The sequence below is a fragment of the Dermacoccus sp. SAI-028 genome, assembly GCF_004346775.1.
In the GTDB taxonomy this organism is placed as follows: Bacteria; Actinomycetota; Actinomycetes; order Actinomycetales; family Dermatophilaceae; genus Dermacoccus; species Dermacoccus nishinomiyaensis.
This window is the reverse complement of sequence record NZ_SMFS01000001.1, coordinates 2,410,868-2,468,538: the sequence shown is the minus strand read 5'-3', so window position 1 is coordinate 2,468,538 and position 57,671 is coordinate 2,410,868. Positions and strand designations below refer to the sequence as shown.

The following is a 57,671-nucleotide window of genomic DNA, read 5'->3' as shown; positions in this document are numbered from 1 at the left end:
GGCGCTGAAGCAGGTGTCGCGCTCGCAGGCCCGCAGTGCGCTGACGTCGGCCTCCGTGAAGCCCGTCAGGGCCGAGCGCAAGGCGAAGATCGCCGAGCCGGCGCAGCGTCGCTCGATCGTCGTCAAGAAGCGCACCGCGCCCGCCGCGTCGCAGTCGACGAACACCCACCGCGCCGCGTCGCAGTCGACGAACACCCACCGCGCCGCGTCGCAGTCGACGAACACCCACCGCGCCGCGTCGCAGTCGACGAACACCCACCGCGCCGCGTCGCAGTCGACGAACACCCACCGCGCCGCGTCGCAGTCGACGAACACCCACCGCGCCGCGTCGCAGTCGACGAACACCCACCGCGCCGCGTCGCAGTCGACGAACACCCACCGCGCCGCGTCGCAGTCGACGAACACCCACCGCGCCGCGTCGCAGTCGACGAACACCCACCGCGCCGCGTCGCAGTCGACGAACACCCACCGCGCCGCGTCGCAGTCGACGAACACCCAGCGCGCCACCGCGACGCACCAGCGCGTGCATCGCACGCACGCTCGCCAGGCGGTTTCGCAGCACACCCAGGCTCGCCCGGTCGCCCAGACGCCGCGTCACCAGCAGGCACCCGTGCACCGCGCGACGGTGCGTCACGCCACCACGACGCACTCGGCCACGCCGACCTACGCCTCGAGCGCGCAGAAGGCCACGAACACGGCTTCCGCCTCGCGTTCGAACTCCGGAGTCGTCTCCATCGCCGCGGGCCTGACGGGTATCCCCTACGTCTACGGCGGATCGTCGACCTCCGGTGCCGACTGCTCCGGTTACGTCGCGATGGTCTTCGCGAAGGCCGGCATCCAGCTGCCGCACCAGTCGGGCGCCATCAAGGCGATGACGACGCCCGTCAGCGACCCGCGCCCCGGCGACCTCGTCTTCCTGCCGGGCCACGTCGCGATCTACGCCGGCAACGGCATGGTCTACGAGGCGCGCCACCCGGGCACCGTCACCGGCCTGTACCCGGTGCTGTCGGGTTCGACCTACGGTCGCCTCTGATCGATGTGATCGGTCGGCCCGCGCGGCCACCTGAGAAGCGCCCTCCCCGTCATCGTGACGGGGAGGGCGCTTCTTCGTGTGGCGCGTGCTTCGAGCGGGGTCGTGGTGGTCTGCCGTGACGATCCTGCGTCAGTGGTAGTCGCGGCGAATGACGGTGACGGCGAGCGCCAGGCCGAGCAGTGCGAGGCCGACACCGCCGGCGACGAGCAGGGGGCTCGTCGAACTCGAGTCGGATTCGTCGGCTGATGCCGCGTCCGAGGGGGCGAGCGACGGGCTGGAGGTGCTGGTCGACGACGCCGAACTGGAACGACTCGACGACGAAGACGAAGACGACCCGGACGAAGACGAAGACGATTCGGGCGACGAGGTGGCGCTCGTCGAACTGCTGCGCGGTGTCGTCGGTGCCATCGGCGTCGTGGGGGCCAGGGGGGATGCGGGGCTCGATGCGCCCGTAGATGCGATCGTGGGCGCGAGCGTCGGCTCGTCGCTCGTCGGGGCGGGCGAGGTGCTCTGGCGCGGTGTCCGTGTCGGCTCAGCGGTCGCGAGCGACGTCGAAGATGTGGACGGTGCGTCACCGCAGCCGCTGAGGGGCAGCGAGCCAGCGGAGCCGCCGGAGGCCGTCGTCACGAAGATGGCACGGGCCTGCGAGGGTGTGCTGACGCGCACGGTGAGGCTCTGACCGGCGCCGACACTCGTCGCTGCCGGTGTCGCGCCGCCTCCGGCGCCGGTCGTGAATGAGAACGTCTGGGTTTCGGGGGCGGCGTTCGTCAGGGTGACGAGGGCCGAGTATCCGCCGGATGCGCTGCACGTGGCGCTCTGGAACACGGCGCTGCTCACGCCCGCGCCGGTGCTCGGCGAGCTCAACGGTGCGGTGGGGTCGGCGGTTGCCGCTGGCGCGCCGAGCACGATGGCTCCCGCGGCGAGCAGGGCGGCTGCGCCGGCACGAGAGCCGGCACGAAGGCCGGCGTGGGTGCTGGGGGTGAGGCGGTGCATCGTCGGGTGGCTCCCTGGTTCGCTCGTCGCAGGGTGCCTCCCCGCGTCATGTGGATTGTCTCCCATGGCGGGCGCTCGCGCGAGCGCCCTGGGCCCGAGCAGGAGTTCCCGGTCGAAAAAAAGTCTGCGGTGGGGTGCAACCGGCTCAGGATGTCGGGCGTCTGTATGAATGAACGGCGGTCAGCCGTGCGTCGCGCTCGATGCTCAGGGGTGTGCATGCTGGGCGATGCGCGGGCGGGGTCGGTGGAGTCTTGGGGGCTCGATCGGCCCCCGCGCCCGCTTCGTCGCCGCGGGCGCGGTCTGGTTGACTAGGCCCCGTGGTCATCGAGGCGAGCCCGTGGGCGTTCTGGCGCCGTCACGCCTGTGAGGTCGTGCTGTTCGCCGTCCTGGCGGCGCCCGTGCTCGCCATTCGCCCGTCGGTCGGCAACATCGTCGCGGTCGTCGTCTTCTTCGTCGCCTATTTCGGTTTCTCGTTCCTCAGTGACATGCGCACGCGCCTGCGCGTCGACGAGGACGGCGTCGAGTATCTCGCCGGTGGGCGTGATCAGGTCTTCATCGCGTGGAACGAGACCGCGCGCATCGTGCCGCGCCGCTTCCGGTGGTGGACGGCCGAGGACGCCATCGTCTTCCTCGACGGGGGCGATCGTCCGTTGCTCGTCGCGGGCATCTCGATGTTCGCGCCCGCCGACCTCGACGCGTTGGAGGGCGCCGCGCGGGCCTATGTTCCGGTCGATTCGCCCGTCATCCTGTCGCCGTTCACGGGCCGGGCCGACGGCGAGCGTCACCCCGAACTCGTGCCGCAGCGCACGTCGGAGCGGTTGCTCGCCTCGTCGATCAGCAGCTTCCTCATCGCCGCCGTCGTCGCGATCGTGCTCCTCACGGTCTTCGAGTGAATCGTCGTGTGAGCTGCGCCCGCAAGCCGTTCAGCCGTTCGCAAGCATCCGACGGTCGGCGATGACGACGATGGCGAGGCACAGCGCGGCCATGATCGCGCCGAACTCGAACATCGCGGGGTAGCTGAACCCGGCGTCCTGCGCGAGCGTCGCCATGATCGCGGGGACGGCGAAGCCGAGATAGGTGACGCCGTAGAACACGGCCGTCAGCCCGGCGAGGTCGCGGGGCCCGGCGATACGTTGGATCTCGAGCAGGCCGCTCACCATCGCGAGGCCGTAGCCGGCGCCCAGGCAGAAGCTGCCGAGGATCGCGGTGGCGATGTTGAGCTCGCGGCTCGCGAGCGCGCCGGCGAGCATGCCGACGACGAGGACGACGAGCCCCACGCGCACCGCTCGGGTGGTGCCGGGGGAGTCGATGCGGCGCCCGACAGACTGGACGAGGAAGCCGCACGTCAGGCCGACGACGCACAGCAGCGCCGAGAACGCGATCGGCGCCGACGAGACGTGCGACGACATGAGCGCGGGCAGGACGGCGTACGCACACGCGGCGGCGCCGAAGACCCACGGGGCGATCGGCAGCACGACGAACAGGAACCGACGGTGGCCGATGGCGGGGATGCGCAGATCGTCACGCAACGACGACGTCGAGCGCGACGCCGCGTCGACCGTCTCCGGCGTGCGCAGGACGAGCACGGCCGCGATCGCCGTCACGACGATGTTGACGAGGTACGACAGCTCGTCGGGGTAGGGCGCCCACTGCGCGAGGGGGCCGGCGAACGCGGCGCCGAGGCCGAAGCCGGCCGTCAGCGACATCGACGCACGCTTGGCGCCGGTGCCGTCGGGCGCGTCGTCGTGCGGCGGGCTCGACAGCTCCTTGATCCACGATGAGCCGACGGCCATGACGAGACCCAGCGCGATGCCCGACAGCACGCGCCCGAGGAACAGCACGGTGACGTTGGCGTGGGCGAACGCGAGGACGGCGCTCGCGAGCATCGCGATGTACGGCGCGGGGACGAGCAGGCGCCGCCGGCCGTAGCGGTCGGAGAGCGGCCCACCGATGAGCAGCGCGGGGATGATGCCGAGGACGTACGCGAAGAGCAGCACGTTGACCGTCACCTGCGCCAGGTGATGCTGCGTGCGGTACATGACGAGCAGGGGCGTGAACTCGTTGCCGCCCCAGGCGACGGCGAGCATCGCGAGGGCGGGGCGCATCCAGTGCTTCATGCGGTCCTCTTCGTTGTTACCGGTGAGTACCCATGCAATCACGAGCATGCCTGGACGCGCCCGTCAGGGCGTCGCACGGCTCAGGTGTTGATCTTCGCGAGCAGTTCGGGCAGCGTCCGCTCGAGCTGCCGCGCGCCCAGACGCGCGGGGCGTGGATGAGCGCGCAGGCGAGGCCGATCTTCTTCGTCATGTTTGCGGAATAGTCGGCGACGATCTTGTCGGCGGCCTCGTCGAGGCCGAGCGCGTCCGCGGCACGGTGAGCATCAGGTCGTCGACGGCGCGGTGGCTGCCGAAGTTCTTCGTCAGCTCGCTCAGCTGAATGGCCGGTGCCTGCATGGCGGGCGCGCTCGCCGGGCCGGATGGGGGCGTGGGTGGCTGCTCGAACGGGGGGACGGGCGGCTGCCGATCCATGCCCTCGATGCTTTCATTGCAGCCCCTGCCCGCGTGGGATCGCGGGCGGATGTGACGGCTCTGACGGCGCCCGGCCCGTCCCTACTCGCTCGTAGCGCGGTGAACTCCTAGCGTGGCAAGTGATCACGGTCACGTCGAAGGAGTCGGAGGAGAAGATCATGCGGGTCGGTGTTCCGAGCGAGGTCAAGAACAACGAGTTCCGGGTGGCGTGCACGCCGGCGGGCGTCAACGAGTTCGTGCTGCACGGGCACGAGGTGCGGGTGCAGCGCGGCGCCGGGGACGGTTCGAGCCTCACCGACGACGACTACCGCGCGGCGGGCGCCGTCATCGTCGACGACGCGGACGAGGTGTGGGCCGACAGTGATCTCATCCTCAAGGTGAAGGAGCCGGTCGCCGAGGAATATCACCGCATGCGCGAGGGCCAGGTGCTGTTCACCTACCTGCACCTCGCGGCCGACCCGACGCTGACGGGGGAGCTTCTCGAGCGCGGTGTCACCTCGATCGCCTACGAGACGGTGCGCCTCGACGACGGGTCGCTGCCGCTGCTCGCACCGATGTCGGAAGTCGCCGGGCGCCTCGCCCCGCAGGTCGGCGCGCAGGCGCTCATGAAGCCGTACGGCGGGCGCGGCGTGCTCATGGGCGGCGTGCCGGGGGTGCGCCCCGCGGATGTCGTCGTGCTCGGCGGCGGCGTGTCGGGGTTCAACGCGGCTCGTGTGGCGCTCGGAATGGGCGCCGACGTCACCGTCCTCGATCTCGATGCCGCACGGCTGCGGGCGATCGACACGGCAACCGGTGGGCGGATGCGGACGGTGATGAGCAACGCGCACGAGGTCGAGCACGCCTGTCTGCGAGCGGATCTCGTCATCGGCGCGGTGCTCGTGCCCGGTGCGAAAGCGCCGACGCTCGTGAGCAACGAGCTCGTCTCGCGGATGCGGCCGGGCTCGGTGCTCGTCGACATCGCCATCGACCAGGGAGGGTGCTTCGAGGATTCGCACCCGACGACGCATGCCGACCCCACGTTCCGGGTGCACGACAGCATCTTCTACTGCGTCGCGAACATGCCGGGCGCCGTCGCGCACACGTCGACCCATGCGCTTGCGGGCGTCACGCTGCGCCACGCGCTGCAGATCGCTGACGACGGATGGCGCGCCGCGTGCCAGGGCGACGCTGCTCTCGGGCGCGGGCTGACGACGCACGCCGGGCAGCTGACGAACGCCGCCGTCGCCGAGGCGACCGACCGGCCGGTCGTCAGTGTCGAGGAGGCGCTCGCGGGGTGAGGCTGCTCGGGCGTGGGCGTGAGCGTGGACGTGGGCGGGGTCACCGCGTCGCGGGCGAGTGACGTCCGAGGGGGCCATGCCGCGTCGCCGTCAGAGCCAGTTCTTGCGTTTGAACACGAGCCACATGCAGAACGACACGGCGACCATGAGAAACAGCGCGAACGGGTAGCCGTACGCCCAGTGCAGTTCGGGCATGCGGTCGAAGTTCATGCCGTAGGCGCCGGCGACGACGGTCGGGGCGAAGAGGATGGCGGCCCATGAGGACGCGCGCTTGACCTCGTCGGCTTGGTTGTTGGCGACCTCGGCGAGGCGCTTCATCTCCTCGTTCTGCGTCTGTGCGACGAGGATGGCGTTGAGCTGCAGGATCTCCGACAGTGACTGACGAAAGTTGTCGTTTCGTTCGACGATCGAGGTGACGTGGTCGCGCACGTCGCGCAGGGCGGTGATGATCTCGTCGTCGGTTCCATACTTGGGAGCGCCGGCTTCGAGGCCACGCAGCATCGTCTGCAGCGGCTTGACGGCGCGCTGGAGTTCCATGACCTCCTGGGAGAGTTCGTAGATCCGGCGCGACACGGTCGGGTCGGATTCGAAGACCTGCGTCTCGATCTCGTCGATGTCGTTCTCGAGGCCGGCGGCGACGGGCGCGTACCCGTCGACGATGAAGTCGAGCAGGCCGTAGAGGACGGCCTGCGGCCCGCGCGCGAGCAGGTCGGGGTCGTTCTCGAAGCGGCTCCGCACGGGCGTGAGGGCCGGCTGCGCCGTGTGGCGCACCGTGATGACGAAGTCGGGGCCGATGAAGGCGTGGATCTCACCGAACTTCACCGTCTCCGTCGCGTCGTCGTACGTCGCGGGGCGCAGCACGACGAAGAGGGTCTCGTTGTAACGTTCGAGCTTGGGGCGCTGGTGCGCGACGATCGCGTCCTCGACGGCGAGGGGGTGCAGGTCGAAGATGCGCGCGACCTGCTGGAGTTGACGCGGCGTCGGTTGCGTCATGCCGATCCACGCCATGCGCGGGCCGTGGTCGTGGTGTGACGGGTGGTGCAGTTCGCGCCACGCCTCGGCGATCGACCCGGCGTCGCTGACCTTCTGCTCGCCCGCGTAGATCGCCGAGTTGACGATCGTCGCCTCGGGTGGCGGCTGGTCGTCCTCGTCGCGAAGTGGCTCGAACGACGTCTCCTCGGGCGGCGTCGACGCGGGAGGCGGGGTCGCGCGGATGACCCCGAGCGGGGTGGGCACGTAACGGCTTCGCCAGGTGGGCATGGGGTGATCTTAGGACGGGCGCCAGGGAGAGGCCTGCCAGCGCGCCCGGATGATCGGCTAGGCTGACGGGCGCGCTTCGGCGCACGCTCTCGTAGCTCAGGGGATAGAGCACCGCTCTCCTAAAGCGGGTGTCGGCAGTTCGAATCTGCCCGGGAGCACCAGGCCCCACCTCGACGGTGAATACGGGAAAATGGCTGGATGTGAGCGGCAGGTCGCTCGCATCCAGCCATTTTCCCGTATTCGGTCGAGAAACAGCGCCCGCGCCCACCGCGTCCCCTGAGACACTGTCCCCCATGAGCGTGACGGTGCATGAGGTTCTGGACGATCTGCGGGCGAAGGCAACGTCGGAGCGGGACAAGGGTTCGCGGTTCGAGCAGCTCATGGCCGCCTACCTGCAGACCGATCCGCTGTTCGCCGATCAGTTCTCCGACGTGTGGTCGTGGCAGGACTGGCCGGGGCGCGACGGCAAGAGCGATACGGGCATCGACCTCGTCGCGGTCGACCGGGTGACGGGTGAGAACGTCGCGATCCAGTGCAAGTTCTACGCCGAGGGCCACACGGTGTCGAAGGGGGACATCGACTCGTTCCTGTCAGCGTCGGGCACCTCGAAGTTCGGTCAGCGCATCGTCGTCGACACGGGCGCGCCGTGGGGCAAGAACGCTGAGGACACGATCCGTGATCAAACGGTGAAGGTGCGGCGTATCAGCCTCGCCGACCTGCAGAATTCGAACGTTGATTGGGGCAAGTTCACCTGGTCAGCGCCTGACACGTTGCCGACGGTCGGAAAGAAGACCCCGCGCCCGTATCAGCGCACCGCGATCGACAAGGTCATCGAGGGCCTGACGACGCATGATCGCGGCAAACTCATCATGGCGTGCGGCACGGGCAAGACGTTCACCTCGCTGCGTCTCGCGGATCAGCAGGTCGGCGCGGGCGGCAGCGTGCTGTTCCTCGTGCCGTCGATCTCGCTGCTGAGTCAAACGGTGCGCGAGTGGGCGGCGAACGCTGAGGTGCCGCTCGACATGATCGCGATCTGCTCGGACCCGAAGTCGACGAGCCGCTCCAACGCCGTCGAGGACATCTCCGCCGTCGATGTCGCGCTGCCCGCTTCGACGAACAACGCGGTCGTGCAGGAACGCTGGTCGAAGGCCGCTCAGCGCAGCGACTCGATGACGGTGATCTTCTCGACCTATCAGTCGATCGACGTGGTCGCGGCCGCACAAGCCCAGGGCGGGTTCGGCCCGTTCGACCTCATCATCTGCGACGAAGCCCACCGCACCACGGGTGTGAGCGTCGCGGGGCAGGACGAGTCGGCGTTCGTGCGCGTGCACAACAACGGCGTCATCGCTGGCACCAAGCGGCTGTACATGACGGCCACGCCGCGCATCTTCGGTGAGGACTCGAAGAAGAAGGCTCTCGACGGCGCCGCAGAGCTCGCGTCGATGGACGACGAGACGAAGTTTGGGCCAGATCTGCACCGCCTCGGGTTCGGTGAGGCCGTCGAAAAGAACCTGCTCACCGACTACCGCGTCCTCATCCTCGCCGTCGATGAGGAGTACGTGACGAAGAATTTCCAGGCCGAGCTTGCCCAAGACGGCGAGATTCAGCTCGGGGACGCCGCGCGGATGGTCGGGTGCTGGCAAGGCCTGGCCAAGCACTTCGACACGGTCGAGGGCGAAAGCCTCGCCCCGATGAAGCGCGCGGTCGCGTTCGCGAAGGACATCAAGACCTCCAAAGCCATCGCCCAGGCCTTCCCCGACGTCGTCAACAAGCACGTCGCCGCCGTCGATCTACCCGACGACGCGGCTGAGGAGCAGTCCACCGATCTGAAGATCGAGATCCAACACGTCGACGGCTCGTTCAACGCCCTCGCACGCAATGAGCGTCTCGACTGGCTGAAGGCCGAGCCTGCCGACAACACCTGCCGCATCCTGACCAACGCCCGCTGCCTGAGCGAGGGCGTCGACGTACCAAACCTCGACGCGGTGCTGTTCCTCACGCCCCGCTCGTCCGAGGTGGATGTCGTGCAGTCCGTCGGACGCGTCATGCGCAAGGCACCCGGCAAGGAGTACGGATACATCATCCTGCCCGTCGCCGTTCCCGCAGGCACACCCCCTGAGCAGGCGCTGAACGACAACAAGAAGTACGCGACCGTCTGGCAGGTCCTACGCGCGCTGCGCGCCCACGACGACCGCTTCACCTCGACGGTCAACCAGATCGAGCTGAACAAGAAGAAGCCGACGAAGAAGATCGGCATCGCGGGCATCGACGCTGACGGCACCGTCCACATGCCCGATGAGGAAACCACCCAGGGCGAACTCGACCTCATCTGGGGTGAGTGGTCGGACGCGATCTACGCGAAGATCGTGCAGAAGGTCGGTGAACGTCGCTACTGGGAATCGTGGGCGGCCGATGTTGCGAAGATCGCTGAGCAGCACATCGCCCGCATCAACGGCATCCTCACTGGCCCCGACACCGCGGTCACGGAAGAGTTCGAGCGGTTCCTCGACGGGTTGCGCGGCAACCTCAACGAAGGCATCAGCCGTGAGGACGCTGTCGAGATGCTCGCCCAGCACCTCATCACCCGCCCCGTGTTCGAGGCCCTGTTCGGTGGGTATGACTTCGCCGAGCACAACCCCGTCGCCCAAGCGATGGAGCGGATGCTCGCCTTGCTCGACGAGCACTCCCTCGACACGGAGAACTCCAGCCTCGAGGGGTTCTATCAGTCCGTGCGCTCTCGGGTGGAGGGCATCGACAACGCCGAGGGGCGCCAGCGGATCATCGTCGAGCTGTACGACAAGTTCTTCGCCACCGCGTTCAAGCGCACCGTCGACAAGCTCGGTATCGTCTACACCCCCGTCGAGATCGTCGACTTCATCCTGCGCTCGGCCGACGTCGTGCTGCGCGAACACTTCGGACAGACGCTGAGTGATGAGGGCGTACACATCCTCGACGGGTTCGTCGGCACGGGCACGTTCATCGTGCGCCTGCTGCAGCTCGGGCTCATCGAACCGCACGACCTGGCGCGCAAGTACGCCAGCGAGTTGCACGCCAACGAGATCCTGCTGCTCGCGTACTACATCGCCGCCGTCAACATCGAGACGACGTATCAGGACTTGCGCGGGTCGCTGGAGCAGCCGACGGACTACGAGCCGTTCGAGGGGCTGATCCTTACCGACACGTTCCAGTCGTGGGAGAACGACGACCGTCTCGACACCGAAGTGTTCGTGCAGAACAACGAGCGCCTGGAGAAGCTCAAGAAGCTCGATATCCAGGTGATTGTGGGCAACCCGCCGTACTCGTCGGGGCAGGACTCGGCGAACGACAACAACGCGAACGAGAAGTACCCCGACCTCGACGCCGCGATCCGTGATACCTACGCCGCAAAGTCGAGTGCGACGAACAAGAACTCGCTGTACGACTCCTACATCCGCGCCATCAAGTGGGCGAGCCTGCGGATCAAGGACCGCGGCGTCATCGCGTACGTGACGAATGGTGGCTGGCTGGATTCGAACACCGCCGACGGGATGCGCAAGAGCCTCGCCGAGGAGTTCAGCGACATCTACGTCTACAACCTGCGCGGCAACGCACGCACTGCAGGCGAACAGCGCAAGAAGGAGGCAGGCAACGTATTTGCCGCCGGTGGTAGAACGACTGCGGCCGTACTGGTGGTGGTAAAGGACCCTGCCAAGTCGGGCTCCGCGACGATCCACTACACCGACATCGGCGACTACCTCACCCGCGAGCAGAAGCTTGCCAGAGTCGCCAAAGCAGTCGATGTCAAGGGACTCGGAGCCGTGACCATCGCCCCGAACGCGCATGGCGACTGGCTCAACCAGCGCCGCGACGACTTTGAGGCGTTCCTGCCCCTTGCGGCGGACCAGGGTCCGCGAGGAATCTTTCAGGTCGGAAGGCCAGGTGTTCAGAGCAACCGGGACGCTTGGGTCTATAACGCGGGCAGAAAGCGCATTGCGCTTGCCATGCGCCGTGCCGTCCAGACGTATGAAGAAGCCCTCGCTGGCGAGCGGTCCTACGACCCGGCCAGAATCAAGTGGTCCTCTTCTCTTGAATCGCGTTTGGCCCGCGGACAACGCATCGGATTCGACCCCGGCCGCCTAGGGCACGCGATGTACCGCCCCTTCGAAAAGGCCAATCTGGTGATCGACCCCGACTGGTTACACCGTCCAGGAATCCTCCCAGTTTCCTTCCCAGTTCCCAATGTTGACAATTTGGGAATCGTGACGATGGGCCCGCGGGACGTTGCTCTTCCCGCAGTCCAGATGCTCGATTGCGTCCCCGACACAGCGTTGTTCGGTTATGCGACCCAGTTCGTGCCCCGGTACCGCTACGAGAAGGTCGATGCTGACGAAGGCATGCTGTCGCTCGGCACCTCAGCCGCACACGACGTCGTCGACGGATACCGCCGCATCGACAACATCACCGATGAGGCGCTGACGAGGTTCCAGGCGGCGTACGGAACCTCGATCACGAAGGACGACATCTTCTTCTACGTCTACGGGCTGCTGCACTCGCCCGACTACCGCGAGACGTACGCGGCGGACTTGAAGAAGGTGCTGCCGCGTATCCCGCTCGTCGAAGAAGCGCAGCCGTTCATCGACGCAGGGCGCAAGCTCTCGGAGCTGCACCTCGGATACGAGACCGTGGAGCCGTATCCACTCCCGGGCCTCGGCGCGCAGCCTGCCGGCGGTCAGGACCCGTACGCGTTCTACGCCGTCGGCGACAAGAAGATGCGCTTCGGGAAGCCGTCGCCCGAACAGAAGGCCGCGGGTGAGCGCCACGACCGCGCGACGATCCACTACAACTCGCGTATCACCCTCGCGGGCATCCCGCAGGAGGCGTACCGCTACATGCTGGGCTCACGTTCGGCGATCGAGTGGATCATTGATCGCTACTACATCAAGACGGACAAGGCCTCGGGCATCGTCAACGACCCGAACGACTGGTCGAAGGAAGTCGGCGACCCGCGGTACATCATCGACCTACTCGCCCGCATCGTCACCGTCAGCCTGGAGACGATGAAGATCGTCGACGCCCTCCCGCCCCTGGCGATCCGGGAGGTGCAGTGAGATGGCACTGTTCCGCATCGAACAAGAGGGCCAGGGCTTGGTGCCGTTCGCGCAGTACGCGGCGGCGACGGGTTGTACGAGCGCGAGGTTGAAGACCTGTTGTGGGACAACCTCGAGGAGGTGCTCGGCCGGACGCTGTTTCGCGTGGCGCGTCAAGCGCACCTTCCGCACGGGGGCATCCCCGACATCCTCGCTCTCGACGAGACGGGCCGGATCGTCGTCATCGAGGTCAAGCGTGACGTCGATCGGCAGCTGTTGTCCCAGGCGTTGGAGTACGCGGGGTGGGCGCGTGAGAGCAACCTGCAGGAGATTGCGACGCTGTACACGAACGGTGCCCAGCAGTTCTGGGCGGACTGGCAGGAGTTCACCGGCACCGAACAGCCCGTGCCGATCTCACCTAATCCGCATATCGTCCTGGCGGCGGCGTCCTTCCACCGCCGCACCGAGGCCGCGATCGGGTTCCTGCGCGGCGCCGGGGTGCCCTTGGTCGTATTGAGCGTCGGTATGTATCAGGACGCCGACGGGCAGAAGTTCCTCGACGTCGATCGTCGCGGGGAGCTTGGTCCACCCACCGCTACATCGGTCGGGACCACCGAGACCGGAAACGACGGTGGCTCGGCAAAGCGTTCCTTCCCCGCGACGCTTGCTGATCTGCTCAACGCCGGGTTGCTGCGTGAGGGTGAAACACTCACCTGGCGACGGCCCCAGAGCGGGCAGACGTTCACGGTGACGGTCGAACGCGATGGGCGCCTCCGCTTGCCGGACGGGCGGTACGCGTCGTCGCTGTCGGCTGCGGCCACGTTGTGTGTCGGGCACGGTAGCTACCCCGGGTGGGAGTGCTGGCGCACCCAAGACGGCGAGTTGCTGTACACGTTGAGAGACCAGTTCCTGTCGCCCGATGTCGATCCAAGTGCGACCCTCGACGAGTAGCTGCTTCGGGGCGCATGCCGCGGCACTGCGGCCTTCCAGCCCGAGCTTGTCGCGCTCCACTACTGGGCGGTGGCCCGGCTGACCGTGCGGGCGGAGACGCCGAATGCGGCCGCGCACTCCTCGAGAGACGCTCCATCGTCTCGCATGGCACGCACCGCTCGTACCTGCGCTTGCGTCAACGCTCGCGGGCGTCCCCCAACTCGTCCGCGCCGTCGTGCGGCGGCGAGCCCGTCGCGCGTGCGCTCGGCCAGATGGTCGCGCTCGAGCTGCGCCACAGCCAGCAGCACGGTCAACACCAGCCTCCCACTCGGCGTGGATGTGTCGAGGCCAAGCTGCAAGACGCGAAGGCCCATCCCGCGCCGCTCGAGGTCGTCGACGAGTTCGAGGACGCCTCGGACGTTGCGGCCAAGCCGATCGAGGCTCACGATCGTGAGGACATCACCCGGACGCATCCACGCGAGAGCGGCTTGCAGCTCGGGGCGGTCCATCCGCACACCGGTGACCCCATGATCGATGAAGATGCGCTGGCACCCTGCGTCGCGGAGAGCATCGATCTGGCGATCGACGAGCTGCTCAGCGGTGGACACCCGTGAGTACCCGACAAAAACGGGGGTTCCGGCACTGTCAGTTTTGCGGGGGTTTCCGCCCATCTCAGCGCCGCCGGAACTCGCAGTCATCGCGCTGTGGGGTTCTGTCGCGCCAGAATGGAACGTTAATGTCATGCGACACGAGTGCGACGTCCGCTCGGTTATGAAGGCGCGGTTTTGCTCCCGCCGACATTAACGGGCCTAGTCTCACCTGCGCTCTGGGGAGCGCACCGCGCGAGTAACGCAACGAGTGCGAAGTGCGCGCAGGTCGCGACATGGTGGAGATCCATGGCGAAGTCCCCGGGTATCCGGCGATCACCGCTCAGGGTCCACATAAAGCGGGGCCAGGCATGCCCGTGGGCGAGCCCGCTGTAGGTGTTCCATAGCCATGCTGCTTCGTCTTGCAGGATCGCTACGTTCTCATCGGTGTGCTCGTCCGGTGCGGCGCTGATCAACGCTTCAGCGATAGCTGCGGTCATGTCGTCAACCGTCGCGCCATCCTTCGTCTCTATCTTCGAAGACCCCAGTGCCTGATGTTGTGCGCGGAAGCTATCCAGAAGTTCCTCAGGGGCCCGCACCCCGGCAAGGCCTTCGAACTGGACGTACCGTTTGAGTCCGCGGATTCCGCTGCCGAGATCTTGGGCGACAACTGCAGCGGCTCGCTCGCTTCGAAGCTCTGGGTCTGATGGCAGCAGGACGTAGACAACCCTCGCAGCTCCGACCAGAGCAGTACGCATGAGGGTCTGAAAGACGATCGGTGAGGTGGGCAGCTCATCAGTCACCAGTCTGGCGATCTGCTGCAGCGATCCGACTGATGCTTCGGCCGCAGAGAACAGCACCTGGTCGAGGCGAAGGGGCCCGTCTGCGAGTCCCTCGTGTAGTCGGTAGAGCTCGGTGGAGGCCGGGACTCGTTCAATGGCATTGAGACGCTCGGCCAGCTCCGTGATGGGATCCTGGATGACAAGGAGAGCCCGGTCGAAGTGGGCGGCTACGGCGGGGTCATCCAGGCCGAAGTCGATCATGTGTTCTCCTGAAGTCGAGCCGTCGAATATCTGAAGCCTAGTCAGCCTGGCGATTACGTGCAGGAGTGAGGACATCCGGATGGACGCGAACGAGACCGTGAGGCACCTGCGGTACTGGATGCAGGATCAAGCGACGTCTGAGCGGCTGGCCGCGCAGTTACTCGCTCAGGCAGGATACGTGGACCTTGATCCCTCGCATCCTATGGGCGGTCCCGATGGCGGCTTCGACGCCGTGGGCAGCAGAGAGGGACAGCGCTGGGGGATGGCTGTCTACTTCCCCCGGGATACTCAATCCTTCAACACCATCAAGGCGAAGTTCACGGACGATGCGGCGAAGATGGCGGCAGCTGACGCGCACGGGATCGCGTTCGTCACGAACCAGCCCATCAAGCTCAAGGAGCGACACAAGCTCACGAAGATCGCCGACGACTTGAGCCTGGATGTCGAGATCTTCCACCTCGACCGAGTCGCGCACATCCTCGACACCCCGGCGATGCAGTCTGTTCGTCGCCAGTTCCTTCCCGTTCAAGACGAGATGTGGCTCGATGATGCTCGCCGGGCGGTGCGTGATGAAGCCTTGCGGGCGGGCGAGCAATGTGAGTTCGACGCCCGTATTCAGATGTTCGTGTGGCCAGTGGCAATAGGGGCGGACGATCCCGTCGGGGTGACGCTCCTTCGAGCTGGGGAGCGGGTGGAAGAGGTTCTCCCGTTCGAGGTTCTTGATCCGTCGCGCCTCGAGAAGGCCGTGCTGATCATCTGCGGACCGGGCGCAGACCCGCAGGAGGCTCTATCAGCCGTACTGGCCATGGGGGAGGGGGCCGGGTGGAAGGCCCAGTGCCAAGGGCCGCTAGAGCGCCCCGTCACGATTGTCGCAGCGTGCACCTACGGAGTTGCGGACGTGACGTCGCATCTTCGCGCTCTGCTTGATTCCGGTTTGGGTGGGACGGGCCGCCCCACGGTGGCGTGGGGAACGATCACGCCGTCGGGCACGTGAGCGAGCGAGTGATCATGTCAGGGTCGATCACGCAGCGTCAGCGAGAAATCCTGGAATCGATCCGCGACGGGTCTGTGCCTGAGGACCCGCCCACCGGATACAGGATCTCAGCACGGGCGTTAGCCAACCGGCGGCTAGTCGCCATCTACGGACACGGCGACGAGTGGTACGTGGAACTGACCGACGCAGGGAGGCACTATCTCGAGACGGGCGACTACCCGGGGGGGTGTCCCTATGGTCTTCGTCAAGCGGCGATCGGTGTGACGGGGCGGCCTGGTTGGTAGGTCGTGCCGTCGCGCAGCATGGCGTACAAGACGTCGCAGCGGCGGCGCGCGAGGCAGATCAGGGCGGCGTTGTGGCGTTTACCTTCAGCTCGTTTGCGGTCGTAGTACGCGCGTGAGGCGGGGTCTTTGAGCGCTGCGAACGCGGCGAGGAAGAACGCTCGTTTGAGGTTCTTGTTGCCCGACCTACTGGGATGCTCACCGCGGATCGAGGTGCCCGAGCGGCGCGTGACGGGCGCAAGCCCGGCGTAGGCCGCCAAGTGCCCTGGTGTGGCGAAAGAGGAGGCGTCGCCGACTTCGAGCAGGATGCGCGCACCGGTCCTGACACCCACGCCGGGCATGGACGTCAGGACCTGGGCAAGAGGGTGCGCATCGAGCATTTCCTCCACCTGCGTCGCTGCCTCCGCGCGCGGCGCGAGCAGGCCGGCGAGTTGATCGGCGAGTTTCGGTAGGACGAGGTCAGCAGCCCGCGTGCCCGGCACCGTGACTGTTTGCTCGTCCAAGGCAGTCATGATCGCGTCGACGAACGCTTGGTACTTGCGGGGCGCGCGGGGCTTCGCGACCGCGAGCAGGCGTCGGCGTCCGGCGGTGCGCAAGCCACTGGGCCCACCGAAGCGGGACAGCAACTCAAGGACCGCCGGGTGGTGCAGGCTCCCGCCGATCGCGCGTTCCAGGGCGGGGTGGATCTGGGTCAGCAGGCCGTGGACGCGGTTGGTGACGCGAGTGGTTTCGGCAGCGAGGTCGTCGTCGAACCCGACGATCACTTCGAGGTCGGCCAGCGCGTCGTCACCGACGTCGACACGGCGTAGCGCGTGGGGCAGGGTGCGTGCGGCATCAGCGATGACGTACGCGTCGCGGGCGTCAGTTTTCGCGTTGCCGGGGTGTAGGTCGGCGATTCGGCGCATCGCAAGGCCGGGCAGGTAGGCGACCTGAATATTCATCGAACGGGCGACGGCCACGGGGAGCGCACCGATCGAGGCGGGCTGGTCGACGACGACGAGGACGTCACCGTGCACACTGAGGTCAGTGAGTAGGTCACGGATGCGTTGCTCGTCTTGCGGCAGCGTCTTGTCGTGCAGTCGTTTTCCTGCTGGATCGAGGGCGCAGGCGTGGTGGTGTTCTTTGCCGACGTCGAGGCCGAGGTAGACCGCGTAGGTGCGGTCGGGTAGTCCGTTCATCAGGGCCCTCCTTCGAGGCGGTGCACGGTGTTCAACCCGTGCTGGCCGCGTGGCGGGCGAGGGGTGCCGGCAGCCACGTTACGAAGAGACCTTCATGCTTGAGGCCGTGTCCCTATGAGCGGTCATCCGACGCCACTAGCGCCCTGCCGGCTTCACCCCCCGGATCATGCGTGCGACAGGGGCAGTCAGTCATACCGGGCCTAGCGGCCAGCATCCCCATCATCGGGGACACGAAGAAGGTAACGGGGCACTTCGGCCCAGCGCAGCATCATGATGCTCGCCGGGTTGCAGCAGCTGCTACGAAGACGAGAAAGCCGCGCGGACGTAGCCAACAGCTGGCGCGCGAGGAGCTGCCCATCGACTCGCCAAGTGGAGCGCGCCGCCGAGGTGGTCGTCCGCGCGGCGACGAACTCTTTCGCGATGGCGACCCTGACCCTCACGACGAGCGGATCCTGATCACGGTGAAGGAAGCAGCCTGGCGATTGAGCCTCACGAAGAACGCCATTCGTGAAGCCGTGCGTTCTGGGGACCTCCAGCGAGTCTTCATCGGGCAGGGCAATACGAACTACCGAATCGTCTATGGCTCCCTGCTGGCCTGGGTCAACGACATGCCGCAGGAACCTGCGCGCAGTTGGTGGTTCTGATGGCGTGGGAAGCCCCCGATGCTCCGCGGCTGCTTATCTCGGCCTCGCGGGTAGCCGCGGAGCTCGACATTCCCGCGTGGAAGGCCTGGGAAGTTTGTTGGTGCTTGGAGAAGCGCTATTACTCAGAAGGCCAAAGCCACTACCGGGTGACCGTTCGGTCCTTAGATTCTCTGCGGGCGTTGTTGGCGCTCGGGCTGACGCTTAGTGACGCACGGACCGTCATGTGGCACTTGAAGCAGGAGGGCCAGTTGCCACCGCCCGAGCTGACGGAACATCAGATTCAGAGCATCATCTGGCTACGGGGACGTCGGCGACGGGACCATGCCATCGGGGGCTAAAGGCAGCATGATTTGGGAGCGACGGGACCTGATTAGTTCGCCTAGGCCTGATGCCGCTTGCCTGGGCGATCCCTTCCCGATGTTGGCGCAACTTGCGAAGACGAAACCGGCGTTTCAGCCCGTTTCAATCGTCTGCGTTGTAGGCGAGCAGATTTCCCCACTCTTCCTCGTACATTTCAAGATCGCCAACTTCGAGGAGGAAAAATTCAGCGAAGTCCTGTGGGCTGTGATGAAAGGAGGGTGCGAGGATCTCCCTAAGATACGGAAACTGAAGTGACGCTTGTGACTGCCAGATCTCGTCAGCAACATGGCAGAGTCGTACGCACACGAGTCGCACAAGTCGATAACAGAAGAGGGAAAAGTTGACTCCTTCATTTGTGTAAGCCGGGAAATGAATGCTTGAATTTGCGAGAAGATTCTCTACCGACAAGCCTTGGTTTCCAAGGGCGGCAGACAAGGCAAACGCGATGTCTTCTTTGGCGTTTGCTGTGGCAACAATTTCATCGGTGAACTCTAGGCTGGGTAAAACTCCAACAATGCCCCTCCATTCTTCATATAATGACTTAGGAGGGGTGGGCGTGCCGAGGTGATCCATGAATTCATATCGGCGCCCACCCATGGCAAATCCTGTGAGAAGGTCTAAAACGAGGGGGTAGGCAGGTTCGTGGAGGATGCTGTCAACTACCTCGCCGTTGTAGTCTTTGCAAGGTTCTGCTCCGCAGTCGATGGTAGATACTTTTTGGAGAAGATCTCCGAGGCTGTGCCCTTGATTGCGTGGCTTAAAAGGCTGGTTTGTTGAGATCGCATTGCAGGCAAGAGTTAACTTTGCCAGACGCTCCAATCCTGTGGTGAAGCGTAATAGAGCCGAATGGAGTGCGTGGCGTCCAGAGTTTCCAGTTTTATCCCACAGGCCGTCCGGCTGACGAACTTCGCACAGCTCCCGCATGCCTGCAATGGCTTCGTTACGCGCGAATTGACTCTCGGATACCCAGTTTTCCCAGTTGTGTGACATCGCCATGCCTTCAGAAGAGGTGCGGACGTGAAGAAGCTAGTTACCCTAGCGTAGCGAATGCCTCCCCCGCCGTGGCGCGCAACCGGGTTTGGTCGCGCCATTTGCTGCCAGGCGCATTGACGCGGGGCCCGCTGCGCTCCGGCAGGCACGAGATGCTCCGCGCGTGTCGAAGTGGGGGGCGGGCGAGCGCGTCGTCGAACGTGGTCCCTTCGAAGAGGTGCGTGGTCCCTTCGAAGAGGTGATCGAGGCGTTCGCCGTCGGGGGAGAGGACTCGGAACGGGTACCAGTAGCTACTGAGGCGGTGTTTCCGAAGTGGGCGAGATCGTCGACGTGGGCTCGTGCGCCGTTCAGGTCGCGAGACTCGAGAAGTCAGCCTGGTCGTGCATCGACAACCAGGGCTTCTCGTATTGCGTCGGCACCGGAGGACCCCTCCATGTGAGGACCGGCCCGGACCTGCAAAGCAGGCGGGCCGGTCATGGTGATCCCAGCCTATAGGACTGGTGTGGTCCGCAGGGCCAGGACTCGGGCTCCGAAGGGTGCGCCACAAGGTGGCTGAAGTGCACAGAAAGTGCACATCAGATGCCGCGGAGCGTCGCTGACAGGTGATCCATCACTTGGAGCGATTTTGGATCAAGCCGCCCGTAATAGGTTGTAGCGCAATGCAATTGGATCGCAGGCTCGAAGGGGCTCGTTTGTGGCAAAATCGGCGACCAAGTTCTCCTGAAGCGGGTGTCGCAGGTTCGAATCCTGCCGGGAGCACCACGGCAGCGGCGCCCCGAGCGAAGTGAGCGGGGTCTCGCTGCGGCTTTACTGGCTCGTCAGATTCGGGAGGCGCGGCGAGCTTGCGAGCTACTACGGCGTCTGCCCTCGAGCACCGGTGGGAACCGTTGTGGCGCAACGGTTCCCACCATGTGTGTTACAAGTTGGGCGTATTGTCGGGCGTCTCGGAGGCGCTGAAGTGAACAAGAATTGTACGCCAGTCAGAAGGCTTGGCCCCCTAGGCCGCCTGAACTGGCCATAAAGACAGTCGCAGCTTCTGCCGTAGTGCGCTTTTCCTCCCGACGAGTCTTTTGCAAGGCACGCGAGTACACGTACTCCGAATGTGCCCGGTCAATGGTGTCAGCGGCCTTGCCTACATCCGTATCGAAGAGATCGCTGCAGGTGTCGAGCGCGACGCTCGGCTCGCATAGCCGAGCATGTTGCACACTTGAAGAGCACTGGCGCCGCTACTGATAGTGATGCTGGCAGCCGTGTGACGCAGCGAATGCGGCGGGAGGTCGGGCAGACTGATCTTGGCTGCGGCGGCATCGAACCATTCACGGCGGACGTTACGGTGCCGCACGATCTATCAGTGGGGGAACGAAAGATGTGGGCCTGGTCAGCGAGGTAGTCGCAGAGGGGCTCCAACAGGTCCACGATGTGGCGAGGAACCCTGATTTTTCGCGGATTCCCGTTCTTGGGTGGCGTCTCGACAAACGTGCCGTTCACCTCGGTGACTGATTATTCTATTTGAAAATCGCGGGTGTGAAAGTGGAGGTCGTGACGCTGGAGACCAGCTAGTTCACCAAAGAAGGCGCCCGTAGCGGCGAGGGTGTGAATCACGGAAGCATCCTAGGGCCACGTTGATCCGCCGAGCGCGACGGCTGGCTTCTCCAGTGCCTGCGCCTGGCCCCATTGCAGGTAACGGCGACGGGTAGGAACTCCGCACCTCCGGACGCGATATCCGCGACGGGGGGATTGGGCGATCCATCTGTCGCGGACGGCAAGTTTAAATGGTCTGAAGCGCCCTGGCGTGACCCACCTTCTGCCCCGTAATGAATGTATCTATGTCTAGACCTCCGCGCAGTTCTGTGTATCGAGGCATAACCCGCCCAAGATGCGCGCGACATCGGTCATACATGAGTGATCATCTGAGGTGGCCCCAGATAACCAGTGCGACGTCACGCTCTTAATTGCGGCGGGGGGCCTAGCCTCTCCGAACTGTAGAGTAGGGGACATCTGAGCCAGACTGGCGCGCCATCATCTCAAGCCAACTGCGGGATGGGGGTGCACCCCAAAGGCGCGCGATATCGGCACTGTTATCACGGAGGCTCGAGACCTCGCTGATCAGTGTCTTGGTTATCCTGAGCTCAGGCCGTCGAAGCCAATCAATCTCTTTCCGGGTCCGGGAAATCGGGTTTAGTTTTCCGATTAGGGGGGACGCGATGCTTGCTGCCTGTGGGTTGCCGGATACGGTTCCAGCTCCCTTAGCCGCAGCCGCGATGACACTATTGGACAAATTGCTAGGTCCGTACGATTTAAGCACATCTTCCAACAAGGCCGCAGCTTCACGCAAAGACCCGTGTGCGCTATCCAGTGAGCGCAAGTAGTCTCGGAAGGGCGTCATTTTAATTCGAAGCTTGACTACCTCATTCCAGACTTCGTCGCGAGAGGAAGCCCTTTTCAATACAAGGCCTAATGCGTTAGGCAATGCGATCGAGGGAAGGTAGTAACTGTCGATGCAGTCCTCTGCCTTAAGGATATCGCCTAAACCAATCTCCTTGAGAAGCGCTTCGGCAACCGGAGCGTAGCGATCTTGTCTTGTGGAGATAAAGTTGGCAACCGGCCGACTGATACTAGAGAAAGGTAGTCGACTCCTAAGATTTCCGCCAAGCTGTCGTTTATTAGATATCGATAGGTTTGCACACTGCAATCGCGTGATATGACTTCAATGTCTCGCTTGACATCCGGGGTGTCATGATCGAATGGGTCAAAGGCGGGTGTCCACCAGTTCGCCGGAAAATAGGGAGTTCGACTAGGGCTGTCGGTTATAGAGTCGAAAGATTTGAAGTCTATGGCGACGTCGGCGTTTACATACTTGAACCACATGGCCTCAAGGATGGAAAGTTCTTCAGGGTTCTGCCTGAAGTGCCGATCCCAGCGCACGGCTATCTCCCACCGAAGATCGCCTCTGAAGAGATCGGGAGTGTGCCCCTGAAAAACAAAATTATTTAACTGTTCGGGTATTTCAAATGATCGAGCATCCAGAATTACTGCGTCATAGAAGACGCATGCATGAACTATAGTGGACAGGTCGAGTAGGCATGTCGGCCATGGAATAGTGGGGCTTGAAATAGCAAATATCGAGCTTGCCAGGCTAGTGCTGTCGGTAAGACATGCAAGATCCTGGTCTGCGACGCCTGCATTGGCTAGTTGTGGTGTTAACGCTGTCAGCCTGGTGAGTTGGCCCCCTTCGGTCGGGGCAGAAATAGTGTTCAAGTCTCCATGAGTTAATCTCTGGAAAATTGAAGCTTCATATTCGCTGGCTTCGGCAGTCTTATGCGTCTCAGAGTTTCTAAAAAAATGGCGACCATTTAATGCGCGCCAAAGTTGATTTGCTCAGATCCAAGATCCCTGCTGATAAGGAATTTATCGCCAATTCCATCGAGTCCCCGCTGACCCTCTTCCTGGTTGATCGAATCGATTGCCCACCTCGCTTGAGAAGAGAGGCCCTTCCATCTTTCATGGCCCTGGCGGAGCGAGGCGAATCGCTCCAGGGGCTCCGTGGATCCGGGGTCGCGTACTAGTGCGAGGATATTTATTACCGATTCGGCGACTGCCGCCGACTCGTCGAAGAGCGCCTTTTCTACTTGCCTCATTTGGTAGGGTAAAAAATTTTCTGGTTGTACCGCCGCTTGTCGCAGTATCTCGTCAGCCGCGTATATTCTAAACCTATAGTCTTTGACTAGCGCAGCGCCTGTGTGGTCCAGTTCGAGCGAATTTTCTAAAGCCGCTGGAGCGTCAACTGTTTTGCAGTACACTGCTCCTCGACTAAGGGCTATCAACAATTCATCTAGATCCCTTTGTGCGGGTGATCGAGAATATTCCTCGCGCATGGATGAGAGTTGTCTATCCCAAAAATCCCACAAATCATTATCAATGCGCACGTCGACTCCTTCGGTCCATGGCCTTATTTGACCTTACGGGGCACGACGGAGTTCTGGAAGGCGGAGCGCCCCTAGAACTACCCGGCCAGGACGTTGGTAACAGCCCGGCGGGGTTGAACAAAAGAGAACCCTTGAGTGGGATGTGGCTTGTCTAAGGCCCACGACCCGCACGGAGGTTTTCGTGTCCCACCGTAACGTGCGATGTGACGCGCAAGTGGGGGGGCGCGGGGCTCAGGCCGTCACAAACCCTTCGTACTCGCGGTGTCGGGCATGCCCTGCGGGCGGGTGCGCTTGAGTTCGTAGAACGATGAGACGCTGACGAGGCCGACGAGTGAATCCCACAGGCGCAGGGCGTCGTCCTTGCTCGGCAGCTCCTGCAGCACCGGGCCGTAGAAGCCGCGGCGCTCACCGTCGTCGGAGACGAAGACGATCGTCGGCACGCCCGTGTCGTCACCGACGGCCTCGAGAGCCGAGTCGATCGACGCCTGCAGCCCCGCATCGAGCGACGTGTCGTCAGCCGCCTTCGCCAACTCTGCCGGCAGCCCGGCGGCGGCGAGAACGTCGGCGATCATCGCGTCGTCGTACTCCTCGTGATCGAGGTGGAAACGTCGCCCGAACGCCGAGTACAGGTCGATGACGCTCGCGCCGTGCTGCTCCGCGGCCGCCGTGATGACGCGCAGCACGCGGTGCGACGAGTGGTGCATCGCACCGTGCTCAGTCACGGCGTCATCGGCGCCGCCCAGCTCGTCGTTCTTCATCGCCAGGCTGAACGGACGCCATGTGACGTCGATGTCCCGCTCCGCGCTCACCTCGAGAAGGAACCGGCTCGTGATCCAGCAGAACGGGCAACTCGGGTCGTAGAAGAATTCGATGCGCTCCATGACACGACGGTAGCAAGGCACACCGTCGCGCGATCGTCAGTGCGAGACCCACGCCCCGATCGTCGGGTGCCACTGCGCGATGCGCCGCTGGGTGACGAGACCCGCCGTGACGAGCGGGTCACCGTCGAGCAGCGCCTCCGCGTCGGCGACGCTGCTCGCACGAAGGACGAGAATGCCGTCACCGAGATCACCGTCGAGCACCTGGCCCGACGCGAGCAGTACGCCGTCGGCGTCGAGCCGCTGGAAGAACGCATAGCGCTCCGGACGCAGACGCGCCAACGCGGCGGCGTCGGGGCGGTAGGTGTACGTCACGACGTACTCGTCGTTCCTGCGGCACGCGGAGGACGCCGCATCACGCCACGGTGTGCCTGCAGCGGCGATCCTGCTCGAGTGCGGGCGGGCCGGTCTCGTCGGCGGGCAGGAGGATCGGATCGCCTCCATCGCCGCGCGTCTGGCGGTCTGAGCGGCGCGCGCCGCGGCGGGCGCTCAGACCGCCAGGAAGTCGAGCAGGATGCGGTTGAACTCCTCGGCGTGGCTGACGGCGAGGCCGTGCGGGGTGCCTTCGATGATCTGGACGCGGCTGCCCTCGATGGCCTCGTGCGTGCGCTTGCCGGAGCCTTCGAACGGCACGATCGTGTCGCTGTCGCCGTGCACGACGAGCACCGGGACGATGACGGCGCCAAGGTCGCCACGGAAGTCCGTGGTCCCGAACGCGTCCATGCAGGTCAGTGCCGCGTTCTGGTCCGACTGCAACACCATCGCGATCGCATCCTGACGCTGTTCCTCGCTCACCTTCAACGTGCTCGTCAGACCGCCGAGTTTCGGCGTCGAGAAGAACGTCGTCGCGAAGTCGTCGAAGAACGCCTCGCGATCCGCCTCCAGCCCCTCGCGCATCTGCGTCGCCGTCTTCTCGTCGAGCGGGCCGTCGGGGTTGTCGTCGGTCTTCGCCATGTACGGCGGCACGGCGCCGGCGAAGACGACGGAGTGGATGCGGTCGGCGCCGAAGCGCGACATGTACCGTGCTACCTCGCCGCCACCCATCGAGAAACCGACAAGGGTGACGTCGCGCAGGTCGAGCGCCTCGAGCAGGCCGTGCAGGTCGCCGGCCAGGGTGTCGTAGTCGTAGCCGCCGGCGGGCTTCGCGGACTCCCCGAACCCGCGGCGGTCGTACGTCACGACGCGGTAGTGCGGCGCGAGTGCCTCGACCTGCGCCGACCACGACTGCCCGCTGAGCGGCCATCCGTGGATGAGAACGACGGGGCGGCCCTGGCCGCTCTCCTCGACATTGAGTTCGATCGGGCCGGTGTCGCTCGTGATCGTCGTGAGTGCCATGAGGTGTTCCTCTCGTGATCCGGCTGCGGCAGCGAAACTGCCTTTGCCCCAACGTATCCAGCATGCGTCCGTCCTGTCAGGCCCCCGTGGGCGTCCTCGCCCACTCGGCTGGCCTGAGGTCCAGTGCCAGGCCGCAGTCGTGGCGGGGCGGCATACTCAACAGGGTGATGGCGCGTCCGCGGCTGCGACCCGTGCCGAAGACAGCCGACGACCCGAGAAGCCAGGAGGCGCTCATGCCCGACGACGGCAAGGCGTACACCCGCGACACGCAGTACATCGAAGACCGCATTCTCGACGACCCCGACGCGCGGTGGCCCGTGGAGCCGGGGCGGTACCGTCTCGTCGCCGCCCGCGCGTGCCCGTGGGCGAACCGCGCCATCATCGTCCGGCGCCTGCTCGGGCTCGAGGACGTCATCTCGATGGGGTTGTGCGGCCCGACGCACGACGAGAACTCGTGGACGTTCGACCTCGACCCCGGCGGGCTCGACCCCGTCCTGCGCATCCCGCGCCTCAAGGACGCCTATGAGGCGCGCTTACCCGGCTATCCGAGGGGCATCACGGTGCCGGCGATCGTCGACGAGCGCAGCGGCGAGGTCGTGACCAACGACTTCGCACAGATCACCGAGGACTTCGCGACGCAGTGGACGCGCCACCACCGCGCCGGCGCCCCCGACCTGTGGCCGCAGGAACTGCGCGAGGAGATGGACGCCGTCAACAAGCGCGTCTACACCGAGGTGAACAACGGCGTCTATCGTTGCGGCTTCGCGGGGGATCAGCAGGCCTACGACGCCGCCTACGAGCGGCTGTTCACCGCCCTCGACTGGCTCGAGGAGCGTCTCGCCACGCGCCGCTACCTCGTCGGCGACGCGATCACCGAATCCGACGTGCGCCTGTTCACGACGCTCGCGCGATTCGACGCTGTCTACCACGGTCACTTCAAGTGCAATCGCCGCAAGCTCACCGAGATGCCGAACCTCTGGGGTTACGCGCGCGACCTGTTCACGACGCCCGGATTCGGCGACACGATCGACTTCACCCAGATCAAGCAGCACTACTACCTCGTGCACCGCGACCTCAACCCCAAGGGCATCATCCCCGACGGTCCCGACCTGAGCGTCTGGGCCGAACCGCACGATCGAGCGCGTCTCGGCGGCACCCCGTTCGGTGACGGCACCGCGCCCGGCGCGATCCCCGAGGCCGAACGCGTGCCGACGAGCGCCAACCCCCTCGTCGGGACCGACGGTCTCGTCCACTGACGCGCGTGCCGACGGGTGGCGCGGGGGAGTGGCGCGTTGTCGGTGGCAGGGCATAGCGTCAACGGTGTGGATCAGGTAACTCTCGTTCTCGTGCGTCATGGCCAGTCGGAGGGCAACGTCGCAGCGGAGGCGGCGCTGCGCGATGACCTCGAGCGCATCGACGTGCCCGCGCGCGACCCCGACATCGAACTGAGCGAACTCGGCCGCCGACAAGCCGCCGCCGTCGGCACGTGGCTCGCGAAACAGCCCGCCGACGATCAGCCGGACGTCACGTGGACGAGCCCGTATCGACGCGCGCGTCAGACGGGCCAGATCGCGCTCGACGAGGCGTCGCTCGAACTGCCCGTCCTCGTCGACGAGCGTTTGCGCGACCGCGACATGGGTGTCACCGACATGCTCACCGGGCGCGGCATCCGCGACGCCTACCCCGAGGAGGCGAAGCGCCGCGAATGGATCGGCAAGTTCTACTACCGCCCCTCCGGCGGCGAATCCTGGGCCGACGTCGCCGCCCGCGTCCGCGCCGTCATGGCCGATCTGCGCCTGCGCGCCGCGGGCAAGACGGTGCTCGTCACGGCGCACGACGTCGTCAACCTCATGTTCTGCTACGTCGCCGAGGGCATGGACGAGGACGCCGTCATGGAGCGCGCCCGCACGAACGGACTGCGCAACGCCGCGATCTGCCGCCTCGTCAGCGACGACGAATCGCCGACCGGCTGGCGCCTGCTCGACTACAACCTCGACGAACACCTGCGCGACTCGGGCATCGCCGTCACCGATCAACCGGGCGCGGCCGGCGACATCGACGCACATGGTTCGGCGCAGCGCGACGAGAAGCGCGAGTCCGACGACAACGCGTCGAACGCCGGCGAGAATGAGACGTCCGCATGAGCGTCGAGCGCCCCGAGATCCCCGACGTCGCACGCGGCGGTGACGCCACGTCGCCGACGACGGTGACGCCCAACCTGCTGCGCAGCTGGCCGCTGCCCGAGCCGACCGGCACGAAGTACAGCCGCGGCCAGTGCCTCGTCATCGGCGGCGATCGCTCGACGCCTGGCGCGGCGATGCTGGCCGGGCAGGCGGCACTGCGCGTCGGGCTCGCGCAGGCCCTCGTGTGGGGCAAGCACGTCCATGCTGCGGCTGGTGATGTGCTCGCGGCCGAACACGGGCGCGTCGGCTTCCTCGCCGGTGAGATCCCGCCCCGCCTGCCCATGGCACTCGCCACCCTGCGCGGTGACTGACGCCCGGGCCCTGGCCGCGAAACTCGTTGCCGCGCACGGTGAGACGTTCGCCGAACGCGCCGGTGTGAGACTCGTCGACGAACCCGCGACGCTGTGGCAGCTGCTCGTCGTCGCACAGTTGCTGTCGGCTCGCATCCGCGCCGAGGCGGCCCTCGCGAGCGCGCGCGAGCTGTTCGCGATCGGCTGCACGACACCGTCGGGCACCCGTGCGACGTCGTGGCAGCAACGCGTCGACGCCCTCGGCCGCGGCGGCTACCGGCGCTACGACTTCTCGACGTCGACGCGTCTCGGCAAGAACGCCGAGACGATCCGCGAGCGATGGGACGACGACCTGCGGCGTCTGCGCGACGAAGCGGGCGCTGACCCGAAACGGATCGTGAAGCTGCTGCAGGAGTTCGACGGCATCGGCCCGACGGGCGCGGGCATCGTCGTGCGCGAGGTGCAGTCGACGTGGCACCTGAGAGAACCCTTCGCCGACACGCTGACGGTCAAGGGCGCCCGGCTGGCGGGGTTACCCACCGACGCCGCAGCCCTGGCCGACCTCGTCGCCCCTGACGAGCGCGCCGCCCTCGCCGCGGCACTCGTCGTCGTCGCTCGACAGCCGGGTGTGCTCGACGAGCTCGGCTGAGGGCGCGGGCTCGGCCGACGCGTCGTTTTCGATCGCCTCAGCGAGGTCGGCGCAAGCGCCCGCCACAACCACGATCGTCCTCGCCCGTCAGCAGTCGCAGCGGCGGCGGCCTTGCGTGCCAGACCGTCCCGTCGACCCGCCGCGTGAGCGACAGGTCGAGCACCCGTCATGTCATGGTGACCAAAAGGGCTGGTCGAAACGCCCCACGCGCGTCCTCCGCCTGCCACGATGAGCGCATGAGCACACCAGCTGACGCCGCAGCGTCGCGGCAGGCCGCCACTGCGGCCGCATCCCGTCGCCTCTCCGTCGAGACCGCGGGCATCGAGATCATCGACGAATCGGAGCGTACGGCGCGCCCGCGCGACCTGTTCTGGCCATGGTTCGCGGCCAACGTCAGCGTCTTCGGCATGGCGACCGCCTCGTTCGTCCTCGGCTTCGGCATCTCTTTCGCGCAGGCGCTCGCGGTGTGCGTCGTCGGCGTCGTCCTGTCGTTCCTGCTGTGCGGACTCATCGCCGTCGCCGGCAAGCGGGGCAGCGCGCCGACGATGGTGCTGTCGCGCGCCGCGTTCGGTGTCCGCGGCCAGAAGGTGCCGGGCGTCATCTCGTGGCTGACGTCGATCGGGTGGGAGACGTTCCTGTCGATCATGGCGGTGCTCGCGACGTCCACGATCTTCGACCGGCTCGGCTGGGGCGGTGGCACGGCCACGAAGATCATCGCCGCCGTCGTCGTCGCCGCGATGATCGTGCTCGCCTCCGTCGCCGGCTACCACATCATCATGAAGCTGCAGTCCGTCCTCACCTGGCTGACGGGGCTCGCCACCCTCGCCTACGTCGCCCTCACCCTCGACGAGGTGCACTGGAGCGCGGTGACGGCCGTCCCCGCCGGTTCATGGCAGGCGGTGACGGGCGCGCTCGTCATGGTGATGACGGGGTTCGGGCTCGGCTGGATCAACATCGCCGCCGACTGGTCGCGCTACCAGCGCCGTGACGCCTCGGGCGGCGCGATCGTCTTCTGGAACACGTTCGGCGGCGCCGTCGCGCCCGCTCTGCTGCTGACGTACGGTCTGCTGCTCGCCGCATCGAATCCGAAGCTCGAGGAAGGCATCGCCGCCGACCCCGTCGGCACGCTCGCGACGATCCTGCCGACGTGGTTCCTCGTCCCGTTCCTCGTCGCGGCCGTACTCGCGCTCGTGTCCGGCGCGGTGCTCGGCATCTACTCCTCGGGCCTGACGCTGCTCAGCCTCGGCGTGCGCATCCCACGGCCGGCGGCGGCGCTCGTCGACGGTGCGATCCTGACGCTCGGCACGATCTGGGTCGTGTTCTTCGCGCAGGACTTCCTCGGCCCGTTCCAGTCGTTCCTCATCACCCTCGGCGTGCCGCTCGCGTCGTGGGCGGGCATCATGATCGCCGACATCGCGCTGCGGCGCCGCGACTACGACGAGGCTGCGCTGTTCGACGCCCGCGGACGCTACGACGCGTTCGACTGGACGTCACTGGCCGTCCTCGCGGTCGCCTCCGTCATCGGGTGGGGGCTCGTCGTCAACAGCTTCGCCGCGGACGCGTCGTGGAACAACTGGCAGGGCTACCTGCTCGACCCGCTCGGCCTCGGCCACGAGACGACGGACGGCTGGAGCGGCGACTGGGCCTACTCCAACATCGGCGTGCTCCTCGCGCTCGTGCTGTCGTTCGTCGCGACGCTGCTGCTGCGACGTGGGCGGGTGCGTCGTCAGGAACTCGACGATGACGCCGAACGCGGCGTTGTGGGCTCGGACGACCGGCGCGGGAAGGTGACGTCATGATCGCCGACGGGCTTCCCGACGACGCGTGGCTCGTCATCATCGACCCGCAGGTGGTGTTCGCCTCGTCCTCGAGCGAGTGGGGTTCGCCGATGTTCTCCGCCGCGCTCACGCCGATGCATGCATCGGCTGAGCGGTACACCGGCCGCACGATCGTCACGCGCTTCGTGCCGCAGCTGCCGCCGCAAGGATCGTGGGCGGATTACTACGCCGCGTGGCCGTTCGCGGCCCGCCCGGGCGACGACGAGATGTACGCCCTCGTGCCCGAGGTCGCCGACATCGCGGCGGGCGCCCACCATGTCGACGAACCGACGTTCGGCAAGTGGGGCGAGCAGGTGCGCGTACTCACAGGCGACACCCCGACGCTCGTGCTCGCGGGTGTCTCCACCGACTGCTGCGTCGTCGCGACAGCACTCGCTGCCGCTGACGCCGGGGCGCGCGTCCACGTCGTCGCCTCGGCCTGCGCCGGCTCGGACGTCACGAACCACGAGCGCGCCCTCGACGTCATGCGACTGTTCGCGCCGCAGATCACGGTGCACTGAAGCGTGTGCTGACGACGCGTCTCGACCTGACGTCGTGTCGTCAACAGGGTGCGTACTGCTCGACGGATGGGAGCAGCAACCCCGCGCGGCGGGATTCGAACTCGCAGGCAACGACGCGCGCCCAGCAGGCGTCGAACTGCAGATCGCAGCCTCGGCCACCACCTCCCCGGTACATTGGGGCGTCATGGCCGAACATCACACGCCCACGCCCAGCGTCCCCACCCGTCGTCGGGTGATGGCGCTCGCCGGGCTGGCCGGCGTCGTCGCCGTCACGGGGGCGGGGGCGACGAAGGTGGTCGCCGCGCACGGCGAGGGGCGTACGAACTGCTCGGCGCAGTCGGTCGTGCAGGTGGCGGCTCCCGCGGCGATCGCCGACGCCGTCCGTCACGCGGCGGATCAGGTCGAGGCACGCGGTGACGTATGCGCGTCGTACAGCGTCAGCTCGCAGAACCCGGGCGACACGTACCAGTCGATCATCACGAGTTCGCCGAGCGAACCGCAGGTGTGGATCAGCGACTCGCCCGCGTGGACGCAGCTCATCGAGAAGAAGCTCGGCAGCGGCTGGGTGACGACGGGCGACACGATCGCGACGAGCCCCGTCGTCATGGGCGTGCCCGCGAGCCTGCGCAGCGCGGCGAAGAAGCCGAACAGCTGGTTGAGCGTGCTCGACAACAAGCTGCCCGTTAGTTTCATCGACACCGATGTCGCGACGGAGAGCCTGCTCGCCGTCATCGCCGCAGATCAGCAGGCCAACACCAACGACGCGCGCTCCGACCTCATGCGCGCGGTGCTGCGCCTGTCGCGGTCGCTGACGACGGCCGCGACGATGGACGGCAACGCGCTGCAGGGCGCCGACCGCGCGCGCATCTACCCGGTGAGCGAGCAGCAGATGCTCGCGTTCAACAAGGCCCACCCCGACAAGCCGCTGACGCCGATGGTGCCGACGGGCGGCGCGAAACAACTCGAGTATCAGTGGGTGACGCCGGTGCGCGGCACCCAGGCCGACAGCGCTGCCCTCGATGCGCTGAAGCAGCAGTTGCTCAGCCCCGCGGAGAAGACCTACCGCAGCGAGCAGGGCTTCCGCGACGGCGGCAGTGACGCTCCGGCGGGCGGCAGCGTCCTACCGGCATCGCTGCCGATGATGGCGCCTGCGTTGCAAGCGACGACCGTCAGCGCCGACACGGCCTGGACGAACCTCAAGAAGGACGCGCGGATGCTCGTCCTCATCGACGTCTCCGGGTCGATGCAGACGAAGATCGACGGCGGCCAGAGCCGCATCGAGCTGATGGAGAGCACCGCCATCGCGGCGCTCGACGTGCTGCCGAAGACCACGCGCCTCGGGGCCTGGGCGTTCAGCTCCAACCTGCAGAAGAACCACGTCGACTACCTGCCGCTGACGAACGGTGAGCAGCCGATCCTCGACGACACCTACCGAAACGGCCTCATCGCGAAGGCGCACACGCTGCCGGGCCTCGCAGCGAAGAACGGCGACACGGCGCTGTACGACACGATCGCGGCGGCGTACAAGAGCGTCACCGACACCTACGACCCGAACTACGTCAACTCCGTCGTCGTCCTCACCGACGGCACGAACGACGACCCAAACGGCGGCCTTTCGCTCGATCAGCTCCTCGCGCGCCTCAAGTCGCAGTACTCGGCCGACAAGCCCGTCAAGATCGTCACGATCTCGCTCGGCACGGGTACCGACCCCGACGCGCTCAAGCGCATCGCCAAGGCCACCGACGGCCTCAGCTACCAGACGAAGACACCCGAGCAGATCTCCGGCGTGTTCGTCGACGCGTTCCTGCGCCGCTCCGACTACTGAGCGCCGGGGAGCCTGACGACGAACGCCAGGTTTCACCGATAACCTGCCGTGGTGACGAACGAACACGTGAACGCTGCGCACGAGACGATGAACGCGGCGGACGAAGACCGTCGTCAGGCCGTGCGTGATGCCGCCGCGGTGTGGCAGCGTCACCTCGTCGACCTCGGCGGGCGCAACTCGCTGCTGTGGCAGCGCACCGACGACTCCGTCGAGCTCGACCTCACGACGGCGCACCCGGCGGGCGTCGCGAAGCTGCTGTCGGGACGTAGCGTGCTGCTGTCGCAGATCGTGCGCTCGGAGCACGCGTACGCCGAGGCGTACGAGAAGGCGCTCGCGATCCGTGACCTGTCACGCGAACTGCTCGAGGAGCGCGGCATCCTCAGCTGTTTCCTCGCCCTCGGCCGCGCGACGTGGCAGATGAGCGGTGACGCGGTGCCGGCCGCGCCGATCCTGTTGCGCCAGTGCGACATCCACTTCGGTGGCCGCGGCGGTGACGATCTCGTCCTCGAGGTCTCGCGCACCGTCGAACTCAACTCGGCGCTGTCCACCTACTTCGCCTCACGCGGCATCAACATCGACCACGAGTACGTGACGGCGTCGTCGGCCGGCCCGCACGGGTTCGACCCGGCCCCGACGTACGCGATGATGCGCCGCGCGGGCGCGTCGATCCCGGGGTTCCGCATCGACGAGCGCCTCGTCGTCTCGACGTTCAGCTACGCGAAGCTGTCGATGGTGCGCGACGTCGCAGAGCAGGCGCCGCGCCTGCACACGCATCCCGTCGTCGCCGCGATGGCCGGTGACGAGGCGTCGATCTTCGACGTCGGCGCCGAGGCGCCCGCCGCTGGGCTCGACGCCGACCCGCGCGAGGAGTTCCTCGTCCTCGACGCCGACTCGGCGCAGCAGGCGGCGATCGACGCCGTCATGGGTGGCCAGCACCTCGTCCTCATGGGCCCACCCGGCACCGGCAAGAGCCAGACGATCGCAAATCTCGTCGCCACGCTGACCGCGCACGGCAAGAGCGCGCTGTTCGTCGCGGAGAAGCGCGCCGCGATCGACGCCGTCATCGGACGGTTGTCGGCGCTTGGCCTCGGCGACCTCATGCTCGACGCGCACGCCGGTTCCGGCACGCCCGCCGACCTCGTCGACACCCTCGCGCGACGCCTCGTCACCGCGCCCGCAGCGGGTGCCCCGCACGTCGGTGACGCCCTGCGCTCACCGCACGGCGACGGTCCGAGCGCGGACGGGCCGGACCCGCGCGTCATCGACGAACTCGAATCCGAGCGCGTCACCCTGATCGAGCACGTGCGCGCCCTGCACCGCGTGCGCGACCCGTTCGGCGTCAGCGCGCACGACGCGCAGAGCCGCATCGCCGAACTCAACGCCCTGCCGCACCCGCCGCGCTCACGCGTGCGTCTCGAGGGCGAGCCGCTCAACCGTCTCGACACCGAGGCGCGCGACGAGACCGGACGCACGCTGCTCGGACTCGCGCAGGATCGCGCGTGGAAGGGCGAGGGCGAACCCGACGCCTGGTTCGGCGCGCGCGTGCGCGGTAGCGAGCACAGCGAACGCGCTCGAGACCTCGTGCTGCGACTGGCCGGCGATGACGGCTCGGTTGGCGGAGGCTCGGGCGACGACGGCTCGGCCGATGAGGCCGGCGGCGAACTGGCCCGCCACCGTGCGTCGCTCGCGGCCCTCGCGGACGCGGCAGGGTTGCCCGTGCCGACGACGATGACGCAGGCCTCGGACGTGCTCGACCTCATGAGCCACGTGACGAAGACCCTCGACGTGTTCACCTCCGACGTGTTCGCGCTCGACCTCGACGCGGGCGTCGTCGCGAGCGCGCCGCGTACCGAGCGCAAGGGCGCCGAGCACCAGGTGGGCGCGATGGAGCGTCGCCGGCTGCTCAAGGAGGCCCGCGCGACGCTGCGTCCCGGGCGTCCGCCCGAGGATCTGCACGCCATGCTGCAGCGCGCCGCCGACGAGCAGGCGCGCTGGCGTGAGTTCGGCGGGCAGGGGCGCCCCTGCGTGCCGCCGATGACGGAGCAGGTGCGCGCCGCGCACACGCGCCTGACCGACGAACTCGACTGGCTCGGGCAGCGTCTCGAGGGCACGCGCGGTGCGACGAACCTCGTGACGCTCGACCTCGACGAGCTCGCCGCACGCCTCCAGACCCTCGCCGCCGACGCCGACCGTATCGAGGTCGCGGCGCGCTCCGGCTCGCAGATCGACCGCCTGCGCGCTCTCGGCCTCGGACCGGTCGTCGACGACTTCGCGGCGCGGGGCGTGAACGAGGACGCCGTGCCCGCCGAGTGGGAGTTCATCTGGTGGACGAGCGTGCTCGAGCGCGTGCGCCGTCAGGATCCGGCGTACGAGGAGCACCGCGGCAACGACCTGCGCGCCGCCGCGCAGCGCTACGCAGCAGCTGATCGCCGTCATCTCGACGAGACACCACACCGCGTGCGTCAGCGCGCCTACCGGCGCATCGACGCCGTCGCGCAGCACCTGCCCGAGCAGGTCGAGGCGATGGAGGCGGCTCTCGTCTTCGGTCACCACGCGGGCAGCGCCGACGCGCTGCGTCAGGCCTTCGCTGGTGCGCCGGATCTCATGACGGCGCTCGCGCCGTGCTGGGCGATGAGCCCGCTCGTCGTCGCGCAGACGCTGCCGCCGGGGCGCTGGTTCGACGTCGTCATCTTCGACGAGGCGAGCCAGATCCCGCCCGCCGAGGCGATCTCGGCGATCTCGCGTGGCGTGCAGGTCGTCGTCGCCGGTGACACACAGCAGCTCGCGCCGACGAGCTTCTTCCAGCGCACCTCGGCGGGGGAGGACACCGCGCACACGGGCGAATCCGTGCTCGACGTGCTCGCCGGCCTGCTGCCCGTGCGCCACCTGCGCTGGCACTACCGCTCTCTCGACGAGCGTCTCATCGCCTTCTCAAACGAAGCGGTCTACGAGGGTGAACTCATCACCTTCCCGCGCGCCGACGTCGAGAACGTGCTGCGCCTTCACCGCGTCGAGGTGCGCGAACCGTACCCCGACGAGGCGGCGCCGGATCAGGGCAAGGCCGAGGTCGAGGCCGTCCTCGACCTCGTGCGCCAGCACGCCGCGCAGCGCCCGCACGAGTCGCTGGGCGTCATCACCCTCGGCCTCACGCATGCTCGCCGCCTCGAACGCGCCGTCACCGCGCAGGCACGTGTCGACAGCGAGCTCGCCGCGTTCCTCGCCGCCCACCCGGAGGCGCCGTTCTTCGTCAAGAACCTCGAACGCGTCCAGGGCGACGAGCGCGACGCCGTCATCCTCTCCCTCGGCATCGCGCCGTACCCCACGGGCGCTCTCGTGCGCCGGTTCGGGGCGCTCAACCACGTCGGCGGTGAGCGTCGCCTCAACGTCGCCATCTCCCGCGCGCGCCGACGCATGGACGTCGTCTCCGCGTTCACCGGCGACGAGGTCGACCCGGCCGCGCTGCGCTCACGCGGCGCGGTGCTCCTGCGCGACTTCCTGCTCTACGTCGCCGAGTGCGATGAGCGCCTCGACACCGGCGCGGGCGAGCCGGAGCTCGACGGTGACGAACTCGTCACCGTCGTCGCCGGGCGACGGCGCCGCACGTCGTCGTCGGGGTCGGTGGCGCTGCGCCGCGTCGGCGCGGACGCCGTCATCGTGCCCGTGCCGTACGTCGTCGAGGACCTCGCGCGGCGCCTGCGCGCCGAGGGCCTCGTCGTGCACACCGGGTACGGACACTCGCGGATGCGTGTCGACCTGGCCGTCGAGCATCCGAGGGAGCCTGGCCGCATGCTGCTCGCGGTCGAGAGCGACGGTGATGCCTACGCCGCGATGGGCAGTGTCCGCGAACGTGATCGGCTGCGCCCCGAGGCGCTGGAGCGGCTCGGCTGGCACCATGATCGCGTGTGGACCGTCGACCTGTTCCGCGATCCGGCCCGCGATAGCTCCCGCATCGTCGCGCTCGTGGGTCGCCTCCTCGCGGAGGAGAACGATGAGCGATTCTGAGCCCCGTCGTCGTCGTCCGCGCCGGGCGTCGGCGCCTGCGACGCGCACGGTGGACGGGCAGACGCAGGTTGCCACGAGCCGCGACGGTGAGGTCGCCGCTGACGGCGCCGCGGCGCCCGCGTCGGCCACGCCTGACGCCGACTGGTCGCGCTGGTGGAGCCGTGACGACGACGCGCCGGGGCCGCGCAGCGCTCAGGATCAGTGGTACCTCGATCAGCGTCCGCCGCACTGGGGTTGAGCCTGGGCTCCGGGGGAATGGCGGAGCGGACATGACGAAGGGCGTGAACACCATGGTGTTCACGCCCTTCGTGCGCTCAGAGACCGAGAGGCCTCATGCGCTCGATGAGCCTCAGAGGCGGCGGCCGGCGCGCAGCTCGTCGCGGATCTCGGCCAGCAGCGACAGCTCGGTGTCCTCGGCGTCAGCCGGCTTGGCGAAGCGGGCCTTGGCAGCCTCGTAGGGCTTGACCATCGCGAAGTACACGACGAACGCGAGGACGAGGAAGCTGACGAGAACCGTGAGGAACGCGCCGACGTGGACGCCGCCCGGCTTGTAGGACGAGAAGTCCGGCGTGCCGCCGAGCTTGCCCAGCAGGTCCATGACGATCGTGACGAAGGCCTCGACGACCTTCGCGAACGCGCCGGCCATGATGAAGGCGACGGCAAGCTCGATGAGATTGCCGCGCATGATGAAGTCCTTGAAGCCCTTCATGGCTTCTCCTAACTGCTCGGAATGCTGTGTGGAAGGTGCAGTGATGAGAGTACCCAGATGGGTGGAAAGTCGGGAAATCAAAACGGCCAGGCGTGTCGTCGTGCGTGATATAAGGCCATCGCTCACAGGCAGCCGGTGACGAGGAGGCCGCTTCCCGAATCCGCGGCGTTTCCCAGATGTTTGGCCACGCGGACGGTCTCGGCATCGGTCAGCGCGATCGAGACCGTGCTTGGCGACGTGTTCGACATCACATCGCGAGCGGGAACTCGAGACGAACCCGGGTAGGTCGGGGCGCAGCTGACGAGCCGCGTCCCGGAGGCGTCCCACACGTCGACGCGGGCGGCATCCTGTGGGTTCGGCCCCACCGCCGTGATGCGCACGATGTGGCGTCCCCGCAGAGCGGCCGGTGCAGGGCCGTCGGCCGACGCGCCCGACGTGGCCGCGGACGCCGCAGGAGCGGGGGCGCCGCCCGACGGTGCCGCGAGCGCCGCGCCGACGAGCAGGCAGGTGATGGCCGCGGCCTTGCGCAGCCGGCGGCGACGCGTCGCGGCCGCGCGCGTCGGGGCGTTGAGGCGGTGGACGACGTCGAGGGTGCGCAGTGAGGGCATGGCTCGACGCTAGGGCGAACCGCGTCGACGGCGCGCGTCGTCACGCCGCAGGCTGTGGATCAGGGTGCCCGGCCGTCACACCTGGGGATGGCCGTCAGGCGTCGGAGCTGCTCGAACCGCTCGAGCTCGAACCGGAACTCGAGCTCGTGCCGGAGGAACGGCTGTCGGTGCGGTAGAAACCCGCCCCCTTGAACGTCACGCCGACGCTGTTGAACACCTTGCGCAGCGGGCCGCCGCACTCGGGGCACGTCGTGAGAGCGGGGTCGTCGAACGACTGGCGCGCCTCGAAACCGTGGCCGCATTCCTTGCACGCGTAGGCGTAGGTGGGCATCGTCATTCCTTCTCTCGTGCCGGCGGGCGGCGCTGGTTCGACTGCGTCATGGTAAGGCAGCGTCAGGGTGAGGCAGGCGCGCGTCGCTCATGCACGGGGCGCGGTGGGCATGCGCCAACCGGCGAGGCGTCCGCCCTCGCTCACCTCGCGGAAGCGGGCGAGGGTGCGCGCGCGCACCGTCTCCTTCGTCACGACGAGCAGTTGATCGCCGGCGCGCAGCACGCTGCGCTCGCCGGGCACGTAGCTGCGATCGCCGTTGACGACGAGGGTGACGTTCGCGCCGACCGGTAGGCGCAGCTCGTACAGCATGACGCCGACGAGCTGCGAGTGCTCGCCGACCTTGACGTGCAGCATGTCGGCGCGCAGTTCCGTCAGCGGCGTGTTCTCGACCTCGAGCTCGACGGCGTGCGCGTCGTTGCCGATGCCGAGCATGCGGGCGACGAGCGGCAGCGTCGGGGCCTGCAGGAACGTGAAGACGACGACGAGGACGAAGACGAGGTCGAAGATCCAGCGCATCTGCTCGGCGCCCGCGGTGAGCGGCACCGTCGCGAGGACGACCGGCACCGCGCCGCGAAGCCCTGCCCATGACAGGAACACCTGCTCGCGCCAGGAGAAGCCGAACGGCGTCATCGACGCGATGATCGAGGCGGGGCGGGCGAGCAGGAGCAGGACGAAGCCGACGACCATGGCGGGCACGAACTGGTCCATGAGGCGGCTGGGGGAGGCGAGCAGGCCGAGCAGGACGAACAGGCCGATCTGCGCGAGCCACCCCATCGCCTGCCCGAAGCCGCGCACGGCCTGACGGTGGGGGATCGGCATGTTGCCGAGGACGAGCGCCGCGAGGTAGGTCGCCATGAAGCCGCTCGTGTGGACGACGGACGCCGCGGCATAGGCGAGGACACCCCCGGCGACGACGCCGATGGCGAACAGACCTGACGAGCCGGGCGCGATGCGCTGCGAGAGGGCGCCGAGCACCCAGCCGACAGCGAGGCCGACGAGCGCGCCACCGGCGAGTTCGAACACCGCCATACCGGCGAGGGAGAGGACGCCGTGGTGCTCGCCGCCGGGCACCACCTCGTCCGCGAGGGCGACGACGAGCAGCACGACGGGCGCGTCGTTGAAGCCCGACTCGGCCTCGAGCACGCCAGCGAGGCGATGCGGCAGCGGCACCTTGCGCAGCACCGAGAACACGGCCGCGGCGTCCGTCGAGGAGACGATGGCGCCGAGCAGCAGCGACGTCTTCCAGTCGAAGTCGAGCAGGAGGTGCGTCGCCGAACCGACGACCGCGACGGAGACGAGCACGCCGAGCGTCGACAGCAGCAGGGCCGGGGCGACGGACGCGCGGATGCTGCTCCACTGCGTCGTCAGACCGCCCTCGATGAGGATGAGGATGAGCGCGCAATAGCCGAGCACCTGCGTGAGGTTCGTGTTCTCGAAGCCGATGCCGAGCCCACCCTCACCGAGAGCGACGCCGATCGCGAGGTAGATGAGCAGCGTCGGCAGCCCCGAGCGGTTGGCGAGGCGAACGGCGGCGACGGCGACGAGCAGGACGAGCGAGCCGACCAGCAGCGTCAGCGGCAGGTCGGCGGTGTCAAACCCGGTGGTGGCGGCGGCTTCGATCATCGGGCCCCCTCCTCAGGTCGGCGTCAGCGGGTGGGTGCGTCGGCGTCGGCTCGGCCTCGTCGCGGGCCGGTGCCTCAGTATCCCAGGGCGTCGCCGAAGCGGACGAGGCCGTCCACGGTGAGGGCCGCGTCGACGCGTTCGTCATGCGCCTCGACCGGGATGCGGGGCGCATCGGGGCCGGTCAGCAGCTCGTCGGGAAAGACGACGGCGACGACGGGTGTGCCCGGCCGTCGGCGCGGCAGGGCGCGGTCGTAGCAGCCGCCGCCCTGGCCGAGGCGTTCGCCGTTCGGGCCGATCGCGAGCGCGGGCGCGATGACGAGGTCGGCGGCCGCGATGCCACTCGTGCCCAGGTCGTCGCCCGTGGCGACGTCACGCCAGGACAGGTCGAGATCGGCGAGCGTGATCGGCACGAGCAGGCGCCCGCGCGCCCTGGCGGCGGCGTTGATCGGTTCGAGGTTCGACTCGCTTGTCAGCGGCTCGAACGAGGTGACGCGGGTGGCGCGTGCCAGCAGCGGTTCGAGGTGACGCAGCAGCGCAAGTCCGTCGGCGTGACGTTGCTCGGGGCTCGTCGCATCACGACGCTCTCGACGCGCGGCGCGAAGTCGTGCGCGCAAATCGCGCTTGGCGACGCGCTCGCGCTCGTCGGGCGTCGGCTCGACGTCGCGCGGAGGTGTCGCGCCGGTCGGTGCATCCGGGGCCCCGTTGTCGGTCATGAGGGCTAGCCTAGGCTCATGACTGAAACGCCGTCCTCCGCTCCTCGCCGTCGCGCGCGCAAGGCCGTCATCCCGGCCGCCGGGCTCGGCACGCGCTTCCTGCCTGCCACGAAGGCCATCCCCAAGGAGATGCTGCCGGTCGTCGACAAGCCGGCCATCCAGTACGTCGTCGAAGAGGCGGTGCGCGCAGGGGTTCCCGACATCCTCACGATCACCGGTCGTTCCAAGGCTGCTCTCGAGGATCACTTCGACCGCCACTGGGAGCTCGAGCGGGCCCTCGAGAAGAAGGGCGACGAGAAGCGCCTCAAGCGTGTGCAGAAGTCGGCCGACCTCGGTGAGGTCCACTTCATCCGCCAGGGCGAGCCGCGCGGCCTCGGCCACGCCGTGCTCGTCGGGCGCAACCACGTCGGCGACGAGCCGTTCGCCGTCCTGCTCGGCGACGACCTCATCGACGAGGACGACCACCTGCTCGAGCAGATGATCGACGTGCAGGCCAAGCACGGCGGGTCCGTCATCGCGCTCATGGAGGTGCCGGACGACCAGATCCACCTCTACGGCTGCGCGGCCGTCGAACCGATCGAGGGCGAGGGCGAAGACGTCGTGCGCGTCACCGGTCTCGTCGAGAAGCCGGCCGCGGGGGAGGCGCCGAGCAACCTTGCGATCATCGGCCGCTACGTGCTCGACCCGTCGATCTTCGCGGTGCTCGAGAAGACGGAGCCGGGACGCGGCGGCGAGATCCAGCTGACGGACGCGCTCGCCGAGCGTGCGAGCGCGACGGGTGAGGGCGCCGGCGTCATCGGTGTCGTCTTCCGCGGCAGCCGTTACGACACGGGCGACCGTCTCGACTACCTCAAGGCCGTCGTGCGTCTCGGCACGCGTCACAACGAGTTCGGTTCCGACTTCCGCTCCTGGCTGCAGGGCTGGGTCGAGACCGACGAGGGCAAGGGGCGCACTCGCACCGAGCGCGGCGCCTGACGCCATCCAGCATGGGGATGACGCCCCGTTCGCAACCGAATCCGGTTGCGAACGGGGCGTTGTCGGTGGTGGGTTGCACAATGGGGGCATGTCGCACGCCCCCGAACTCATCACCGATGCCGAGCACCTCGCGCGCATCCTCGCGGCCGTTCCACGGCTGCCTGCGCGGCGGGTGGCGCTGGCCGACGGCGGGTGGGTCGGTGACGTCCTCGGGCGGGCGCTCGCCGCTGACGTGTGCAGCGGCGTCGACCTGCCGGGGTTCACGAATTCCGCGATGGACGGGTACGCCCTGCGAGCCGGGGACGCTGCGGACGGCGAGCTACCCGTCGTCGGCGACATCCCGGCCGGTGACACACGTGAGCTGACATGCGCGCCGGGTGGGGCCTGGCGCATCATGACGGGCGCGCCGGTGCCGTCGGGGACGACGACGGTGGTGCCGGTCGAGCAGAGCGACGGTGGGCTGGAGCGCGTGCGGTTCACGGGCGAGGTGGAGGACGGGCGCCACATCCGCCGACGCGGCGAAGACGTGCGCATCGGCGACGTGCTGCTGCGCGCCGGCACGATCATCGCACCGCAACACGTCGCCGTCATCGCCTCGGCGGGGGTGGATCACATCGAGGTGGCACCGCGCCCGCGCGTCGTCGTGCTGTCGACGGGGGACGAGCTGCGTCCGGCCGGAGAAGCGCTGCAGCATGGGCAGATCCACGATTCGAACGGGCCGATGCTCGCTGCGCTCGTCGCTGCGGTGGGAGCCGAACTCGTCGAGGTCGCGCACGTGCGTGACGATGCCGGCGAGGTGGCGCGGGTGCTGGAGCGTGCCGTCGCGACGGCTGACGCCGTCATCACGACGGGTGGGGTGAGCGCGGGGGCGTATGACGTCGTCAAGGCCGCGCTGATCGAGGCGGGCGAGGTGACGTTCGACAAGGTCGCGATGCAGCCCGGCAAGCCGCAGGGTTTCGGGCTGCTCGGCGAGCGGGGAGTGCCGGTGTTCACGCTGCCCGGCAACCCGATGAGCACGCTCGTGTCGTTCTGGGTGTTCGTCGCACCCGCGCTCGCGCACATGAGCGGGCGCCCGGCGCCCGTGTGGCGACGCGGCGTCGTGCGTGGCCCGGGGTGGACGTGCCCGCGTGGACGTGCCCAGTACGCGCGGGTCCACGCGGTGCGCGGCGCTGACGGTGAGCTGACGATCCGTGCCAATGCGCGCCAGGGATCGCATCACCTCGGTGAGTTGGGCGAGGCCAACGCGCTCGCGCGCGTGCCGCGAGAGGCCCGCCAGGTCGAGACGGGTGAGATGCTCGACGTGCTAGTGCTCGACGGGCCGATCGACGCGCCCCTGGCGGGCGCCTACGACGAGAACGTGGCGGACGAGAAGGAGTGACATGAGCGACCTCACCCACGTGCGTGGTGACGGCAGCGCACACATGGTCGACGTCGCGGCGAAGGCCGTGACGCGACGTTCGGCGTCAGCGGCGGGGCGCGTGCTGCTGAGCGAGCGCGCCGTGGCGGCGCTGCGTGACGGTGACGTGCCCAAGGGCGACGCCCTCGCCGTCGCACGCATCGCGGGGTTGCAGGCGGCCAAGCGCACCCCTGACCTCATTCCGCTCGCCCACCCGATCGCGGTGCACGGTGTCGAGGTCGACCTCGACGTCACCGACGACGGCGTCGACATCCGCGCCACCGTCGTCACCGCCGATCGCACCGGCATCGAGATGGAAGCGCTGACCTGTGTGAGCGTCGCGGCGCTCGCGCTCATCGACATGGTCAAGGCCGTCGACAAGCACGCACGCATCACCGACGTGCGCGTCACGGCGAAGTCGGGTGGGCGCAGCGGTGACTGGCATGAGTGAACGGCGCGCCGCCGTCGTCACGTGCTCGACGCGGGCCGCGCAGGGCATCTACACCGACGCGACCGGGCCCGTCATCGCGGCATGGCTACGTGAGCGGGGGTGGACGGTCGACGCGCGACTCGTCGCCGACGGGCCGGCGGTGGGCGACGCGCTCGGTGACGCGCTCGCGCTCGGGTGCCGCGTCGTCGTCACGACCGGCGGGACGGGGGTCTCGCCGAGCGACGCGACGCCGGAGCAGACGCGGCCGTACCTCACGATGCAGCTCAGCGGCGTCGAGGAGGCGTTGCGTGCGAAGGGTGTGGCCGCAGGGGTGGCGACGGCCGTCCTTTCGCGTGGGCTCGCCGGCATCGCGGACGGCGCCGCGGGGCGCGCGTTCGTCGTCAACCTGCCTGGCTCGCGTGGCGGAGTGGCCGACGGTCTCGACGTGCTCGACGGCATCCTCGAGCACGTCATGGCGCAGCTCGACGGAGGCTCGCACTGATGGGTCCGGGCACGTGGCCCGTCACGCTGCGGCGGCGCTATCGCGGCGGTGAGCTGGGGTTGCGTCCGTTGCATCCCCGTCGGGATCTGCAGGAGTGGAGTGCGCTGCGCGCCGCGAACCGCCGGTGGACGGGCCCCTGGGATTCGACGAACCCCTACCCCGAGCCGGCGCTGGGCTTCAAGGCGGCCGTCAAGGAGCAGAACGCGGAGGCACGCGCGGGTCGGTTGTTGCCGTGGGCGATGACGTGGAACGGTGCCCTGGCCGGGCAGGTGCACATCTTCACGATCGTGCGTGGGGCGCAGCAGGGCGGCACGATCGGCTACTGGATCGGTGAACGCTTCGCCGGGCACGGCCTGACGCCCATGGCCGTCGCGATGGCCGCCGACCACGCGTTCGGTGTGGAGCGCTTGCACCGCCTCGAGATCAACGTGCGCCCCGACAACGCGAACTCGCTGCGCGTCGTCGAAAAGCTCGGCTGGCGTGACGAAGGCGTGCGCCGCGAGTTCCTCCACATCGACGGCGCGTGGCGCGACCACCGCTCGTTCGCACTGCTGCGCCACGAGGTCGACGGCACGCTCGTGCAGCGTGTGCAGAATCTCGAGCGATCGGGCTCCGTCGACACTGTTGACACTGTCGACTCGCCATAGCGCCTCGGACGCATCGACCCCGTCTGACCCGCCTTGAGCCTGCCTGATTCCTCGGACCCCCGACCCCCTCTGGCCCCCCCCGACCCCGTCTGACCTTTCGGACCTCTGAACCCGTCTGCCCCCTCGAACCGCTGAACAGCGCCGTCGAAACCCGCCTCGACGTGGCCCGTACCCAACTGCGATTCACGTTCACATCGGCGAACGGCATCCACATCGGCGATTCATGTCCACAACTGCGATTCTCGTCCACGTTCGCCGACGCTCCGCCATCCGCGCGCCGGAGCCGACCGCGCCGTGCACACCGACGATCGGTGCCGACGTCGGTCTGTGCCCTCCGTCGTCCGCCGGCGGCGGGGCATTGTTACCCCACGCAGTGAAGGTTTTTTGCGCGACACGCGCGGCGTGGCTCACTCGTTGTGATGCCGCCGCGCCCTAGCCTGGTGTGCGTGAGTGCCAGCAGCCTGATCTTCTTCGTCATCATTGCCGTGTGGGCTGCCTACATGCTCAAGCACTGGGTGCGCCGCCGCGAGGATCTCGCGACCGCGCGCACCGTCGATCGATTCTCGGAGGCGATGAGGATGCTCGAACGCCGTACCCCGATCCAGGCTGACGTCTCGGCGCGCGCCGACGAGCCGTCGCGCACGATCCTGCGTCCTCAGGTCAGCGTCAAGGGTGCTTCGCGCGTGACGCCCGGCGCCCCCGAGGGTGACGCGCACGCGTCGACCGCTGAGCGCTTCGAGGTGACGGCGACGCGGGTGCCCGCTCGTCTTCAGGGCGCGGCGCAGGGCCTTGCCCGCGTGCCGGCGGCTCTCGAGTCGCCGAAGGTCAAGCTGTTTGCCCTGCTCGGATCGTTCGGTTTCTTCGTCGTGACGGCGCTGCTCGCTCTGCTGACGCTCGTGCCGGCGGGGCTGCCGTTGCTCGGCCTGCTGGCGACGGCCGGTGTCGTCGTGTGGCTGCGCCGCTCGGCGATCGCAGCGCGGACGGCCAAGGCTGCGTCGACCACGGTGCGCCCGGTGGGCGTCTCAGCTCCGGCGCGCGCCGCGTCGCCTGCGCGTTCGAGCGCCACTGTGGGCGCCACCCGCGTCGAGGTCGAGGGGGCTGAGACCGCGGTGCCGATGACGAAGCGGTCGCCGCTCGTCGCGCAGCTGCCGGAGCGCGACGTCGACGCCGAGCCGGCCGTCGACGTCGAGCCTGACGTGGACGCCGTGGCGCGTGCGCAGGCCGAGGTGTTCGACGCTGCGGCATGGGCGCCCGTCGAGGTGCCGCGCCCGACGTACACGATGAAGGCGAAGGCCGAGCGTGAACCTGTCGAGCCGGCGGCGACCGTCGATGAGGTTGATACGCGCCCGCTCGCCGCGCGGTACGAGAACACGCCCGTCGAGGATCTGCCGTTCGACGGCATGGCGCTCGACGAGGACTACGAAGAGCTTCCGCAGGTCTACCGCGCCGGCTGAGGCCGCACGCGAGGCTTTGACGACGGACGGCGGGTGCCCACGGGGCGCCCGCCGTCTTCGTGTGTCTGAGGGTGCGTTTCCGGTGTGACGGGTTGCACGTGTGCTTTCGGTGACACGAAGGAGCGTTCTGCTGGTGGGGTAGTGGAGGAGCAGGGAGCCGTGCGTGGGTCGCCAGGCCCGGTGAGCAGGGTGGGTGACGGCCGATCGGGGCGCCTCGTGTTGGTCTGTGCGCCGCTTGGTGGTAACGTGTCTCTCGCTTCACGGGGCTATGGCGCAGTTGGTAGCGCGTCTCGTTCGCAATGAGAAGGTCTGGGGTTCGAATCCCCATAGCTCCACCGAGATGAATACAGACAGCCACCCGGGACATGATTCTCGTCCGGGTGGCTGTCTGTATTCACATTTGTCGAACACTGCTATTCGAGAACCGCCGCAGCGGAGCGAGGATGGCGGAGTCCCCGTGGCTCCGAGACGCGAAGCGCGTGCCGAGCCCTGCCCCTGGCGCTGACGCGCAAAGCGCGTCTCGAGTCCGGGTTCAGCCGCCGCCTACTTGCTCTTGATGTCTCCTCCGATGGAGTCCTTGATGCCGTCGAGGGCTGAAGTGCTGCTCATGACGTACCAGTTGGGGCCGGCGAGGATGGCGTCGTCGCCCGTCAGTTTGCCGGTCGCGTCGGTGATGGCTTTCTTGGCTGCGTTCTCTCCGTCGTAGACGACGAAGATGGCGTGGGTGCCGCCGACGCATTCGCCTGAGCTGGAGGCGCCCGCTGGCGGCGTCGTCGGGTTGTACCCGGTGCAGTGCAGGCCTGCGTTGACGGCTGCGCTGCGCAGTTCCGTCGCGGTGTCGAAGCGGTGGGTCTGGGCGGAGCACGCGGTCAGGACGAGCAGGGGTGTGACGGTGGCGATGGCCCAGGTACGCATGGTGTCAGGCTACTCGCCCGCCCCGGCGCGCTGCGTGCTTCCCCCGTCCTCATCGGTGAAAGCGTGGGTCGGTGCAGTGCGGCGCGAGTCCGCGGTCAGGGTGACGCTTCGCGCTGTGACAACGAATCCGCCCGACGCGTTGAAACGCCGCTCACCGACCCCAACGCCACAACGTCCGTTGAATGCGGCCGAAAATCGCCGATGTGGACGAGATCCGCGAAGGGGGACGCCGTTCGCCGATGTGGACGAGATTCGCGAAGGGGGACGAGAATCGCAGGGGGGCGGGGGTTACTTCGACGAGGAGCCGGTGGAGGGGACGACGACGGCGGAGTCCGAGGACGGCCAGCACGAGAAGCCGGCGGGCAGCGTCACCTTGCCGCCCTCGACCATGTCGAGGCACTTGGAGACGAGGACGTTCGGGTCCTTGCTCACCGACTTCGCGAGCGCTTCGTTGGCCTTCGCCTGCTGTTCGGCCGTCTTGACGCCCTGCTCGGCGATGCGCGTCTGCGCGACCTGGGCGAGCAGCGCGTTGGCCTTCGACTGCGTGTTGTCGTCGAGCTTGATGACCGGGATGATCACCGACAGCACCTCGATCTGGTCGCCGATCTGGTCGCGCATGTCCTTCGTCGCGTCCTCTGAGAGCTTCGCGAGCGTCGGGGTCGTCGGGTTGCCCTTCTCGTCGACGGCGAGGGCGTCGTAGGACGCGAACTCCTTGTTGAGGCTCGAGGACAGCTGCCGGTCGACGAGCCTCGAGCGGATGCTGGAGAACTCGCGGTAATTCTGGAACAGCGCGTCGGAGGCGTCGGGGCGGATACGCCAGCGGATGGACGCGTCGACGCACGCCGTCGCCTGGTGGGCGATGCGCACGTTGATGCAGCTCTTGTCGTCGGCGGTGTGGCTGTCGGTCTGGATCGCGGCGTCCATGTACGTCACCTTCTGCCACGGCGCCTTGAGGTGGAAGCCGTTGCTGAGGCTGCCCGTCGGCTTGCCGAACGTCGTCACGACACCGATCTCTTTCGTCGGCACGACGACGGAACTCGCGACGGCGAGGACGATGACGGCGAGCGTCGCGCAGGCCGCAGAGACGAGGTAGGCCAGACGCGCGCGAGCCCGCGTGCTCGGCGCCTCGGGACGCGCGGCGTGCAGGAACCCGCGGGCGGGGGAGGCGCCGGAGTCGAGATCATCGCTGTCGTCGGCGTCGACATCTTCTACACCGTCATCCGATGCGTCAAGATCACCCGCGCGGGCACGACCGGCCGTGGCCGCCTCGCCCCGTGAGTCCGGGACGGCCTGCTTCCGCCCCGCGCGGCGCAGGTGGCGCCCGTAGAGGAAGGCCACGAGGGCGAGCAGGAGCAGGATCACGCTGAAGATCGTCGAGGCCATGGCGTGAGTGTAGAGCCGCGATGACGCCCGAATGCCGACGCGCCGCCCACATCGTCGTGGGCGGCGCGTCGCGCGAGCTTCGGGTCAGGCGCGCGTCACGGGTGACGTTCGTGGCGTGCGAGGTCGCTGGTCTCGGTGTCGACGTGCGGCGACGCTTCGATCGCTTCGAGGATCGCTTTCTCGCTGCCGCCCTTCGCGCCGTAGCGAGCGATGCCGATGCCGACGACGACGGCGGTGAGGCCGAGCGTCAGCCATAGGTTGAGGCGCTGGTCGGCGCGCAGCGCCATCGCGACGATCGTGAAGACGATGAACGCCATCGTCACGTAGGTGAGGACGGGGAAGGCCCACATGCGTACGGCCGGGCGTGCGTCGACGCGGTTCATCGCGGCGCGCGAGCGCAGCTGCGTCGCGGCGATGACGAGGTAGACGATGAGCGCGATGGCGCCTGACGTCGACAGCAGGTACGTGAAGATCTTCTCCGGCAGCAGGTAGTTGCCGAACACGGCGACGAAGCCGACGACGACGGAGACGAGGATCGCGACCTGCGGCACGCCGCGTCGGTTGATGCGCGCGAACGCCTTGGGTGCGTCACCGCGCTGGCCGAGGCTGAACGCCATGCGACTCGCGGTGTAGAGCGCGGAGTTGAGGCAGCTCGCGACGGCGGTCAGGATGACGAAGTCGAGCACGCTCGACAGGTTCTTCAGGCCCATGTTGTTGAGCGCCTCCTGGTAGGAGCCGTTCTCCTGCAACGAGGGGGAGTTCCACGTCGTCAATGCGATGACCACGAAGATCGAGCCGAGGTAGAACAGCGAGATGCGCCAGATGACGCTGTTGACGGCCTTGCGGATGCCCTCGACCGGGTTCTTCGACTCGGCCGCGGCGATCGTCACGATCTCGGTGCCCATGAACGTGAACATCGTCGTCAGCATGGCGGCGAGGACGCCGCTCCAGCCGTCGGCGAAGAAGCCGTGGTCGGTGAATCCGTGCAGCCCCGAGGCGTGCGAGCCGGGAAGGATGCCGAGGATCGCGAGCACACCGAGGACGATGAACCCGACGATGGCGATGACCTTGATGAGCGCGAACCAGAACTCGAACTCGCCGTAGTTGGCGACGGAGAACAGGTTCGTCACCGTCAGCAACGCGGTGATGATGAGAGCGAACACCCATTGGGGCCAGTCGATCCAGCCCGAGAGGATCTTCGCGCCGGCCGTCGCCTCCACGGGGATGACGAGCACCCAGAACCACCAGTACAACCACCCGATGGAGAAGCCCGCCCACTTGCCGAGCGCGCGGTCGGCGTAGACGGAGAACGAGCCGGAGTCGGGGTTGGCCGTCGCCATCTCGCCGAGCATGCGCATGACGAGGACGACGAGCGTCCCGGCCAGCGCGTAGGCGATGAGGACCGACGGGCCGGCGAGCTTGATCGCCGAGGCCGAGCCGACGAAGAGGCCGGCGCCGATGACGCCAGCGATCGAGATCATCGTGACGTGGCGCGGCTTGAGACCGCTGCTGAGAGCTTCGCCGTCAGCGGGCGGATGGGGTGCGTTCATGTGGAGAACTCTGACGGCTCGTATCGCATCCGACAATCGCCCCGCCGCGCGTCCCCCGATTCGTACCCAGATCGTGACCTGGGTCATAGCGCGATGAGAGGTCGCGCATTGCTGATCGGCGAAGCCGCGGGCTCCTCAACAGGCATCGCGAGCCTCGACCGCCGGTCGGCACGCGACCCGCGCCGGAAGCCCCCGTCAGATCCAGGACGGCAGCCACATCCGCCAGCTCCAGTGATCGTGGGGGATGACCTGCGCGGTGTAGATCGGCCAGAAGAAGACGAACGTCGCGACGGCGAGCACGACGTACGCACCGACGACGCCGGCGCCGATGCGTCGCCGTCGCAGGCTCGCGGTGGCGGGTCCGAGGATCAAGCCCAGGCAGTACGTGACGGCCAGGATGACGTAGGGCGCGAACACGACCGCGTAGAAGGTGAAGACGGTGCGCTCCTGATAGCTGAACCAGGGCAGCCATCCGGCGAGCACGAGTGCGATGAGCGTCCCGGCACGCCAGTCGCGGCGCAGCGCCCACATGAAGACGCACACGAGCAGGGCGGCGATGCCGAACCACCAGATGCTGACGTTACCGAGCGAGGTGATCGCCTTCGAGCATTCCGTGACCGAGCACCCCTGATCGCGCTTCGCAGGCGCCTCGTAGAAGAACGAGGTGGGGCGTGTCTGCGCCATCCACGACCACGGGTTCGACTGATACGTGTGTGGCGACGTGATGCTCTCCGCCGAGTCGTACATCTGGATGTGGTACTGCCACAGGCTGCGCAGGCTGTCGGGCAGCCACGAGAACAGGCTCGAATCGGGTGCGAACCCGGTGTTCTTGGTCGCCGGGTTGCTCGCGGCCCAGTTGCGTCCCCAGGCGTCGTTCGAGTGGAACCATCCGGCCCAGGTGAGCAGATATGTCAGGCATGCCGTGGGGACGATGATGAGCGCCCCGGTGACGGCGTCCTTGATGACGGTCGCCGAGAGCCAGCGGCGGACGCCGACGGCGCGGCGCGCTCCGAGATCCCAGAACACGGTGAGCAGACCGATCGCGGCGAGATAGAACCCGTCGGACCACTTCGTCGCCATGCCGAGGCCGAGGCACACGGCGGCGACCCAGCGCCACGGGCGCAGGCCGAGCGACGGGCCGGCGAGGCGCTGCTTCGCATCGAGCGACCAGTCGCCGTCACGACGCAGCTGCGCGACCTTGCGCGCGAGGATCCGACGGCTGCGGTCGCGGTCGGCGAGGATCGCGACGAACCCGGCGAGAGCCCAGAAGCTGACGAGCCCGTCGAGGATCGACGTGCGCGACATGACGAATTCCATGCCCTCGAACGCGGTCAGCAGCGCCGCGATCGTCGCGAGCGTCGCCGAGCGGAACAGGTGCCAGGCCGCGCGCCCGACGAGCAGGATCGCGAGCGTGCCGGTGAGTGCCACTGCGATGCGCCAGCCGAACGAGGAGGTGATGCCGAACAGGTGCTCGCCTGCGCCGATCATCCATTTGCCGAACGGCGGATGGACGATGAAGTCGGGTTCGGTGCCGTATACGGTCGGCACCTGGCCGTGCGTGAAGAACGCGTCCGGCTCCGGCATGTTCGCGGGCGTCTTGCGTTCGTGGCCGTACAGGATCATCGACCAGCCCTGCTTGACGTAATACGTCTCGTCGAAGATCAGCTGGTGCGGGCGCCCCAGATCCCACAGCCGCAGCAAACCGCCGATCAGCATGACCGTCAGGGGGCCGAACCAGCTCCACAACTTCTGCTGCGCACTCGCCGGGGCGCCGAGCAGGCGCTCGCGCAGCATCAACTCGTCACGGTCGGGATGGCCGTCGGTGTCGACGCGGGTGGCGGACGACGGGGCGTCAGTCAGGGTGGCGTTCACCGGTGGCGTCCTCGATCCTCGCGGGCTGGCGGTGGGACGGTCTGCCCCGGTTGGCCAGCGTAGTCGGTGGCACTGACAGGAGGGGCCCGCTCCGACGTCACGCCCCGTGACCCAGGTCGACCCGCGGCGGGCACGAGGCGCGCCTGCGCCAGCGTGACACCATGGCCGCGTGAGTACCGAAGCACCCGTCCCCGCCCTCGTTCTCGCCGCGACGCCGATCGGCGACCCGACGGACGCGGCACCGCGTCTCACCCACGAACTCGCGAGCGCGCCGCTGATCCTCGCGGAGGACACGCGGCGGACGAAGCGGCTCTGCGACGCGCTGGGCGTCACCCCGAGCGGGTCGATGATGAGCTACCACGAGCACAACGAGGCCCAGCGCACGGGCGAGATCGTCGAGCGCATCGCCGCAGGCGAACGCGTCCTGCTCGTCACCGACGCCGGGATGCCGAGCGTCAGCGACCCGGGGTACCGCCTCGTCGCCGCGTGCGTCGAACGCGACCTGACGGTGACGTGCGTGCCCGGTCCGTCGGCCGTCCTCATGGCGCTCGCGGTGTCAGGGCTGCCCGTCGACCGGTTCTGCTTCGAGGGGTTCCTGCCGCGCAAGGCCGGCGAACGCGCCCGCACGCTCGCGGCGCTCGCCGACGAGGCACGCACGATGGTGTTCTTCGAGGCGCCGCACCGTTTGGCGGTGACGCTCGAGGCGATGGCCGACGCGTTCGGCGACGAGCGGCGCGGCGCGGTCTGTCGTGAACTGACGAAGACGTACGAGGAGGTCCGCCGCGGTGGTCTGCGCGAACTCGCGGCGTGGGCCCTCGACGGGGCACGCGGCGAGATCACCGTCGTCGTCGAGGGTGCCGAACCTCGCGAGGCGTCGCTCGAGGATGCGGTCGCGACGGTGCTCGATCTCGTCGCCGGGGGAGTGCGGCTCAAGGACGCGTGCGGCCAGGTCGCCCAGGCGAGCGGCCTGTCCAAGAAGACCCTGTACGACGCTGCTCTCGCGGCGCGCTGACGGTTAGCGCCCCCGAGCAACCGCAGGCCCGGTCGTCAGTCCTGGGCGTCGACGAAGTACACGCAACCGGGGTCGAGGGGCGTGCGCAGGCTGCCGCGGGCCGGGTCGTTCGGGGGGTAGCAGGCCCATAGCGCATGGGTGAGGTTCCACGTCGCGGTCGGGATGACGGCTTCGAGTTCGTGTGAGGTCGCATCGACCGACGGCGCGTCGAGTCGCGCCCGCACGTGGACGCCGTCGTCTCGCGGTTCGGCGGCGATGAGCGTCACCGTCTTCGTCGCGACGTGCGGGTTCTGACCCGAGGCGGTGACGGCGTGCCACGTCCGCATCACCCCGAACACGACGAGCGCGATGACGAGCGCCGCGACGATGTTGCGCACGAGACGACGGCGCCGAAGGCGGTGTTCGAGCGCGGAGTCGGCGGCGAGGGCGGGAAACGACATGGGCCGGGCGCTCTCAGACCGCGGCGCGCGCGGCGCGGCGCTCACGCATTGCGACGACCCGGCGCCACAGCCGCCACATCACCCACGCGACGACGGCGAGCAGCACGAGCGCGAGGATCGGCGCGAAGACGGCCGCGAGGCTGAGCAGGATCGACGTCGCGTCCTCCGCCGTCGACAGGACGGGCGCGGCGAACCCACCCGTCCCGACGTTCGCGACGGGGCGCGCGGCGGCCTTTCCCGTGTGAAAGATGCCCGCGACGATGGCGCCGCCGATGAGGCCGACCCACGGATGCTGCGTCATCCACGGCGAGTTGTCGAGGTTCGCGGCGGCCGCCGTCCCCGCGAAGACGACGGCGCCCGAGGCGGGGCGCACGATCGTGCCGAGCGCATCGTTGACGCTGTCGAGGGCCGGGATCTTGTCGACGATGATCTCGCCCACGAGCAGGATCGACGCGATGACGATCGACGGCGTGCTCTCGACCCAAGAGAACCCGGAGGGCAGCGTGATGACGTCGGTGAAGCGAGCGAGCAGAGCGACGACGAGATACGGGATGTAGGCGTTGAGACCGGCGGCAGCCGACAGGCCCGCCCCGGTGAGCGCTGCGAACATGGCACGTCCTTCGGGTCAACGACCGCCGGCGCCTCCGGCCCCGGCGAAACACTGCGTCAACTCTGGCACAGCCGCGGGCATTCCCCCGAACGACGCCGGTGCAGCTGAGGCACATGATGCGCGTCGAGTCAGTCCTGAGTGACGCAGCGCACATCACGTGACTCAGCCGTCGATGAGGGCCGTTAGCATCGTGCCGACCGAGGAGGTGGCGCGTGGGCACACGACACGAATCGCATGACGGGCGCGAGGCCCATGAGCAGCAGACTACGCATGACGGCCACGGACATGGCGGCCACGCCCACAGCCATGCTCCGAGTGCTGACGCCGACCGGCGCTACCTGAGCGCAGCCCTCGCGCTGCTCGTGCTCTACATGCTCGCCGAGGTCGTCGTGGCCTTCGCGACGGGTTCGCTCGCGCTGCTGTCGGACGCGGCGCACATGCTGACGGATGCCGCCGCCATCGCGTTGGCGCTGTGGGCGATCCACCTCGCTGCGAAGCCCGCCAACGCGCGGTTGACGTTCGGGTTCAAGCGCGCCGAGACCCTCTCCGGCCTCGGCAACGGCATCACGTTGTTGCTGCTCGGTGCGGTGCTGCTCGTCGAGGCGGTGCGGCGCCTCGTCGACCCGCCGCAGGTCGAGCCGAAACCCGTCCTCGCGGTCGCCCTGGCGGGCGTCGTCGTCAACGTCGCCGCGGGCATGCTGCTCGCCCGCGCGAACCGGACGTCGCTCAACGTCGAGGGCGCGTACCGTCACATCATCACCGACTTGTACGGGTTCATCGGTACGGCCGTGGCCGCCGCCGTCATCTGGGCGACGGGGTGGATGCGCGCCGACGCCGTCGCGACGCTCATCGTCGTCGCTCTCATGTTCCACGCGGGGGCAGGGCTCGTCGCGCAGGCCGGGCGCGTGCTGCTCGAGGGCGCGCCGGACGGCACGGACGTCGAGGCGATCCGCGCGCACATGCTCGAGGTCGATCACGTACGCGACGTGCACGACCTGCACGTGTGGAGCGTGACGAGCGACCTGCCGGCATTGTCGGCGCACCTCGTCATCGACGACGAGTGCTTCCACGACGGGCACGCCCCGCGGCTGCTCGACGAGGTGCTCGAGTGCCTGGTCGGCCACTTCGACGTCGACCACTCGACGCTGCAGTTCGAGCCCGCGAGCCACGCGACTCACGAGAGCAGCCTGCACTGAGTCGATCTCGGCGCCATGTGCCCCTCGCCGCCTTGACCTCATGGTGCGGCCGTGGCGATGACACGAGAAAGCGGTTGTCGGCGGCGACTCCTAGGATGGGGCCATGACCAAGGTTCTCTCCGCTGTTGCCTGGCCGTACGCCAACGGCCCCCGCCACATCGGGCACGTCGCCGGTTTCGGTGTGCCCTCCGACGTCTACAGCCGGTACATGCGCATGGCGGGTCATGACGTGCTCATGGTCTCGGGCACCGACGAGCACGGCACGCCGATCGTCATCATGGCGGAGAAGGCGGGCAAGACGCCGCAGGAGTTCGCGGACGAGAACGCGAGCATCATCGTCGACGACCTCGTCGGCCTCGGCCTCAGCTACGACCTGTTCACGCGCACGACGACGGCGAACCACTACGAGGTGGTGCAGAAGCTGTTCCTCGCGCTGCACGAGAACGGGTACATGGTCGAGCAGACGACGTCGGGCGCCATCAGCCCGTCGACGGGGCGAACCCTGCCGGATCGGTACATCGAGGGCACGTGCCCGATCTGCAAGTACGCGGAGGCGCGCGGCGATCAGTGCGACAACTGCGGCAACCAGCTCGACCCGACGGATCTCATCGATCCGCGTTCCAAGATCAACGGTGAGACGCCGGAGTTCATCGAGACGCAGCACTTCTTCCTCGACCTGCCGGCGCTCGCGGACGCGTTGTCGTCGTGGCTCGACGGGCGTGAGGCGACGGGCACGTGGCGCCCGAACGTCATCAAGTTCAGCCAGAACATCCTCGAGGAGATCCGTCCGCGCGCGATGACGCGCGACATCGACTGGGGCATTCCCGTGCCGCTCGACGGATGGCGCGAGCAGCCGACGAAGCGTCTGTACGTGTGGTTCGACGCCGTCGTCGGCTACTTGTCGGCCTCGATCGAGTGGGCACGTCGCCTCGGCGAGCCCGACAAGTGGCGCGAGTGGTGGAACGCGCCTGCGAGCACGGGCGGAGATGCGGAGCTCGCTCGGGCGGAGCGTGCGACGTCCGACGAGGGCAGCGTCGGAGCCCAGAAGGCATCGGAAGTACTTGGAAACAGCGACGGAGTCGCGGTTTCCAAGTACTTCATGGGGAAGGACAACATCGTCTTTCATTCGCAGATCTGGCCCGCTGAGCTTCTTGCTGCGAATGGCGAGGGCGCGAAGGGCGGGGTGGAGAGTCCTTTCGGGCATCTCAACCTGCCGTCGGAGGTCGTCTCGTCCGAGTTCATGACGATGGAGGGCAAGCAGTTCTCGACGAGTCGGGGGCATGTCATCTACGTCAAGGACGTGCTGGAGCGCTACGGTCCCGATCCGTTGCGGTACTTCATCGTCGCGGCCGGCCCCGAGAGTCAGGACGCGGACTTCACGTGGGCCGAGTTCGTGCAGCGCAACAACTCGGAACTCGTCGCGGGCTGGGGCAATCTCGTCAATCGTGCGGCGAGCATGATCCACAAGAACTTCGGTGAGATCCCGGCGCCGTCCGAGTTGGCCGATGTCGACCGCGAGGTGCTCGACGCGGTGCGCGGCGGGTTCGCGACGGTGGGTGCGCTCATCGAGCGCAACCGTCTCAAGGCGGCCCTCACGGAGACGATGCGTCTCGTCGGCGAGGTCAACCGGTACGTCGCGGTGACGGAGCCGTTCAAGCTCAAGGGTGAGGACGAGCGGGAGCGTCTCGCGACGGTGCTGCACACGCTCGCGCAGTGCGTCGTCGACCTCAACACGATGATGGCGCCGTTCGTGCCGTTCTCCGCGAATCTCGTGCACGAGGTCATGGGCGGTGAGGGGGAGTTCATGCCGATGCCGGTCGCGAAGGAGGTCACCGACCTCGACGACGGACGTCCGTACCGCATCATCACGGGCGAGTACTCGGCCACGCCGCGCTGGCAGCCGCGTGACGCCGCGCCGGGCACGCCGATCGCGAAGCCGAAGCCGGCGTTCAAGAAGTTCGACCCGGCGGTGGTCGAGGAGGAACTCGAGCGAATGAACATCTCGGCGTGAGCGACCCAAACCTGCGCCGCAGCGACAAGCCGACGCCGCCGCAGCCGCTGCCGTCACCGGTCGTCGACAATCACACTCACCTCGACATCTCCCGTGACGGCGGCGCGCCACCCGACGTGCGCGCCGTCATCGACGAGGCCGTCGCGGTCGGCGTCGATCGGATGGTGCAGGTGGGGTGTGATCTTGCGGGCGCGCGCTTCACCGAGCGCGTCATCGACGCCCACCCCGAATTGCTCGGCGGCGTCGCGCTGCACCCCAACGAGGCGCCCAAGCTGTACGCCGCGGGCGAGCTCGACGCCGCATACGCCGAAATCGAGCGCATCGCGGCCCACCCGCGGGTGCGTGTCGTCGGTGAGAGCGGGCTCGACTACTTCCGCACCGGCCCCGACGGCGTCGCGGTGCAGCAGGAGAGTTTCCGGTGGCACATCGAGCTCGCCAAGCGCTTCGGCAAGGCGCTGCAGATCCACGACCGTGAGGCGCACGAGGACGTCATGCGCATCCTCGCCGAGCAGGGCGCGCCTGAGAAGACCGTCCTGCACTGCTTCAGCGGTGATGTCGCGATGGCGCGCGAGTGCGTCGAGCGCGGCTATTACGTCAGCGTCGCCGGCGTCGTGACGTTCAAGAACGCCCGCGAACTGAGGGCGGCACTCGCACAGGTGCCGCTCGAGCAGCTCCTCGTCGAGACGGATGCGCCGTACCTGACG

48 protein-coding genes, 2 tRNA genes and 2 pseudogenes (2 of these 52 running past the window's edge) are annotated in these 57,671 nt (G+C 67.7%); 29 read left to right on the top strand and 23 right to left on the bottom strand.

The features are described from left to right. Positions 1-1,033, top strand: partial view of a C40 family peptidase gene (locus tag EDC82_RS11210; protein ID WP_131941580.1) — the 3' portion only. The gene continues 332 nt to the left of window position 1, outside the view; the window shows 1,033 of its 1,365 coding nt (coding positions 333-1,365); its start codon lies off the left edge, out of view; the stop codon is at positions 1,031-1,033. Between the two features lie 129 nt (positions 1,034-1,162). Here the strand turns inward: EDC82_RS11210 and EDC82_RS14595 are convergent, their stop codons facing one another. Next, positions 1,163-2,026, bottom strand: coding sequence for a hypothetical protein (locus tag EDC82_RS14595; protein ID WP_006943237.1), 864 nt, complete (start codon positions 2,024-2,026; stop codon positions 1,163-1,165). 317 nt (positions 2,027-2,343) lie between these two features. Between EDC82_RS14595 and EDC82_RS11200 the strand changes: the two genes are divergently transcribed. After that, complete coding sequence (locus EDC82_RS11200; protein ID WP_006943240.1) at positions 2,344-2,919, top strand: hypothetical protein; 576 nt, start codon at positions 2,344-2,346, stop codon at positions 2,917-2,919. A gap of 30 nt (positions 2,920-2,949) precedes the next feature. Here the strand turns inward: EDC82_RS11200 and EDC82_RS11195 are convergent, their stop codons facing one another. Both EDC82_RS11195 and EDC82_RS15000 read right to left on the bottom strand, forming a co-directional pair. After that, positions 2,950-4,143: an MFS transporter gene (locus tag EDC82_RS11195; RefSeq protein ID WP_074045646.1), complete on the bottom strand. Its 1,194-nt coding sequence runs from the start codon at positions 4,141-4,143 to the stop codon at positions 2,950-2,952. Positions 4,144-4,282: 139 nt separating this feature from the next. Further along, positions 4,283-4,405, bottom strand: a pseudogene (locus EDC82_RS15000) (ABC transporter ATP-binding protein); the annotation flags it as partial. 307 nt (positions 4,406-4,712) lie between these two features. Here EDC82_RS15000 and ald point away from each other — a divergent pair. Then, the gene (ald, locus tag EDC82_RS11185; RefSeq protein WP_062257338.1) at positions 4,713-5,831 is read left to right on the top strand and encodes an alanine dehydrogenase; all 1,119 of its coding nucleotides are present in this window, start codon (positions 4,713-4,715) and stop codon (positions 5,829-5,831) included. Between the two features lie 90 nt (positions 5,832-5,921). On the opposite strand, the gene EDC82_RS11180 is transcribed toward ald, so the two are convergent. Next, complete coding sequence (locus EDC82_RS11180) at positions 5,922-7,091, bottom strand: magnesium and cobalt transport protein CorA (protein ID WP_062257327.1); 1,170 nt, start codon at positions 7,089-7,091, stop codon at positions 5,922-5,924. Positions 7,092-7,176: 85 nt separating this feature from the next. Between EDC82_RS11180 and EDC82_RS11175 the strand changes: the two genes are divergently transcribed. The 3 genes from EDC82_RS11175 (at position 7,177) to EDC82_RS11165 (ending at position 13,108) form a co-directional block, all read left to right on the top strand. Next, a tRNA-Arg gene (locus tag EDC82_RS11175) sits at positions 7,177-7,252 on the top strand. A gap of 132 nt (positions 7,253-7,384) precedes the next feature. Then, a complete protein-coding gene (locus EDC82_RS11170) occupies positions 7,385-12,178 on the top strand; it encodes a type ISP restriction/modification enzyme (RefSeq protein WP_062257325.1) in 4,794 nt (1,597 codons plus the stop codon). Between the two features lie 144 nt (positions 12,179-12,322). After that, positions 12,323-13,108 (top strand): hypothetical protein, encoded by a 786-nt coding sequence (locus EDC82_RS11165; RefSeq protein WP_131941579.1) that lies wholly within the window; start codon positions 12,323-12,325, stop codon positions 13,106-13,108. Positions 13,109-13,167: 59 nt separating this feature from the next. On the opposite strand, the gene EDC82_RS11160 is transcribed toward EDC82_RS11165, so the two are convergent. Both EDC82_RS11160 and EDC82_RS11155 read right to left on the bottom strand, forming a co-directional pair. After that, complete coding sequence (locus EDC82_RS11160; RefSeq protein WP_082740652.1) at positions 13,168-13,758, bottom strand: recombinase family protein; 591 nt, start codon at positions 13,756-13,758, stop codon at positions 13,168-13,170. Between the two features lie 98 nt (positions 13,759-13,856). Further along, positions 13,857-14,717, bottom strand: coding sequence for a hypothetical protein (locus EDC82_RS11155; protein ID WP_062257319.1), 861 nt, complete (start codon positions 14,715-14,717; stop codon positions 13,857-13,859). Positions 14,718-14,796: 79 nt separating this feature from the next. On the opposite strand from EDC82_RS11155, the gene EDC82_RS11150 reads away from it, so the two are divergent. Further along, positions 14,797-15,711 carry a hypothetical protein gene (locus tag EDC82_RS11150; protein ID WP_062257316.1) on the top strand — a complete coding sequence of 305 codons (915 nt, stop codon included), beginning with the start codon at positions 14,797-14,799 and terminating at the stop codon, positions 15,709-15,711. Between the two features lie 244 nt (positions 15,712-15,955). On the opposite strand, the gene EDC82_RS11145 is transcribed toward EDC82_RS11150, so the two are convergent. Then, positions 15,956-17,170 carry an IS110 family transposase gene (locus EDC82_RS11145; protein ID WP_131941576.1) on the bottom strand — a complete coding sequence of 405 codons (1,215 nt, stop codon included), beginning with the start codon at positions 17,168-17,170 and terminating at the stop codon, positions 15,956-15,958. A gap of 461 nt (positions 17,171-17,631) precedes the next feature. Between EDC82_RS11145 and EDC82_RS14995 the strand changes: the two genes are divergently transcribed. Then, positions 17,632-17,814, top strand: a complete 183-nt coding sequence (locus EDC82_RS14995; protein WP_231729453.1) for a hypothetical protein — start codon at positions 17,632-17,634, stop codon at positions 17,812-17,814. 462 nt (positions 17,815-18,276) lie between these two features. On the opposite strand, the gene EDC82_RS11135 is transcribed toward EDC82_RS14995, so the two are convergent. From EDC82_RS11135 to EDC82_RS11120, 4 genes are all read right to left on the bottom strand, one after another. Next, entirely contained in the window at positions 18,277-19,170 is an 894-nt protein-coding gene (locus tag EDC82_RS11135) for a hypothetical protein (RefSeq protein WP_144708552.1), read from the bottom strand. A gap of 3,347 nt (positions 19,171-22,517) precedes the next feature. After that, positions 22,518-23,090, bottom strand: coding sequence for a hypothetical protein (locus tag EDC82_RS14590; RefSeq protein WP_160126241.1), 573 nt, complete (start codon positions 23,088-23,090; stop codon positions 22,518-22,520). A gap of 239 nt (positions 23,091-23,329) precedes the next feature. Beyond that, entirely contained in the window at positions 23,330-23,971 is a 642-nt protein-coding gene (locus EDC82_RS11125) for a DsbA family protein (RefSeq protein WP_062257307.1), read from the bottom strand. 36 nt (positions 23,972-24,007) lie between these two features. Continuing rightward, positions 24,008-24,283 carry a YciI family protein gene (locus EDC82_RS11120; RefSeq protein ID WP_062257305.1) on the bottom strand — a complete coding sequence of 92 codons (276 nt, stop codon included), beginning with the start codon at positions 24,281-24,283 and terminating at the stop codon, positions 24,008-24,010. On the opposite strand from EDC82_RS11120, the gene EDC82_RS14585 reads away from it, so the two are divergent. Beyond that, positions 24,273-24,434, top strand: a complete 162-nt coding sequence (locus EDC82_RS14585) for a hypothetical protein (RefSeq protein ID WP_160126240.1) — start codon at positions 24,273-24,275, stop codon at positions 24,432-24,434. The genes EDC82_RS11120 and EDC82_RS14585 overlap by 11 nt on opposite strands. Before the next feature lie 23 nt (positions 24,435-24,457). Here the strand turns inward: EDC82_RS14585 and EDC82_RS11115 are convergent, their stop codons facing one another. Then, a complete protein-coding gene (locus EDC82_RS11115) occupies positions 24,458-25,303 on the bottom strand; it encodes an alpha/beta fold hydrolase (RefSeq protein WP_131941572.1) in 846 nt (281 codons plus the stop codon). Positions 25,304-25,536: 233 nt separating this feature from the next. Here EDC82_RS11115 and EDC82_RS11110 point away from each other — a divergent pair, with 233 nt between their 5' ends. From EDC82_RS11110 to EDC82_RS11070, 9 genes and pseudogenes are all read left to right on the top strand, one after another. Further along, positions 25,537-26,559, top strand: a complete 1,023-nt coding sequence (locus EDC82_RS11110; RefSeq protein WP_131942073.1) for a glutathione S-transferase family protein — start codon at positions 25,537-25,539, stop codon at positions 26,557-26,559. A gap of 66 nt (positions 26,560-26,625) precedes the next feature. Then, positions 26,626-27,447, top strand: coding sequence for a histidine phosphatase family protein (locus EDC82_RS11105; RefSeq protein WP_235006207.1), 822 nt, complete (start codon positions 26,626-26,628; stop codon positions 27,445-27,447). After that, positions 27,444-27,653, top strand: a pseudogene (locus EDC82_RS11100) (hypothetical protein); the annotation flags it as partial. The gene EDC82_RS11105 and the pseudogene EDC82_RS11100, both read left to right, overlap by 4 nt. Positions 27,654-27,789: 136 nt before the next feature. Then, positions 27,790-28,425 carry an endonuclease gene (locus EDC82_RS11095; protein ID WP_131941568.1) on the top strand — a complete coding sequence of 212 codons (636 nt, stop codon included), beginning with the start codon at positions 27,790-27,792 and terminating at the stop codon, positions 28,423-28,425. 236 nt (positions 28,426-28,661) lie between these two features. Continuing rightward, positions 28,662-30,224, top strand: coding sequence for a cytosine permease (locus tag EDC82_RS11090; RefSeq protein WP_131941566.1), 1,563 nt, complete (start codon positions 28,662-28,664; stop codon positions 30,222-30,224). Then, entirely contained in the window at positions 30,221-30,763 is a 543-nt protein-coding gene (locus tag EDC82_RS11085; RefSeq protein WP_131941564.1) for an isochorismatase family protein, read from the top strand. The genes EDC82_RS11090 and EDC82_RS11085 overlap by 4 nt, the downstream gene beginning before the upstream one ends. A gap of 34 nt (positions 30,764-30,797) precedes the next feature. Then, entirely contained in the window at positions 30,798-32,588 is a 1,791-nt protein-coding gene (locus EDC82_RS11080) for a VWA domain-containing protein (protein WP_131941562.1), read from the top strand. A 51-nt stretch (positions 32,589-32,639) separates the two neighbouring features. Further along, the gene (locus EDC82_RS11075) at positions 32,640-36,590 is read left to right on the top strand and encodes an AAA domain-containing protein (RefSeq protein ID WP_160126239.1); all 3,951 of its coding nucleotides are present in this window, start codon (positions 32,640-32,642) and stop codon (positions 36,588-36,590) included. Continuing rightward, positions 36,577-36,828 (top strand): hypothetical protein, encoded by a 252-nt coding sequence (locus EDC82_RS11070; RefSeq protein WP_131941558.1) that lies wholly within the window; start codon positions 36,577-36,579, stop codon positions 36,826-36,828. Before EDC82_RS11075 ends, EDC82_RS11070 begins: the two co-directional genes overlap by 14 nt. A gap of 111 nt (positions 36,829-36,939) precedes the next feature. Here EDC82_RS11070 and EDC82_RS11065 read toward each other — a convergent pair whose 3' ends face one another. The 5 genes from EDC82_RS11065 to EDC82_RS11045 form a co-directional block, all read right to left on the bottom strand. After that, positions 36,940-37,299 (bottom strand): MscL family protein, encoded by a 360-nt coding sequence (locus EDC82_RS11065; RefSeq protein ID WP_006945817.1) that lies wholly within the window; start codon positions 37,297-37,299, stop codon positions 36,940-36,942. 122 nt (positions 37,300-37,421) lie between these two features. Then, positions 37,422-37,907 (bottom strand): hypothetical protein, encoded by a 486-nt coding sequence (locus EDC82_RS11060; protein WP_131941556.1) that lies wholly within the window; start codon positions 37,905-37,907, stop codon positions 37,422-37,424. A gap of 94 nt (positions 37,908-38,001) precedes the next feature. Then, positions 38,002-38,238, bottom strand: a complete 237-nt coding sequence (locus EDC82_RS11055; protein WP_040014333.1) for an FmdB family zinc ribbon protein — start codon at positions 38,236-38,238, stop codon at positions 38,002-38,004. Positions 38,239-38,325: 87 nt separating this feature from the next. Further along, the gene (locus EDC82_RS11050; RefSeq protein WP_006943918.1) at positions 38,326-39,861 is read right to left on the bottom strand and encodes a potassium/proton antiporter; all 1,536 of its coding nucleotides are present in this window, start codon (positions 39,859-39,861) and stop codon (positions 38,326-38,328) included. Positions 39,862-39,935: 74 nt separating this feature from the next. Continuing rightward, the gene (locus tag EDC82_RS11045; RefSeq protein ID WP_131941554.1) at positions 39,936-40,574 is read right to left on the bottom strand and encodes a 5-formyltetrahydrofolate cyclo-ligase; all 639 of its coding nucleotides are present in this window, start codon (positions 40,572-40,574) and stop codon (positions 39,936-39,938) included. A gap of 18 nt (positions 40,575-40,592) precedes the next feature. Between EDC82_RS11045 and galU the strand changes: the two genes are divergently transcribed. The 7 genes from galU (at position 40,593) to EDC82_RS11010 (ending at position 46,313) form a co-directional block, all read left to right on the top strand. Beyond that, on the top strand, positions 40,593-41,549 hold the full coding sequence (gene galU / locus EDC82_RS11040; RefSeq protein WP_038569218.1) for a UTP--glucose-1-phosphate uridylyltransferase GalU: 957 nt from the start codon (positions 40,593-40,595) through the stop codon (positions 41,547-41,549). An 88-nt stretch (positions 41,550-41,637) separates the two neighbouring features. After that, positions 41,638-42,927 carry a gephyrin-like molybdotransferase Glp gene (gene glp / locus EDC82_RS11035; RefSeq protein ID WP_131941552.1) on the top strand — a complete coding sequence of 430 codons (1,290 nt, stop codon included), beginning with the start codon at positions 41,638-41,640 and terminating at the stop codon, positions 42,925-42,927. 1 nt (position 42,928) lies between these two features. After that, positions 42,929-43,396 carry a cyclic pyranopterin monophosphate synthase MoaC gene (gene moaC, locus EDC82_RS11030; protein ID WP_006943919.1) on the top strand — a complete coding sequence of 156 codons (468 nt, stop codon included), beginning with the start codon at positions 42,929-42,931 and terminating at the stop codon, positions 43,394-43,396. Then, on the top strand, positions 43,389-43,877 hold the full coding sequence (locus tag EDC82_RS11025) for a molybdenum cofactor biosynthesis protein B (protein WP_074040827.1): 489 nt from the start codon (positions 43,389-43,391) through the stop codon (positions 43,875-43,877). The genes moaC and EDC82_RS11025 overlap by 8 nt, the downstream gene beginning before the upstream one ends. After that, entirely contained in the window at positions 43,877-44,524 is a 648-nt protein-coding gene (locus EDC82_RS11020; RefSeq protein ID WP_131941550.1) for a GNAT family N-acetyltransferase, read from the top strand. The genes EDC82_RS11025 and EDC82_RS11020 overlap by 1 nt, the downstream gene beginning before the upstream one ends. Positions 44,525-44,970: 446 nt before the next feature. After that, positions 44,971-45,978, top strand: coding sequence for a hypothetical protein (locus tag EDC82_RS11015; RefSeq protein WP_131941548.1), 1,008 nt, complete (start codon positions 44,971-44,973; stop codon positions 45,976-45,978). A gap of 262 nt (positions 45,979-46,240) precedes the next feature. Next, positions 46,241-46,313 (top strand) — tRNA-Ala (locus tag EDC82_RS11010). A gap of 208 nt (positions 46,314-46,521) precedes the next feature. Here the strand turns inward: EDC82_RS11010 and EDC82_RS11005 are convergent. The 4 genes from EDC82_RS11005 to EDC82_RS10990 form a co-directional block, all read right to left on the bottom strand. Further along, the gene (locus EDC82_RS11005; RefSeq protein WP_006946795.1) at positions 46,522-46,893 is read right to left on the bottom strand and encodes a hypothetical protein; all 372 of its coding nucleotides are present in this window, start codon (positions 46,891-46,893) and stop codon (positions 46,522-46,524) included. Between the two features lie 288 nt (positions 46,894-47,181). After that, the gene (locus tag EDC82_RS11000) at positions 47,182-48,276 is read right to left on the bottom strand and encodes an SPFH domain-containing protein (RefSeq protein WP_131941546.1); all 1,095 of its coding nucleotides are present in this window, start codon (positions 48,274-48,276) and stop codon (positions 47,182-47,184) included. 95 nt (positions 48,277-48,371) lie between these two features. Next, on the bottom strand, positions 48,372-49,826 hold the full coding sequence (locus EDC82_RS10995; protein WP_131941544.1) for an amino acid permease: 1,455 nt from the start codon (positions 49,824-49,826) through the stop codon (positions 48,372-48,374). 195 nt (positions 49,827-50,021) lie between these two features. Next, positions 50,022-51,698, bottom strand: a complete 1,677-nt coding sequence (locus EDC82_RS10990) for a dolichyl-phosphate-mannose--protein mannosyltransferase (RefSeq protein WP_131941542.1) — start codon at positions 51,696-51,698, stop codon at positions 50,022-50,024. 169 nt (positions 51,699-51,867) lie between these two features. On the opposite strand from EDC82_RS10990, the gene rsmI reads away from it, so the two are divergent. Then, positions 51,868-52,710, top strand: coding sequence for a 16S rRNA (cytidine(1402)-2'-O)-methyltransferase (gene rsmI / locus EDC82_RS10985; RefSeq protein WP_062258155.1), 843 nt, complete (start codon positions 51,868-51,870; stop codon positions 52,708-52,710). A gap of 35 nt (positions 52,711-52,745) precedes the next feature. Here the strand turns inward: rsmI and EDC82_RS10980 are convergent, their stop codons facing one another. After that, positions 52,746-53,150, bottom strand: coding sequence for a hypothetical protein (locus tag EDC82_RS10980; protein WP_006946813.1), 405 nt, complete (start codon positions 53,148-53,150; stop codon positions 52,746-52,748). 13 nt (positions 53,151-53,163) lie between these two features. Further along, a complete protein-coding gene (locus tag EDC82_RS10975; RefSeq protein ID WP_006946758.1) occupies positions 53,164-53,760 on the bottom strand; it encodes a DUF4126 domain-containing protein in 597 nt (198 codons plus the stop codon). A 212-nt stretch (positions 53,761-53,972) separates the two neighbouring features. Between EDC82_RS10975 and EDC82_RS10970 the strand changes: the two genes are divergently transcribed. From EDC82_RS10970 to EDC82_RS10960, 3 genes are all read left to right on the top strand, one after another. Then, a complete protein-coding gene (locus EDC82_RS10970; RefSeq protein WP_131941540.1) occupies positions 53,973-54,956 on the top strand; it encodes a cation diffusion facilitator family transporter in 984 nt (327 codons plus the stop codon). A 103-nt stretch (positions 54,957-55,059) separates the two neighbouring features. Further along, positions 55,060-56,967 carry a methionine--tRNA ligase gene (gene metG, locus EDC82_RS10965; protein WP_006946793.1) on the top strand — a complete coding sequence of 636 codons (1,908 nt, stop codon included), beginning with the start codon at positions 55,060-55,062 and terminating at the stop codon, positions 56,965-56,967. Next, positions 56,964-57,671, top strand: the 5' portion of a protein-coding gene (locus tag EDC82_RS10960; protein WP_006946782.1) for a TatD family hydrolase. Its footprint extends 144 nt past the window's final position; 708 of the gene's 852 nt are visible here — the first part of the coding sequence; it begins with the start codon at positions 56,964-56,966; the stop codon falls past the right edge of the window. The genes metG and EDC82_RS10960 overlap by 4 nt, the downstream gene beginning before the upstream one ends.

Coding starts and splice junctions, on each gene's coding strand:
- EDC82_RS11045 (WP_131941554.1), bottom strand. CDS start 40,574: ATGACCGACAACGGGGCCCCGGATGCACCGACCGGCGCGACACCTCCG.
- EDC82_RS11195 (WP_074045646.1), bottom strand. CDS start 4,143: ATGAAGCACTGGATGCGCCCCGCCCTCGCGATGCTCGCCGTCGCCTGG.
- EDC82_RS10995 (WP_131941544.1), bottom strand. CDS start 49,826: ATGAACGCACCCCATCCGCCCGCTGACGGCGAAGCTCTCAGCAGCGGT.
- EDC82_RS11050 (WP_006943918.1), bottom strand. CDS start 39,861: ATGATCGAAGCCGCCGCCACCACCGGGTTTGACACCGCCGACCTGCCG.
- EDC82_RS11065 (WP_006945817.1), bottom strand. CDS start 37,299: ATGAAGGGCTTCAAGGACTTCATCATGCGCGGCAATCTCATCGAGCTT.
- EDC82_RS10980 (WP_006946813.1), bottom strand. CDS start 53,150: ATGTCGTTTCCCGCCCTCGCCGCCGACTCCGCGCTCGAACACCGCCTT.
- EDC82_RS11085 (WP_131941564.1), top strand. CDS start 30,221: ATGATCGCCGACGGGCTTCCCGACGACGCGTGGCTCGTCATCATCGAC.
- EDC82_RS11090 (WP_131941566.1), top strand. CDS start 28,662: ATGAGCACACCAGCTGACGCCGCAGCGTCGCGGCAGGCCGCCACTGCG.
- EDC82_RS11020 (WP_131941550.1), top strand. CDS start 43,877: ATGGGTCCGGGCACGTGGCCCGTCACGCTGCGGCGGCGCTATCGCGGC.
- EDC82_RS11110 (WP_131942073.1), top strand. CDS start 25,537: ATGCCCGACGACGGCAAGGCGTACACCCGCGACACGCAGTACATCGAA.
- galU (WP_038569218.1), top strand. CDS start 40,593: ATGACTGAAACGCCGTCCTCCGCTCCTCGCCGTCGCGCGCGCAAGGCC.
- EDC82_RS10975 (WP_006946758.1), bottom strand. CDS start 53,760: ATGTTCGCAGCGCTCACCGGGGCGGGCCTGTCGGCTGCCGCCGGTCTC.
- EDC82_RS11145 (WP_131941576.1), bottom strand. CDS start 17,170: ATGAACGGACTACCCGACCGCACCTACGCGGTCTACCTCGGCCTCGAC.
- EDC82_RS11070 (WP_131941558.1), top strand. CDS start 36,577: ATGAGCGATTCTGAGCCCCGTCGTCGTCGTCCGCGCCGGGCGTCGGCG.
- EDC82_RS11155 (WP_062257319.1), bottom strand. CDS start 14,717: ATGATCGACTTCGGCCTGGATGACCCCGCCGTAGCCGCCCACTTCGAC.
- EDC82_RS11000 (WP_131941546.1), bottom strand. CDS start 48,276: ATGGCCTCGACGATCTTCAGCGTGATCCTGCTCCTGCTCGCCCTCGTG.
- EDC82_RS11135 (WP_144708552.1), bottom strand. CDS start 19,170: ATGGCGATGTCACACAACTGGGAAAACTGGGTATCCGAGAGTCAATTC.
- EDC82_RS14595 (WP_006943237.1), bottom strand. CDS start 2,026: ATGCACCGCCTCACCCCCAGCACCCACGCCGGCCTTCGTGCCGGCTCT.
- EDC82_RS11170 (WP_062257325.1), top strand. CDS start 7,385: ATGAGCGTGACGGTGCATGAGGTTCTGGACGATCTGCGGGCGAAGGCA.
- EDC82_RS11150 (WP_062257316.1), top strand. CDS start 14,797: ATGGACGCGAACGAGACCGTGAGGCACCTGCGGTACTGGATGCAGGAT.
- EDC82_RS11180 (WP_062257327.1), bottom strand. CDS start 7,091: ATGCCCACCTGGCGAAGCCGTTACGTGCCCACCCCGCTCGGGGTCATC.
- EDC82_RS11025 (WP_074040827.1), top strand. CDS start 43,389: ATGAGTGAACGGCGCGCCGCCGTCGTCACGTGCTCGACGCGGGCCGCG.
- metG (WP_006946793.1), top strand. CDS start 55,060: ATGACCAAGGTTCTCTCCGCTGTTGCCTGGCCGTACGCCAACGGCCCC.
- moaC (WP_006943919.1), top strand. CDS start 42,929: ATGAGCGACCTCACCCACGTGCGTGGTGACGGCAGCGCACACATGGTC.
- EDC82_RS11160 (WP_082740652.1), bottom strand. CDS start 13,758: ATGGGCGGAAACCCCCGCAAAACTGACAGTGCCGGAACCCCCGTTTTT.
- ald (WP_062257338.1), top strand. CDS start 4,713: ATGCGGGTCGGTGTTCCGAGCGAGGTCAAGAACAACGAGTTCCGGGTG.
- EDC82_RS11125 (WP_062257307.1), bottom strand. CDS start 23,971: ATGGAGCGCATCGAATTCTTCTACGACCCGAGTTGCCCGTTCTGCTGG.
- EDC82_RS11115 (WP_131941572.1), bottom strand. CDS start 25,303: ATGGCACTCACGACGATCACGAGCGACACCGGCCCGATCGAACTCAAT.
- EDC82_RS11055 (WP_040014333.1), bottom strand. CDS start 38,238: ATGCCCACCTACGCCTACGCGTGCAAGGAATGCGGCCACGGTTTCGAG.
- glp (WP_131941552.1), top strand. CDS start 41,638: ATGTCGCACGCCCCCGAACTCATCACCGATGCCGAGCACCTCGCGCGC.
- EDC82_RS11060 (WP_131941556.1), bottom strand. CDS start 37,907: ATGCCCTCACTGCGCACCCTCGACGTCGTCCACCGCCTCAACGCCCCG.
- EDC82_RS11005 (WP_006946795.1), bottom strand. CDS start 46,893: ATGCGTACCTGGGCCATCGCCACCGTCACACCCCTGCTCGTCCTGACC.